48 protein-coding genes and 1 tRNA gene (1 of these 49 only partly in view) are annotated in these 57,528 nt (G+C 71.3%); 17 read left to right on the top strand and 32 right to left on the bottom strand.

The features are described 5' to 3' along the window. Nucleotides 1–835, bottom strand: partial view of a hypothetical protein gene (locus tag AB4030_RS15300; RefSeq protein ID WP_442280067.1) — the 5' portion only. 8 nt of this gene lie to the left of the window's left edge; the window shows 835 of its 843 coding nt (coding positions 1–835); it begins with the start codon at nucleotides 833–835; its stop codon lies beyond the left edge, outside the window. A 29-nt stretch (nucleotides 836–864) separates the two neighbouring features. Here AB4030_RS15300 and AB4030_RS15295 point away from each other — a divergent pair, with 29 nt between their 5' ends. Beyond that, nucleotides 865–1,413 carry a DUF1990 family protein gene (locus tag AB4030_RS15295; protein WP_442280066.1) on the top strand — a complete coding sequence of 183 codons (549 nt, stop codon included), beginning with the start codon at nucleotides 865–867 and terminating at the stop codon, nucleotides 1,411–1,413. A gap of 78 nt (nucleotides 1,414–1,491) precedes the next feature. On the opposite strand, the gene AB4030_RS15290 is transcribed toward AB4030_RS15295, so the two are convergent. The 4 genes from AB4030_RS15290 to AB4030_RS15275 all read right to left on the bottom strand — a co-directional run bounded on the left by AB4030_RS15290 (nucleotide 1,492) and on the right by AB4030_RS15275 (nucleotide 5,886). Continuing rightward, a complete protein-coding gene (locus AB4030_RS15290) occupies nucleotides 1,492–2,352 on the bottom strand; it encodes a carbohydrate ABC transporter permease (protein ID WP_442280065.1) in 861 nt (286 codons plus the stop codon). Further along, entirely contained in the window at nucleotides 2,349–3,533 is a 1,185-nt protein-coding gene (locus AB4030_RS15285; protein ID WP_442280064.1) for a carbohydrate ABC transporter permease, read from the bottom strand. Before AB4030_RS15285 ends, AB4030_RS15290 begins: the two co-directional genes overlap by 4 nt. A gap of 81 nt (nucleotides 3,534–3,614) precedes the next feature. Next, on the bottom strand, nucleotides 3,615–4,874 hold the full coding sequence (locus tag AB4030_RS15280; RefSeq protein ID WP_442280063.1) for a sugar ABC transporter substrate-binding protein: 1,260 nt from the start codon (nucleotides 4,872–4,874) through the stop codon (nucleotides 3,615–3,617). A gap of 1 nt (nucleotide 4,875) precedes the next feature. After that, entirely contained in the window at nucleotides 4,876–5,886 is a 1,011-nt protein-coding gene (locus AB4030_RS15275; RefSeq protein WP_442280062.1) for a substrate-binding domain-containing protein, read from the bottom strand. Nucleotides 5,887–6,086: 200 nt separating this feature from the next. Here AB4030_RS15275 and AB4030_RS15270 point away from each other — a divergent pair, with 200 nt between their 5' ends. After that, nucleotides 6,087–8,345: a glycogen debranching N-terminal domain-containing protein gene (locus tag AB4030_RS15270; protein ID WP_442280061.1), complete on the top strand. Its 2,259-nt coding sequence runs from the start codon at nucleotides 6,087–6,089 to the stop codon at nucleotides 8,343–8,345. 22 nt (nucleotides 8,346–8,367) lie between these two features. Here the strand turns inward: AB4030_RS15270 and AB4030_RS15265 are convergent, their stop codons facing one another. The 4 genes from AB4030_RS15265 to AB4030_RS15250 form a co-directional block, all read right to left on the bottom strand. Beyond that, nucleotides 8,368–8,871 (bottom strand): hypothetical protein, encoded by a 504-nt coding sequence (locus tag AB4030_RS15265; RefSeq protein ID WP_442280060.1) that lies wholly within the window; start codon nucleotides 8,869–8,871, stop codon nucleotides 8,368–8,370. Nucleotides 8,872–9,008: 137 nt separating this feature from the next. Beyond that, nucleotides 9,009–10,244, bottom strand: coding sequence for a hypothetical protein (locus tag AB4030_RS15260; RefSeq protein WP_442280059.1), 1,236 nt, complete (start codon nucleotides 10,242–10,244; stop codon nucleotides 9,009–9,011). A gap of 460 nt (nucleotides 10,245–10,704) precedes the next feature. Continuing rightward, nucleotides 10,705–10,778: transfer RNA gene (locus AB4030_RS15255), tRNA-Met, on the bottom strand. A gap of 145 nt (nucleotides 10,779–10,923) precedes the next feature. Then, on the bottom strand, nucleotides 10,924–13,938 hold the full coding sequence (locus AB4030_RS15250; RefSeq protein ID WP_442280058.1) for a UPF0182 family membrane protein: 3,015 nt from the start codon (nucleotides 13,936–13,938) through the stop codon (nucleotides 10,924–10,926). A gap of 185 nt (nucleotides 13,939–14,123) precedes the next feature. Between AB4030_RS15250 and AB4030_RS15245 the strand changes: the two genes are divergently transcribed. Then, nucleotides 14,124–14,654 (top strand): PPA1309 family protein, encoded by a 531-nt coding sequence (locus AB4030_RS15245; RefSeq protein ID WP_442280057.1) that lies wholly within the window; start codon nucleotides 14,124–14,126, stop codon nucleotides 14,652–14,654. Nucleotides 14,655–14,657: 3 nt separating this feature from the next. Here AB4030_RS15245 and AB4030_RS15240 read toward each other — a convergent pair whose 3' ends face one another. Both AB4030_RS15240 and AB4030_RS15235 read right to left on the bottom strand, forming a co-directional pair. Then, a complete protein-coding gene (locus tag AB4030_RS15240) occupies nucleotides 14,658–15,779 on the bottom strand; it encodes a YlbL family protein (protein WP_442280056.1) in 1,122 nt (373 codons plus the stop codon). Between the two features lie 14 nt (nucleotides 15,780–15,793). Continuing rightward, nucleotides 15,794–16,267, bottom strand: coding sequence for a molybdenum cofactor biosynthesis protein MoaE (locus AB4030_RS15235; RefSeq protein ID WP_442280055.1), 474 nt, complete (start codon nucleotides 16,265–16,267; stop codon nucleotides 15,794–15,796). Between the two features lie 153 nt (nucleotides 16,268–16,420). Here AB4030_RS15235 and AB4030_RS15230 point away from each other — a divergent pair, with 153 nt between their 5' ends. Both AB4030_RS15230 and AB4030_RS15225 read left to right on the top strand, forming a co-directional pair. Beyond that, nucleotides 16,421–18,232, top strand: a complete 1,812-nt coding sequence (locus tag AB4030_RS15230) for a zinc-dependent metalloprotease (RefSeq protein WP_442280054.1) — start codon at nucleotides 16,421–16,423, stop codon at nucleotides 18,230–18,232. After that, complete coding sequence (locus tag AB4030_RS15225; protein ID WP_442280053.1) at nucleotides 18,229–18,840, top strand: NUDIX hydrolase; 612 nt, start codon at nucleotides 18,229–18,231, stop codon at nucleotides 18,838–18,840. Before AB4030_RS15230 ends, AB4030_RS15225 begins: the two co-directional genes overlap by 4 nt. Nucleotides 18,841–18,913: 73 nt before the next feature. Here AB4030_RS15225 and AB4030_RS15220 read toward each other — a convergent pair whose 3' ends face one another. Continuing rightward, on the bottom strand, nucleotides 18,914–19,465 hold the full coding sequence (locus AB4030_RS15220) for a YgjP-like metallopeptidase domain-containing protein (RefSeq protein ID WP_442280052.1): 552 nt from the start codon (nucleotides 19,463–19,465) through the stop codon (nucleotides 18,914–18,916). A 189-nt stretch (nucleotides 19,466–19,654) separates the two neighbouring features. Here AB4030_RS15220 and AB4030_RS15215 point away from each other — a divergent pair, with 189 nt between their 5' ends. The 3 genes from AB4030_RS15215 (at nucleotide 19,655) to AB4030_RS15205 (ending at nucleotide 22,470) form a co-directional block, all read left to right on the top strand. Beyond that, complete coding sequence (locus AB4030_RS15215) at nucleotides 19,655–19,816, top strand: DUF5679 domain-containing protein (protein ID WP_020143053.1); 162 nt, start codon at nucleotides 19,655–19,657, stop codon at nucleotides 19,814–19,816. A 191-nt stretch (nucleotides 19,817–20,007) separates the two neighbouring features. Further along, a complete protein-coding gene (locus AB4030_RS15210) occupies nucleotides 20,008–20,970 on the top strand; it encodes a hypothetical protein (RefSeq protein WP_442280051.1) in 963 nt (320 codons plus the stop codon). A 168-nt stretch (nucleotides 20,971–21,138) separates the two neighbouring features. Further along, entirely contained in the window at nucleotides 21,139–22,470 is a 1,332-nt protein-coding gene (locus AB4030_RS15205; protein WP_442280050.1) for an ABC1 kinase family protein, read from the top strand. Between the two features lie 21 nt (nucleotides 22,471–22,491). On the opposite strand, the gene AB4030_RS15200 is transcribed toward AB4030_RS15205, so the two are convergent. The 6 genes from AB4030_RS15200 to ppk2 all read right to left on the bottom strand — a co-directional run bounded on the left by AB4030_RS15200 (nucleotide 22,492) and on the right by ppk2 (nucleotide 27,053). Next, on the bottom strand, nucleotides 22,492–22,698 hold the full coding sequence (locus AB4030_RS15200; RefSeq protein WP_442280049.1) for a hypothetical protein: 207 nt from the start codon (nucleotides 22,696–22,698) through the stop codon (nucleotides 22,492–22,494). 213 nt (nucleotides 22,699–22,911) lie between these two features. Further along, on the bottom strand, nucleotides 22,912–23,046 hold the full coding sequence (locus AB4030_RS15195) for a hypothetical protein (RefSeq protein ID WP_442280048.1): 135 nt from the start codon (nucleotides 23,044–23,046) through the stop codon (nucleotides 22,912–22,914). A 71-nt stretch (nucleotides 23,047–23,117) separates the two neighbouring features. Next, the gene (locus tag AB4030_RS15190; protein ID WP_442280047.1) at nucleotides 23,118–23,405 is read right to left on the bottom strand and encodes a WhiB family transcriptional regulator; all 288 of its coding nucleotides are present in this window, start codon (nucleotides 23,403–23,405) and stop codon (nucleotides 23,118–23,120) included. A 287-nt stretch (nucleotides 23,406–23,692) separates the two neighbouring features. After that, nucleotides 23,693–23,983 carry a hypothetical protein gene (locus tag AB4030_RS15185; protein ID WP_442280046.1) on the bottom strand — a complete coding sequence of 97 codons (291 nt, stop codon included), beginning with the start codon at nucleotides 23,981–23,983 and terminating at the stop codon, nucleotides 23,693–23,695. 116 nt (nucleotides 23,984–24,099) lie between these two features. Next, nucleotides 24,100–26,232: an ATP-dependent DNA helicase UvrD2 gene (locus tag AB4030_RS15180; RefSeq protein WP_442280045.1), complete on the bottom strand. Its 2,133-nt coding sequence runs from the start codon at nucleotides 26,230–26,232 to the stop codon at nucleotides 24,100–24,102. Nucleotides 26,233–26,246: 14 nt separating this feature from the next. Beyond that, complete coding sequence (gene ppk2, locus AB4030_RS15175; protein WP_442280044.1) at nucleotides 26,247–27,053, bottom strand: polyphosphate kinase 2; 807 nt, start codon at nucleotides 27,051–27,053, stop codon at nucleotides 26,247–26,249. Nucleotides 27,054–27,169: 116 nt separating this feature from the next. On the opposite strand from ppk2, the gene AB4030_RS15170 reads away from it, so the two are divergent. Beyond that, nucleotides 27,170–27,439: a mycoredoxin gene (locus tag AB4030_RS15170; RefSeq protein WP_442280043.1), complete on the top strand. Its 270-nt coding sequence runs from the start codon at nucleotides 27,170–27,172 to the stop codon at nucleotides 27,437–27,439. A gap of 16 nt (nucleotides 27,440–27,455) precedes the next feature. On the opposite strand, the gene nudC is transcribed toward AB4030_RS15170, so the two are convergent. Beyond that, complete coding sequence (nudC, locus tag AB4030_RS15165; RefSeq protein ID WP_442280042.1) at nucleotides 27,456–28,448, bottom strand: NAD(+) diphosphatase; 993 nt, start codon at nucleotides 28,446–28,448, stop codon at nucleotides 27,456–27,458. A 119-nt stretch (nucleotides 28,449–28,567) separates the two neighbouring features. Between nudC and AB4030_RS15160 the strand changes: the two genes are divergently transcribed. Further along, the gene (locus tag AB4030_RS15160; RefSeq protein WP_442280041.1) at nucleotides 28,568–30,031 is read left to right on the top strand and encodes a phosphotransferase; all 1,464 of its coding nucleotides are present in this window, start codon (nucleotides 28,568–28,570) and stop codon (nucleotides 30,029–30,031) included. 134 nt (nucleotides 30,032–30,165) lie between these two features. On the opposite strand, the gene AB4030_RS15155 is transcribed toward AB4030_RS15160, so the two are convergent. From AB4030_RS15155 to AB4030_RS15125, 7 genes are all read right to left on the bottom strand, one after another. Continuing rightward, nucleotides 30,166–30,999 (bottom strand): hypothetical protein, encoded by an 834-nt coding sequence (locus AB4030_RS15155; RefSeq protein WP_442280040.1) that lies wholly within the window; start codon nucleotides 30,997–30,999, stop codon nucleotides 30,166–30,168. Beyond that, the gene (locus AB4030_RS15150) at nucleotides 30,996–31,946 is read right to left on the bottom strand and encodes an ATP-binding cassette domain-containing protein (protein WP_442280039.1); all 951 of its coding nucleotides are present in this window, start codon (nucleotides 31,944–31,946) and stop codon (nucleotides 30,996–30,998) included. Before AB4030_RS15150 ends, AB4030_RS15155 begins: the two co-directional genes overlap by 4 nt. Nucleotides 31,947–32,129: 183 nt before the next feature. Continuing rightward, on the bottom strand, nucleotides 32,130–35,576 hold the full coding sequence (locus AB4030_RS15145) for an ATP-dependent helicase (RefSeq protein ID WP_442280038.1): 3,447 nt from the start codon (nucleotides 35,574–35,576) through the stop codon (nucleotides 32,130–32,132). Next, nucleotides 35,573–38,803, bottom strand: coding sequence for an ATP-dependent helicase (locus AB4030_RS15140; RefSeq protein WP_442280037.1), 3,231 nt, complete (start codon nucleotides 38,801–38,803; stop codon nucleotides 35,573–35,575). The genes AB4030_RS15145 and AB4030_RS15140 overlap by 4 nt, the downstream gene beginning before the upstream one ends. Nucleotides 38,804–38,926: 123 nt before the next feature. Next, nucleotides 38,927–39,445: an NUDIX domain-containing protein gene (locus AB4030_RS15135; RefSeq protein ID WP_442280036.1), complete on the bottom strand. Its 519-nt coding sequence runs from the start codon at nucleotides 39,443–39,445 to the stop codon at nucleotides 38,927–38,929. Nucleotides 39,446–39,631: 186 nt separating this feature from the next. Next, a complete protein-coding gene (gene katG / locus AB4030_RS15130; RefSeq protein WP_442280144.1) occupies nucleotides 39,632–41,815 on the bottom strand; it encodes a catalase/peroxidase HPI in 2,184 nt (727 codons plus the stop codon). Nucleotides 41,816–41,894: 79 nt separating this feature from the next. After that, a complete protein-coding gene (locus AB4030_RS15125) occupies nucleotides 41,895–42,323 on the bottom strand; it encodes a Fur family transcriptional regulator (protein ID WP_442280035.1) in 429 nt (142 codons plus the stop codon). 265 nt (nucleotides 42,324–42,588) lie between these two features. On the opposite strand from AB4030_RS15125, the gene AB4030_RS15120 reads away from it, so the two are divergent. Beyond that, a complete protein-coding gene (locus AB4030_RS15120; protein WP_442280034.1) occupies nucleotides 42,589–43,731 on the top strand; it encodes an FUSC family protein in 1,143 nt (380 codons plus the stop codon). On the opposite strand, the gene AB4030_RS15115 is transcribed toward AB4030_RS15120, so the two are convergent. The 3 genes from AB4030_RS15115 to AB4030_RS15105 are packed head-to-tail and all read right to left on the bottom strand — an operon-like array spanning nucleotide 43,704 to nucleotide 48,885. After that, nucleotides 43,704–46,496, bottom strand: coding sequence for an alkaline phosphatase family protein (locus tag AB4030_RS15115; RefSeq protein ID WP_442280033.1), 2,793 nt, complete (start codon nucleotides 46,494–46,496; stop codon nucleotides 43,704–43,706). The two genes, AB4030_RS15120 and AB4030_RS15115, sit on opposite strands and share 28 nt — an antisense overlap. Before the next feature lie 2 nt (nucleotides 46,497–46,498). Then, entirely contained in the window at nucleotides 46,499–47,920 is a 1,422-nt protein-coding gene (locus tag AB4030_RS15110) for an ABC transporter permease (protein ID WP_442280032.1), read from the bottom strand. Further along, entirely contained in the window at nucleotides 47,917–48,885 is a 969-nt protein-coding gene (locus AB4030_RS15105) for an ATP-binding cassette domain-containing protein (protein ID WP_442280031.1), read from the bottom strand. Before AB4030_RS15105 ends, AB4030_RS15110 begins: the two co-directional genes overlap by 4 nt. A 226-nt stretch (nucleotides 48,886–49,111) precedes the next feature. Here AB4030_RS15105 and AB4030_RS15100 point away from each other — a divergent pair, with 226 nt between their 5' ends. After that, on the top strand, nucleotides 49,112–50,830 hold the full coding sequence (locus tag AB4030_RS15100; RefSeq protein WP_442280030.1) for an alkaline phosphatase family protein: 1,719 nt from the start codon (nucleotides 49,112–49,114) through the stop codon (nucleotides 50,828–50,830). 51 nt (nucleotides 50,831–50,881) lie between these two features. On the opposite strand, the gene AB4030_RS15095 is transcribed toward AB4030_RS15100, so the two are convergent. Together AB4030_RS15095 and moeB are read right to left on the bottom strand one after the other, a co-directional pair. After that, a complete protein-coding gene (locus tag AB4030_RS15095; RefSeq protein WP_442280029.1) occupies nucleotides 50,882–51,628 on the bottom strand; it encodes an MGMT family protein in 747 nt (248 codons plus the stop codon). 9 nt (nucleotides 51,629–51,637) lie between these two features. After that, nucleotides 51,638–52,816 (bottom strand): molybdopterin-synthase adenylyltransferase MoeB, encoded by a 1,179-nt coding sequence (gene moeB, locus AB4030_RS15090; RefSeq protein ID WP_442280028.1) that lies wholly within the window; start codon nucleotides 52,814–52,816, stop codon nucleotides 51,638–51,640. A 101-nt stretch (nucleotides 52,817–52,917) separates the two neighbouring features. Between moeB and AB4030_RS15085 the strand changes: the two genes are divergently transcribed. The 4 genes from AB4030_RS15085 to AB4030_RS15070 all read left to right on the top strand — a co-directional run bounded on the left by AB4030_RS15085 (nucleotide 52,918) and on the right by AB4030_RS15070 (nucleotide 54,864). Next, the gene (locus AB4030_RS15085; protein WP_442280027.1) at nucleotides 52,918–53,607 is read left to right on the top strand and encodes a TetR/AcrR family transcriptional regulator; all 690 of its coding nucleotides are present in this window, start codon (nucleotides 52,918–52,920) and stop codon (nucleotides 53,605–53,607) included. 56 nt (nucleotides 53,608–53,663) lie between these two features. Continuing rightward, on the top strand, nucleotides 53,664–53,885 hold the full coding sequence (locus AB4030_RS15080) for a DUF3107 domain-containing protein (protein ID WP_442280026.1): 222 nt from the start codon (nucleotides 53,664–53,666) through the stop codon (nucleotides 53,883–53,885). Nucleotides 53,886–54,126: 241 nt separating this feature from the next. Continuing rightward, nucleotides 54,127–54,399 (top strand): GlsB/YeaQ/YmgE family stress response membrane protein, encoded by a 273-nt coding sequence (locus AB4030_RS15075; protein WP_442280025.1) that lies wholly within the window; start codon nucleotides 54,127–54,129, stop codon nucleotides 54,397–54,399. A gap of 192 nt (nucleotides 54,400–54,591) precedes the next feature. Further along, complete coding sequence (locus tag AB4030_RS15070; RefSeq protein WP_442280024.1) at nucleotides 54,592–54,864, top strand: GlsB/YeaQ/YmgE family stress response membrane protein; 273 nt, start codon at nucleotides 54,592–54,594, stop codon at nucleotides 54,862–54,864. Nucleotides 54,865–54,918: 54 nt separating this feature from the next. Here AB4030_RS15070 and AB4030_RS15065 read toward each other — a convergent pair whose 3' ends face one another. Continuing rightward, a complete protein-coding gene (locus AB4030_RS15065; protein WP_442280023.1) occupies nucleotides 54,919–55,635 on the bottom strand; it encodes a ferritin-like fold-containing protein in 717 nt (238 codons plus the stop codon). A 237-nt stretch (nucleotides 55,636–55,872) separates the two neighbouring features. Between AB4030_RS15065 and AB4030_RS15060 the strand changes: the two genes are divergently transcribed. Then, nucleotides 55,873–57,528 (top strand): DEAD/DEAH box helicase (locus tag AB4030_RS15060; protein WP_442280022.1); only part of this gene is annotated, 1,656 nt, incomplete at its 3' end.

Here is a 57,528-nt window from a genome sequence, read left to right as displayed (position 1 = left end):
TCATGGCGGCAAACCCTGTGTAGTCGTGGATGGCGACTCCCGCATACGTCTCGTATGCGCTGGCCCCCGAATCCACCTGTGCGAGCTGGTCGTTCATCCGCGTCAGGGTCTGGCCGTGGAAGGTCTGCTTGACCTCGGTCGGGTCGAGCCCGAGCCGCGTCGTCTCCTGGCCGATGCGGGCCGGCTTTCCCAGGTCGGCGGCTGCGGCGAGCCCGGCCGCGGCCACGTCGAGGGTGCCGTCCGTGCCGACCGCGGTGTCGCGGTAGGCCATGAGCGTCACCGCCGAGACCCGGCTCATCGCCTCCCGGTCGAGCGTCGACCGCTCACGTGCCGTGATCCGGTCGAACCAGAACGGGATGTCGATCTCGAGCGGGAGGGTGCCGCTCGCGGACCCGAGTCGGTCGAGCAGCGTGAGGTACGCGGAGATCGTCGTCGACCGTCGCGTGGTCCAGGCTGCCGTCGTCCACGGTTCGACGTCGACGTGCAGTCCGGTGAACAGCCCTGTTGCGACGGCCGGTCGGAGCCAGCGGTCGACCGCCCACGTCGGGTCGTCGACCCAGCCGGGGTCACCGCCGAGGGCGTCGACGTGCAGACCTGCCGACCGGGCCTGCATCACGAGGGCGTGCACCCTCGTCAGGCTCGGGCTCGTCGTCAGGTCGGCGGGCACCGCGACGAAGAGCGTGTCCACTCCACGGGTCCGGGCGAACCGGACGACCGACCCGGCATCGCTCCAGCCCCAGACCCACATGGCGCGACCCGGCGTCGTCGCGGCTCCTGACGACGGCGGAGACGGGGCGACCGATCGGACCATGAGCACGAGCATGGCAGCCGCCATCTGCCGGCACGATCGGGCATGCTGGGCGCATGGACGCGCAGCTGCTCGACGGCGAGCGGCTCGCCGGCCTCACGCGCGCGCCGCTCACCTACGCGGAGGTGGGTGCGACGCTGGGCGTTGAGGGCCTGCCCGCCGGCTACCACCACCTGCGGCGTCTGGCCGTCATCGGTCGGGGGGCCGACGACCTCGAGCGATCCGCCGTGGCGTTGCTCGGATGGGCCGTGCACCGCAGGGCCGGTCTGCGGGTGCTCCCGTCGAGCCCGCAGGTCCACGCTGCCGCGGTCGCAGACCTGCGGATGGGCCCCGGGCCGTTGTCCCTTCGGGCACCGGTACGCGTCGTCGCCGTCCTGGACGAGCCGCGCCGTCGCGGCTTCGCCTACGGGACGCTGCCCGGACACCCCGAGTCGGGCGAGGAGTCCTTCATCGTGTCGATCGGCGACGACGACGTCGTGACCTTCACGGTGCGGGCCTTCTCGCGCCCGGGCGGCATGCTGACGCGAGTCGCTGGGGCCGCCGGGCGGATCGTCCAGCAGCGCATCACCGACCGCTACGTGCGGTCGCTGCGATCGCTGGTGTGACCAGCGATCCCGGATCCGCCTGCGGCACTGGGCCGCTGGGCCGCTGGGCCGCTGGGCCGCTGGGCCGCGGGGCCATGCTCAACCCTTGACGCCTCCCTCGTTGGCGCCACGGATGAAGTAGCGCTGCAGGGCGAAGAAGAGGAGTGCGACGGGGATCGTCGTGAGCAGGGCGGTACCGAGCTTGAGCGGGTACTGCGTGCCGGCGCCCAGCTGGCCGCTCGTCATGCTCGCCAGACCGGTGACGAGCGTCTGGTGCTCCGGGGTGCCCCTGGTCACCACGAGGAAGTGGGAGAACTCGTTCCAGGACCCTTGGAAGGACAGGATGGTCAGGGTGATCAGGGCCGGCTTCGCCATGGGCAGCACCACGGACCAGAAGGTCCGGAAGATGCTCGCGCCGTCCATGCGGGCGGCCTCCTCGATCGACACCGGCACGGAGTCGAAGAACTGCTTCATGATGAAGACGCCCGCGGCGTCGACGACGAGGGGCAGGATCATGGCGGTGTACGTGTCGTAGATGCCGAGGTAGTTGACCATGAGGAACTTGGGGATGAGCAGGGCCACGCCCGGGACCGCCATCACCGCGAGCAGACCGGCGAAGACGGCCTTGCGACCGCGGAAGTGCAGCCGCGACAGCGCGTAGCCGGCCAGCGAGTCGAGGAAGACCCGGGCCGCCGTGACGACGATGGTGATGAGGACCGAGTTCCGCACCCACGTGGTGACCGGCACCGACGCGTCGCCGGTCTGGCCGAAGATCCGCTGCCACACCTGCGCGGTGAACGGGTTGGGTACCAGCGACAGCGGGTTGTTGGCCGCGTCGGGGTCGGTCTTGAACGACGTCGAGATCTGGATGAGGAAGGGATAGATGAACAGGACGGCGAAGGCCAGCAGCGCCGCGTACAGCACGATCGTCTTCACGGGGTTGGACGTGCGGGCGTTCACTTGCGGCCTCCGAGTCCGAAGAGGGGCTTGCGTTCGTCCTTGTCGGTGAGCACGTGTCGCTGGACTCGCGTGAGGACGATGATGATGAGGAAGACGACGAAGGCCATGGCCGCCCCCGAGCCGTAGCGGAAGTTGCCGAAGCTCTGCTGGTACGACAGGAACGCCGGGCTCAGCGTCGTCCCCGCCGGAGCGCCCTTGCCCATGACGTAGATCTGGTCGAAGACCTGCCACGTCCCGATCAGCCCGAGCGTGATGACGAGGAAGAGCGCCGGCTTGATCATCGGCAGCGTCACGTGCCGGAGCTTCTGCCACCCGGTGGTGCCGTCCAGGGCGGCCGCCTCGTCGATCTCGACGGGAAGGTCCTGCAGCGCCGCGATGAACATCAGCATGAAGGTGCCCGACGTCGTCCAGATGACGAGGAAGATGATGACGAACATCGCGACGGACGGGCCCGACAGCCAGTCCCAGATGCTGCGGCCGAGGACCTGGCCCTGCGCCCACCCGGGGTTGTCCACCCCGACGGCGTTGAAGGCCAGGTGCAGCAGTCCCCGGCTGTCGCTGAACCACTGCGGCCCGTCGATCCCGAAGAAGCTGAGGAACGCGTTGACGGCGCCGGTGTTGGAGAAGAGGAACAGGAAGACCGTCGCGATCGCGATCGAGCTGGTCACCGATGGAAAGTAGAACGCGGTGCGGAAGAAGCTGCGGCCCTTGAGCATCGAGTTGTTGACGAGCAAGGCGAGTCCGAGCGCGAGGACGGTCTGCAGTGGAACGACGAGCAGCACGTAGTAGAACGTGTTGCCGATGGACTGCATGAAGTTGTCGCGGGTCAGCCCGTCCCGGGCGAAGAGGTCGGTGTAGTTCTTCAGACCGACGACGTCGGTGCCCTGACCGACCGCGAAGGGGTTGGTGTTGCCCTGCCAGTTGGTGAAGCTCACCCACAGCGCCATGCCGATGGGGATGACGAGGAAGAGCCCGAGGATGATGATCATCGGGGCCACGAAGATCCATCCCGCAGTGCCCTCACGACCGCGTAGGCCGCCACGGGTGCGGCTGCGGCGAGCGCCCGGCACGCCGGCCTGACCGGTCGGAACGCCGGCCGAGGCCGAGGCCACCTGGCCGGCCCGCGCCCCCGCGGGAGTGACGAGGTCCTCGACCGGACGCTCGTCGTCGATGCGGGCCATGGTGCCCTCCTGTGGGATCAGTGACGCGATGGGGTGGCGTCCGCCCGTCGGGTGGGCGGCGGACGGACGCCACACGGGGGATCAGCCGGCGAGCGCCGCCGTGCCGTTCTTCTGCAGCTCCGCGAGCCACGCGTTCGGGTCGCCGCCCTTGCCCATGGTGGCCAGCTCGGAGTTGAACTTGGCCATCACCTCGTCGAAGCCGGGCAGGTTGACCGGGCCCTGGGCATACTGCCCACCGGCGACGAAGGCCTGCGACTCGGGGTACTTGGCCGCGAAGGCCTTGGCCCCTTCCTCGGTGGAGGGCATGACGCCGAAGGCGTCGGCGAAGGCCATCTGCTGGTCCGTCGTGATGAGCGACTTCACCAGGTCGACCGCCTGCCCCTGGTTCGGCGACTTGGCGGCGATGCCCCAGCAGTTGCTGAACAGCAGGGTGCCCTTGCCGGCCGGTCCTGCGGGGAGCTCCACGACCTTGTACTTGAGGTTCGGGTAGTCCTTCTTGGCGCCGCTGATCCAGTTGCCCTCGATGGTCATCGCGGCAACACCCTTGCCCAGCGCCTCGCCGCCCCAGCCGGTGGCCGGTGAGGTGTCGGAGCTGAACTTCAGGACGCCTTCCTTCATCATCTTCTGGACCTGCGCCAGACCCGCCTTCGCGGGCGCGCTGTCGGCCGTCATCGTCTTGCCGTCGGGCGAGACGATCCAGCCGCCGGCCTGCTTGATGAAGGCTCCGCTGCGGTTGATGTCGTTGCCGAGGACGAGGCCCGTCACCTTCCCGGACGTCAGCTTCTTGGCGACCGCCTCGAGGCCCGCCCAGTCCTTGGGAATGTCCGCGTCCGTGAGCCCGGCCTTGGTCCAGAGGTCGGTGTTGATCTCGAGGGCCAGGGTCGAGTAGTCCTTGGGCGCGCAGTAGAACTTGTTGTCGTAGGTGAAGGTCTGCACGAGGGCCGGCAGGAACCCGGCATCCTTCACCTGGTCGCCGTAGGCGTAGAGATTGCCCGCCTTGGCGAAGGTGCCGACCTTGGAGGCGTCGGTGTAGAAGACGTCGGGCGGGGTCGTCGACGCGAAGGCCTGACCGAGCTGCTGCCCGAGGTCTGCCGCGGCGATGACCTCGACCTGGTTCCCGGACTTCTTCGCCCAGGCGTCGGCCGCCTTCTTGACCGCCGTGGTCTCCGCATCGCCGGAGCTGCCGATCATGATCGTCAGCTTGACCGGGCCCTTGCCGGTGCTCTGCGGCGCGTTGTTGCTGCTGCCACTGAATCCGCCTCCGCCGCAGGCGCTCAGGACGAGCGCGCCGGTGGCTGCGAGCGCGAGTGCGGCTGCACCTCGCGTGCTGGGTGCTCTCATGTCACTTCTCTTTCCGTGTCATGCGGTCGCCCGCAGGTTTCGAGCTGGATCTGACGACGAGCTCGGGGGTGAGGAGGAGACCACCCGCGGGATCGCGGGAGTCGGAACCGGTTGCGAGCATGTGGAGCACGCGGTCGGCAACGCGGTCGAGGGGCTGGTGGAGGCTGCTGAGGTCGAGCGCGTGCGCGATGTCCGTGTCGTCGAAGCACACGATGCCGACGTCGACGCCCGGCGACAGCCGGCGTTCGACGAGGACGCGCCAGACACCCAGGGCCAGCGCGTCGGAGGCGCACACGATCGCGGCACCAGGTCCGAGGACATCGAGAAGCCCGGCCGCGGCGCGGGACGCGGACTCCAGCGCCTGCGGGCTCGTCGCCTGCCACCCCGGGTGCGCCAGGCCGAGCTCCGCGGTGGCCCGTGCCCAGCCGGAGCGACGGTCGTCACCGACGGGAGAGCCCTCCGGCCAACCGAGGTAGCCGATCTTCTTGTAGCCCTGCGCCGCGAGATGATGCACGGCCGCCTCGATACCCGACGCACCGTCCACGTCGACCCAGGAGGTGATGCTCGGGTCGTCCCACACGCGACCGAACGCGGCATACGGCACGTGGTGGGCGTCGAGCCAGCCGGGTCGCGGGTCGTTGCGGCGGGTGTCGGTGAGCACGAAGCCGTCCGCGACCCGACTGGCGACGAGCCGCTCGTAGGACGGGATCGGCTCGGTGGGGTCCGGCGCCGTGAAGGGCACGATGTGCGATCCCCGGACGGAGGCTCCCCCCGTCAGCTCGATGAGGAAGGTGTCGATGATCGAGCCGAGCCGTCCGAAGCCCGCGGAGTTCAGCTCCAGGCCCCAGGCGCCGGCCCGCTCCTGCTTGAGCGACTGAGCCGCTCGGTTGGGGCGGAAGCCGAGGATCTCGATCTGCGCCTGGACCCGGGCCAGCGTGTCGGCGGCGACGCGCTCCGGTGCGTTGACGACGTTGCTCACGGTCTGGCGGGAGACCGACGCGGCGCGTGCCACATCGTTGATCGTCGTCCGCCGCGTGGCAGAAGAACTCGAAGTCACCCTTGACGCCGTCTCTCCGAAGTGGAACGTTCAAACCGTGGCGATTTAAACGTATTTATGGCCATCCGGATACTGTGCTCCCCGTGCGGCCGTGTCAAGAGGGCGCGTCGCTTCCGCAGAACACGTCGCAGGCACGAGCACGAGCTGGAGGGCCCATGACCACGCACCGCACGGACGGCGCCGCGAGCGCAGAACCGACGACGGCGCCGGTGGGCCAACAGCCCTGGCTGCACGACCTGGCCATCTGCGTCGACGGCAACGGCACGGCCCTCAGCGAGACGGACGGGTCGATGCGGGGACGCGGAGCACACGGCTTCTTCGTCGACGACCAGCGGTCCGTCTCCCACTTCACCGTGAGCCTCGGAGCGGCGCAGCTCGTGAAGGTGGCGCACTCCAGCCGCGGCCCGCGCAGCGAGTTCTTCACCTCGGCCCGCGGTCTCGGTGACCCCGGCCCGGACCCCACCGTCGAGCTGCACCGCCGCCGCCGCGTGGCCGGCGGGACCCTTCGCGAACGAATCTCCGTGGCCTCCAGAGCCTCCCGGGTCGTCGATGCCCCGCTCGTGATCAGGCTCGGTGGCGACGGCGCGGACATCGGCCCGGTCAAGGCCGGCGTCGCGAGCGGCGAGCTGCTCGAGGCCCATCCGGGGCACGGGGACGGGGCGAGCCCGACCGTCGGCCAGGGTGCGGCCGCTCACTGGCAGAGCGAGGCGCAGTCGGTTCGCGTGATTTTCTCCCCCGCCCCGGACCACCTCGATGTCGGCCCGGACGGCGTGCTGGCCACCTTCGCCCTCTCGATCGCTCCCGGGACCGAGAGCGAGGTCGAGGTCGAGGTGCAGACCGAGCGCCGACGCGAGAGCCACTTCCCGGCCGACAGCGGCTCGGGCGCCGTCGACTGGCCGGAGAGCCTCCAGGTCGACGCGAGCGACCCGCGCCTCGGCAAGCTGCTGGAGGCGTCGATGGCCGACCTCCGCAGCCTGCTGCTGAGGGATCCCGCCGACCCCCGCGACGTGTTCGCTGCTGCCGGAACCCCTTGGTACCTCACGCTTTTCGGCCGCGACTCGCTCTGGACGGCGAGGATGATGCTGCCTCTGGGAACGACGCTCGCCTCTGGCACGCTCCGAGCCCTCGCCCGCCGTCAGGGCACGAAGCATGATGCCGACACGGCGGAAGCGCCGGGCAAGATCGCCCACGAGCTGCGCCGCACGGCATACGAGGACGTGTCCGTGGACTTCAGCCTGCCCCCGGTCTACTGGGGCACGGTGGACGCCACGGCTCTGTGGATCTGCCTGCTGCACGACGCGTGGCGCTGGGGCATGGACATCGACGAGGTGCGCTCCCTCCTCCCGCACCTGCGCGCGGCGACGTCCTGGCTGACCGACCTCGCCACGCCCGACGAGGACGGCTTCATCAAGTACGTCGACGAGAGCGGCCACGGCTTGGCCAACCAGGGGTGGAAGGACTCGGGCGACTCCATGCGGTTCCGGGACGGGTCGATCGCGGCCTCCCCCATCGCGCTCATCGAAGCTCAGGCGTATGCCGTCGAGGCGGCCGTCGGCGCAGCTGCGCTCCTGCGGGCGCTCGGTGACCACAGCACGGATGGGCCCGCGTCGAACGGGGACCGGTCGGAGCCCTCGGACCCGTCGGACCTGGCACGGGCGGTGGAGCTCGAGCAGTGGGCCGACGGGCTCCAACAGCGCATCCGGTCGCGGTTCTGGGTCGGACCGCCCGACGAGCGCTACCTCGCGATGGCCATCGACGGCACGGCCCGTCCGGTGGACGGCGTCGGGTCCAACATGGGCCATGCCCTGGGCACCGGAGCGCTCACGACGAGCGAGGCCAAACAGGTCACCGACACGCTCGTGGGCTCGAGGATGCTCGGTGACTTCGGCATCGCCACGCTGGCGACCGACAACGGCGGTTTCAACCCCATCGGTTACCACACGGGATCGGTGTGGGTCCACGACACCGCCATCTGTGCCTGGGGCATGGCGCGGGAGGGCCATACCGCCCAAGCCGCCGTGGTCGTGGGCAAGCTGCTGGACGTCGGGGAGGCGTTCGACTACCGGCTCCCCGAGCTCTTCGCCGACTCGGCGACGCTCGGACAGTGGGCCCCGTACCCAGCATCCTGTCGCCCCCAGGCGTGGGCGGCCGCGTCGGCCGTGGCGATGCTCACCGTGGCGCTCGGGATCACGGTCGACGTGCCGGGTCGCCGCGTGCAGGTGCGACCGCCGTCGCCTCAGCCCTTCGGTGCCCTGACGGTGAAGGGCCTGCGCGTCGGCGAGGCCACCATCTCCGTCACGGTGGACACGTCCGGCGACGTGACCGTCGAGGGGCTGCCGTCGGACTTCACCCTCGACGTGCCGGACGATCTTCCGGACGACGCCTCGCGCGGCGCACTGATCGGCGGCGGCTGACGCGCCGGCTCAGCGCGCCGCCTCAGTGCAGGAAGGTCTTGGCCGCCACCATGACGACCCCGAGCAGCCCTGCGGCGAGCGACTCCCCGAAGGCGATCCGTGGGCTCGACCCGACATAGCGGGCCGACAAGTAGCCCACCGTCCCGAGCTCGGCGACGGTGAGCCACAGTGCGAGGTTGACCGCGAGGGCGGTGTCGGCGCCGAACAGTGAGGCCACGACCACCAGCGCCAGGGCAGGCACGCCACCGACCAGCACGCGGGACTCGTGACGTGCCGCAGCGACCAGACGCTTCGGCAACGGTGACCGCCCGGCGTGAAACGGTTCGGAGAAGGCCCGCACGTAGATGTCGGCCAGCCAGTAGACGACGAGCACGAAGACCGCCGCGACGAGGACCCGAGCCGTCGACGGGACGTGGTTCGCCGTGGCGCTCATGACGGCGCCGGCGAGGATGGCGCCGTAGAGCAGACCCGCCGGGTTGCCCTGCGCGATGAGGCGCGCGGCCCGCTCCCTGACCGTCTCCGCCATGGTGTCGGCCCCTCGTCGCGCTCCACCGGTCGTGGAGCCTAGGGGCCAAGACTGCCGCGAGGGAACGGCATCGCGCCAGTGCTTCGGGCCAGACACGACGAAGGGCCCGGATCTCTCCGGGTCCCTGCAGCGGCTCCTCAGTCGCGGAACTGGCTGAAGGCACTGGCCGGATATGGCGGCAGCCCGGTCAACGCCATCGTCGCGACATCCTCAGCCTGCTTGAGTCGGGTCATCCCGCCGCGGCGCAGAGCGAGGACGGCGGGGTTCGTCGACGTGTAGATCGTGTCCACCCGGCCGGTGAGCTCGGCGGCCCGCACCTCGAAGGGCTCGAGCCGCTGACGAAGCGTGGCACGCAGCCGGGCCAGGTCCGCGGTGAGCCGGTAGTACGCGTACGACTCCGGCCGGGACTTGGCCAGTCGCGCCATCCACACGGCGAGCTGGACCTTGACCGCGTCGAGGTCAGCGCCCGGGGCGTCCGTGTAGAGCCGTCCCACGAAACGGCTGTCCATGAGCAGCTCACCGTTGAGCACCGCCTGCGCCTCCTCCGGGTTGCGCGCGCCGTAGGGCCGAGCGACTGCGACCGGTGCGCTCTGCGGGATCTCCCACGAGGTCCACCCGCGATAGACCCCGACCTGTAGAAGCGTCGCCTCCGCCTGCGCAGAGAAGGTGAACCCGGGCACCAGCGACGTGAAGAGCGGGTCGACCCAGTTCCCCTGGGCGTCGAGCATCCCGCCGCACACCCGCCAGCTCATCAGGTGGGCGAACTCGTGCGCGACCACCTCCCCATCGGGGCCGTGCCCGACGTATGCGTACACCGGGTCCGTGTCGGCGGCCCCCTTGACGACGTCCACCAGAACGAGGGCGTTCGGTCCGGTCGTGCTCCCGGCCTGGTCGGGCGCGTTGATCCCGACGAACGCGATGATGGAGCGCGTCAGCTCGTCCGGTGGGGTCACCGAGAGCTGGCGGAGCGAGTTGAGCATCGTCGCGCGGACCACTTTGTTGTCGCCGACCTTCTTCTCCTGCACGGGCCGTGTCTCGTTCCACACGATGTCCTGGGCGAGTCCGAGCTGCGGGTCGGGCGTCGCGGTCGGGCGTGGCACCGAGTACAGCGCGCGTGCCCCGCTGCCCGCCAGGAGCGTGGCGGCGAACGACTCGTACCGGCCCAGCGGCAGTGCCCGCGGGCCGAGGGCGTCCCTCTCGAGGGTTTCGTAGTCCGCGAGGGGTAGCCGCATGAAGTTGTGCTCGGACCGGAACCGGGTCACGGCCGCCGCGGCCGCCTCGACGCGGCCGGCCAGCTCCTCCACCGTCAGGTCGGTGCGCTCCCGATGCCCGAAGAGCGCCTGCCATGCTGCCTCGACGTCCGGCGTCCGCACTCTCGTCGAGCACCGGTCCCGGGTCAGCGGCAGGTGCCCCAACAGGGYTTGGACGCGTGCCGACGGGATGACGGGGACCGGTGAGATGTCGCGTGCGGCGACGGGGGCGGCAGCAGACGCCGACGGTCGAGCAGTAGACGTTGAAGGCGTCGCTGCCGACGTCGACGGGCGTGCCCCCGACGCCTTGACCGACGTGGACACGGTGCGGGCGAACGGGCCGACAGGCGCTGCAGTCCCTGCCCCGTCGCAAGCGGCCACGACTGGCCCCGCTGCCAGAAGGCACACCAGGACCACGGTGCGCGACGACGGGAGCACGCGTTTCGGTCGCGTGATGTTGCGAGGCATGGATCGATCTTCGTGGCGCCACCCGACCGCTGTCCGCGAATCCACCAGATGACGAAAGCCCCCCAGGCGAACCTGGAGGGCTTTCGTTGAACACTACAGTCGCAATGTTGCGTAGTAGCGGGGGCAGGATTTGAACCTGCGACCTCCGGGTTATGAGCCCGGCGAGCTACCGAGCTGCTCCACCCCGCGTCGGCAAGAGCAACGTTACGCGAAACCTCCTGCAAGACCAAATCGAGGTGACACCGCGCTACGAATCAAGCCACAAGAAGCCGAAAGGCACTGTGGCAGCGGGTGATTCGCATGCTGCCACAGTGCCTTCGGATGTTGGCCCCGGTCAGGGCTTGGCGGTCGCCTTGCCCTGCGGCGAGGCGTCGACGGCCCGCTGGAGAGCGTCCTTGAGCTCGGCCTGCGCCTGACCGTATGCCGCGAAGTCGCCCTTGCGCAGCGCCGCCTCCCCCTGGACGTAGGCAGCCTGAGCGTCCTTGAGCGCCTTGGACAGCGCCGCGGAGTCCGCGCTGCCCGCCGGAGGCGGCGTCGCAGTGCCCGACGGTGTCGGCGTCGGTGTGCCACCCGGCACCGGGGCCGGCGTCGGCGTCGTCCCGGTGTCGCCGGCCTGCGCGCCCGACGAGCCGCCGAAGAGGTCGTTGAGCGCCGCGTCGAGCGAGCCAGCCCAGGCGATCTTGTCGCCGAAGGCGACCGCGACGGCCGACAGTCGCGGGTAGGTGCCCGAGCCCGTCGATCGCGCCTGGACGTAGATCGGTTGGACGTAGAGCAGCCCCCCGCCGACAGGCAGCGTCAGCTGGTTGCCGAAGATGACGCTGGCACCCGTCGACGAGGTCGTCGAGATGAACTGCGCCAGCGTCAGCTGGCGGCCGAGCGACGCGTCGTTGGAGGTGACCGTCGAGGTGCGCATGTCGTTGTAGACCTGCCCCGGCCCGTTGACCGTCCCGCCCGTCGTCTCGAGCAGACGCAGCTTGCCGTAGTCCGGCGACTTCTTGCCGGTCTGGCTCCCGGCGTCGCCGTCCACGGCGAGGAAGCCCGACAGCACGTTGCGGTCACCCGTCGGCATGAACGTCGACGTGAGCGAGAACGCCGGCTTCGACTGGTCGGGCATGGCGAGCGAGAGGTAGTAGGGCGGCTGCATGAGGGCGTCGGCCGGCTGCGTCGGGTCGTCGGGCACGCGCCAGAAGTTCTGGCCGCCGTAGAACGAGCTCGCTTGCGTGTCGTGGTATTTCTCCAGCAGCTTGCGCTGCACCTTGAAGAGGTCCTCGGGGTAGCGCAGGTGCGCCATGAGCGAGCCCTTGATGTCGCTGAGCGGCTTCACGGTTCCGGGGAAGATCGACATCCAGGCCTTGAGCACGGGGTCCTGCTCGTCCCACTGGTAGAGCGTCACGGTGCCGTCGTAGGCGTCGACGGTGGCCTTGACGGAGTTGCGCACGTAGTTGACCTGGCCGGCCTGCACGGCACGTACGGCCGTGCGAGTGCTCGTGACGGCGTCCTCGGTGGCGGTGTCGAGCGTCGTGTTCTCCGAGTAGGGGTAGCTCGCCGACGTCGTGTAGCCGTCGAGGATCCACTGCACCCGGCCGTCGACGACGGCGGGGTAGGCGTTGCCGTCGAGGGTCAGCCACGGCGCGACCCGCTGCACGCGCTCGCGCGGCGTCCGGTGGTCGAGGACCCGCGAGTCGTTGGTCACCGCGTCAGAGAGGAGGAAGTTGACCTCCCGGTACTTGACGGCATACGCGAGGCGCTTGATGGCGTCGAGCTGCACGCCGCCCGTGCCGGCGTAGGTGTAGCTGATCTGCCCGGTGCCGTTCGGGTCCGGGTAGTCGAACTCCTGCTTGTTGCCGCCGACGACGGAGTACTCCGGCGAGCTCTCACCGAAGTAGATGCGCGGTTGGTACTTCCCGAGCGCGCCCGTCGTGCCGATCTGCGACTCGATGAACGTCGGGCGGCCGTCGGGCTCACGGGTGTTGCCCTTGGCGGCGACGACGCCGTAGCCGTGGGTGTAGACGGTGTGGTCGTTGAGCCAGTTGCGCTGCGCGTCGGGCACACCGTTCAGGTCGAGCTCGCGGGCGGCGATGACGGTGTCCTGCGACTTGCCGTCGATCTGGTAGCGGTCGACGTCGAGCACGTCGGCGAACTGGTAATAGCCCTTGCTCGCCTCGAGCTGCTTGAACGTCGGGCTCACGATGTTGGGGTCGATGAGTCGGATGCCCGGCACGGTCGCCGCGTCGCCGCGCAGCTGGCCGGGTGCGGCAACGGTCTTCGTGTCGTAGGGGTCGGGCGTGATGCCGGAGAGCCCGTAGGCCGCGCGCGTCGCGTCGATGTTGCGCTGGATGTAGGTGACTTCGAGGGATTTCTCCGACGGCCGCACCTTGAGCGACTGCACGAGCGCCGGGTAGATGCCGCCGACCGCGACGACGAGGACGGCGAGGACGGCGACACCGACGAGCGGGAGGCGCCAGGAGCGGGTCCAGATCGTCGTCAGGAACATGATGGCGCACATCACGGCGGCGACCGCCAGGATGCCCTTCGTCGGGATGATCGCGTGCGACTCGGTGTACTGGATGCCGGTGATCTTCGTCGACTCTGCGGTCGCGAGGTTGTAGCGGTCGATCCAGAAGGCCACGGCCCGCACGAGGACCAGGACCGCCGCGATGACCGACAGGTGCACGCGAGCGGCCTGGGTCGAGCGCATCTTGGACCCGGCGACGATGCCGCCGTAGAGGTAGTGGGTGAACGCGGCCGTGATGAAACCGATGACGAGGATCATCGTCAGGAACGCGACGACGAAGTTGATCCACGGCAGGTCGAAGACGAAGAAGCCGATGTCGAGCTTGAACTCGGGGTCCGTCGTGCCGAAGGGGCTGCCGTTGCGCCACAGCAGGAAGGTGTCCCACTGGGTCGCCGCCGAGAGGCCCGCGAAGAGACCGACGGCGAGCGGCGCCGCGACCGTGGCGGTGCGGCGCATCGGCTCGACGAGCTCGCGGTAGTGGTCCATGGCCTGCGTCTCGGGCGACGGGGCGTAGATCGGACGGTTCCGGTAGGCGAAGTGGATGCTCGACCAGACCATCGCCGCCGTCAGCAGACCCCCGACCAGACCGAGCAGGATCTTCGTGACGAGCTGGGTCGTGAAGACCCCCGCAAAGCCGACCGACTGGTACCACAGCACCTCGGTCCAGAACTGCGCCGCGAGGGCGATGACCACGAGCAGGACGGCCGTCACGACGAGCGCCGTGACGAGCGGACGTCGGGTCGGCGGCAGCGTGGCCGCGCCGGGACGCTTGGGCGCGCCGGAGTCGTCGTTGTGGGAGTTGCCCGGCGGGGGGCCGAAGTTGCTGTCGCTCACGTGGAGTGCCTTGGGTGCTGGGGCGGGCGGGTGGTCGAGCGGACCCGTGGGCGACCTCCTCCGGCCGCCTGCGGCAACCATAACCCGCGGTCCAGCGGCACCCACCGCGTGATACCGCAACGTGACCGGACGGGAACGCGCGGGTCCGCACGGACCCTGCTCGCGGCATACGGCAGCATGGGCACGTGAACTCGCAGCCCGTCATCGACCCCCTCGCCATCGCCGCCCTCGATACCGAGCGCCACGTCGCCGCCGCGGGCTGGGACCAGCCGGCCCGCCTCTTCGCGCTGGTGCGCACGGCCGACCTGCTCCAGCGTGAGCCGCAGCTGCGCGAGCAGATGGGGCCCTCCGACCTCGCCGAAGGAGCCCTGACCGCCATCGAGCAGGAGGGCCTGCCGACGACGAGCTCCCTCGAGACCCTGCTCGGGCGGCTCGCGTGGCCGGACGAGGTGGACGGCTGCGCCTTTGCGATCGAGCGCATGGTCGTGCCGCCGGAGGCCGAGCGCGAGCTGCCGGCTCGCGGCGAGGACGCCGTCGACCACCTCGCGGCCCATCCGGACCGCAAGGACGTCCGCCTCGTGGTGGCCGTCCTGCGCGACGGCGCGTCGATCTGCCTGCTGCGCCAGCGCGACCATGACTCAGATGACGCCGTCGCGACCGGCAAGGACATCGCCCCCGGGCTCGTCGAGGCCCTCAAGGCGAGCTTCGAGGACTGAGCCTCAGCAGCGCGGCAGCGAGGCCGTCTGGCCCCGGGCGATCTCCTCGACGGCGGTGCGGGCCTCTGCGAAGGTGCCGACCTTGAAGACGTCGAGGCCGTCGGGCACGTGCCCGACCACCTCGTCGCAGTTGTCGGCCGGGGCGAGGAAGTACTGCGCGCCGTCGGCGCGGGCGCCGGCGAGCTTCTGCCGGATGCCGCCGATGGGCCCCACCTGGCCCTGGTCGTCGATGGTGCCGGTGCCGGCGATCTGGCGCCCCCCGGCCAGGGGGCCGGGAGTCAGCTTGTCGTAGATGCCGAGCGAGAACATCAGCCCCGCGGAGGGCCCCCCGATCGATCCGGCGTCGATGGTGATCTTGCCCGGGAAGTCGTGGCTGAGGCCGAGCAGGACGCCGAGGGCCGTCTTGCCCCCCTGGCCCGCCACGGTCGGCACGACGACGGTCTGCTCCTTGCCCTTGCGGGTGACGGTGATGGACACCGTCTCGCCGGGCTTCTTCTTCTGGAGCACGTCGCGGACGGCCTGGGTCGTGGGGAGCGGCTGGCCGTCGATGCGCTCGAGCCGGTCGTTGGCCTCGAGCAGCCCCTTGGCCTTGGAGGCCGCCGTCAGTCCGATGACGGCGATGTGGGTCGGGACGGGCTTGCCGAGCGCGCGCAGCGCGACCGCGGTGGCCTCCTCCTGGGAGCCCTGCATCTGGAAGGTGTTCTCCTCGGAGACCTGCTGCTGCGTGACCTGCGGGTCGAAGACCTGGTCGACCGGGAGGACCTCCTGCGCCGGGTCGACCCACGCCCGCAGGACGTCCCACGCGTTGACGGGGTAGCCCGGCCCGCCCTCGACCCGCACCGTCGTGAAGCGCAGGGCCCCGTCGGTGGGGTAGGTCGGCAGGCCCGAGATGGTGATGATCGGTGTGCCCTTGCCGTTGGCCGAGGTGCCCAGGGTGTTCTGCGTCGGCCCGGGGCTCATGACGGCATACGGCAGGTGGATGACGGAGCCGAGCACCACGACGACGAGGAAGAGGAAGAAGGCGGCGAGCAGGGCCTTGTTGCCGCGCGTCAGCTTGCCGAGGTCCTCCCCCTCCGCCACCTGGGCGCGCGTCGGCAGGTCGGTGCCGGCGGGCTGCTCCGGCACGCGCTTGATCGTCCTCACGGCAGCCCGACCCACTCGTCGGCGCCGTCGGCGAAGCGCTGGTGCTTCCAGATCGGGATCGTGGCCTTGAACTCGTCGATGAGCTCGCGGCAGACGTCGAACGCCTCCCCGCGGTGCTCCGCGCTGACTCCGACGACGACGGCGATGTCGCCCACCTCGAGGTGGCCGACCCGGTGGACGACCGCGAGCCGGACGGCGCGCCCGTCGTGCGCCAGGCGGTCCGCGAGCGCGCGGGCCACCTCGGCGGCCTGCGGGTGTGCGGAGTAGTCGAGGGCGGCCACTGTCTTGTCGCCCGGCTGGTCGACCGGCTGGTCGACCGGCTCGTCGACGTCGGCGGGCGCAGGCCCGTCGTGGTCGCGGACGGTCCCGACGAACAGGCACACGCCACCGGCCCGGGGTGAGGAGACGCTCGCGAGCACCTCGTCGACAGACAGGGGTGTCTCACGGATCTCGACAAGGGTGACCGTCACGCCCGCAATCGTATGCTGCACCGCCGACGCCCACGTGTCACGGCCGCCCCGTCGGGCCCTGATCCAGGGGAACCAACCGGGTCCATCCGTGGTTGTCTTGATGTGCGGCCACACGGCCGGCAGGAGATCCGTTCGAGTTGGGGATGAGCAGGCATGGCCGACGACCGTGGACGCGGTGACGACAACCGCAGCGACGACAAGGACGACGAGGGCGGAGAGGTTCCCCGTGACCTGTCTGGTGACGCGCCCGGCGAGGAGCAGGCCGGCCCCGACCAGCAGGGCGCAGCCAACGACCACCCGGGCTCCGGCGACGAGGGCCGGGCGCGCGGCGAGTCCCCGTTCGGGCTGCCCCTGAACCGTCCCGGCGCCGGCTCGCCCGGCAGCGGCTCGAGCCCTGCCGGCTTCGGCGCCGGTTTCGGCGGCGGGCCGGGCGGGGGTTTCCCGGGGCTGCCCGACCTCGGCGGGATGGACCCCTCCGACCTCGGCGCGATGCTGGAGAGGGTGTTGGGCGAGGCCGCCGACAACCCCGAGCTCGCCGAGGTCATGAAGAGCATGGGAGTCGACCCGACCGACCCTGCGACACAGGCCGCGATGCGGGCTCAGCTCGGAACCTTCATGGCGGCTCAGGAGTCGCCGACCGGATCACGTGACATGGCCACCGAGGTCGCCCGCCGTCATGTGATGACCGTCGAGGGCAACGACGTCCACGACGAGGCGGCCGCCCGCGCGGTCGCCGACGCCGTCTCCGTCGCGACCTTGTGGCTCGACGAGCAGACCACGCTGGCCTCTCCCGTCTGGCGCGCGACGGGTCTCAGCCGCGCCGAGTGGGTCGAGGCGACGATGCCGCGGTGGTTCGAGCTCATCGAGCCGGTCTCCGACGGCGTCACGGCCGCGACGTCCGACGCCATGCGCAAGCAGGTCGGAGAGCTGGGCCCCGAGGCGTTCGGCGAAGCGCTGCCCGGGGGTCTGCCCGAGGGCTTCGACCCCCGGGAGATGGTCGAGCAGTGGGCGCCGATGCTCGGCAACCTCAGCCGACAGATGTTCTCGGCCCAGCTCGGGCAGGCCGTCGGCACGCTGGCGACGGAGGTCGTGAGCGGGACCGAGGTGGGCCTGCCGCTCACCGAGCCCGGTGTCGTCGCCCTGCTTCCCGGCAACGTCGCACAGCTCGCCGAGTCCCTCGAGATCGACGTCGCGCAGGTGCGCCTCTACCTGGCCGTGCGCGAGGCTGCGCGGGTCCGGCTCTTCTCCGAGGTGCCGTGGCTCGGGCCCCAGCTGCTGTCGGCGGTGTCGGACTACGCCCGCAACATCACCATCGACACCGAGGCCATCGAGTCCGCGCTGTCGACGATCGACCCGTCCGACCCCGAAGCCCTGCGCTCGGCGCTGCAGGGCAACCTCTTCCGGCCCCAGCCCACGGCGGCCCAGCGTGCCGCGCTCGAGCGCCTCGAGACCCTCCTCGCCCTGGCCGAGGGCTGGGTCGACCACGTGACCGACCGCACGACGGCCCAGCACCTGCCGCAGTCGGCGGCCCTGGCCGAGACGATCCGCCGCCGGCGCGTCGGCGGCGCGGCGCAGAAGACCTTCGCCGGGCTCGTCGGTCTCGAGCTGCGTCCGCGCCGGCTCCGCGACGCCGCGAACCTCTGGGCCGCGCTCGAGAGCGCCGGCGGAGCCACCCTGCGCGACGGTCGCTGGGCCCACCCTGACCTCGCTCCCACCTCGGCCGACCTCGACGACCTCATCGGCTACGTCGAGCGCGCCACCGGTGAGGGTGCTGCCGGGGTGGTGGGCGCCCCCGAGGCCGTCGGTGCCGGGCTGGGCGACGACCTCGACTCCGTGCTGCAGGGCATCCTCGAGGAGGCTGACCGCGAGCGAGGCACGGCGCCCGGCTCAGCGGTCCACGACGACCGCTCCGACGACGACGAGCAGCAGTCCGGCGACGACGGCGACGCAGGCCCCACCCGGTGACGGGCTCGAGCTCGATCCCGTTCGGTGGGTCGGGGTCCTCGGACGCCGACGCAGCCGGGTGGCGGCGCCTGCACGCCGACGCCGTCGCCCGGCTGCAGTCGTGGGAGGCGCCCGACGACCAGCAGGAACGTCTGCGCCTCGACTTCCTCGAGCACCTGCTCGCGCACCCCGACGCCCTGAGCAAGGCCGGCCCTCCGGCTCATCTCACCGGCAGCGTCATCGTGCTCGACGAGGAGGGCGACTCGGCCCTGCTCACGCTGCACCGTCGGGCGCGCGAGTGGTTCCAGTTCGGCGGCCACTTCGAGCCGGGCGACGCCTCGGTGTGGCACGCCGCGCGACGGGAGGCCCGAGAGGAGTCGGGCATATCCGACATCTCGGTGCTTCCGACGATCGTCCAGCTCGATCGCCATGTCCTCTCCGGCGACTTCGGCCGCTGCCGCGAGCACCTCGACATCAGGTTCGCGGCCGTGTCAGCACGGTCTGCCGCGTCCGCCGTCAGCGCCGAGTCGATCGACGTGCGGTGGTGGCCGGTCGACGCCCTTCCCGAAGGCACCGGTGACGACCTGCGACCGCTCGTCGACGCCGCCCGGCGCCGGCTCCCCCGCTGACCGCGCGGACGGATGGGCGCGACGTGACGGCATACGTGGTCGTATGCCGTCAGGTGGCGCGCGCGGTCGGCGCTCACTCGTCGCTGAGGTCGAGACCCGCGGCCGCGGAGACACCCTGGAGGTAGCCGCGAGCCCGCTCGAGACGGGGATAGCCGCGCAGCAGCTCCCAGAACTCCGGTCCGTGCCCCGGCTGCAACAGATGCGCGAGCTCGTGGAGCAGGACGTAGTCCACGACCCACCCCGGCATGCCACGGAGCTTGTCGGACAAGCGAATCGAGCCCTCCGCGGGGGTGCACGAGCCCCATCTGGAGTTCTGGTTGGACACCCAGCGCACGCTCGCGGGCACGGCCCGACCACCGAGGTGCTCGCGGGACAGGGCGAGCGCACGCTGCTCGAGGTCGCCGTCGCTGCGCTGGCGGCGCTGCTCGGAGGCGGCGACACGGGCCACCATGGTGCGCACCCACTCCCCCTCCTCGGCGCGGCTCATCCGGGCCGGGACGAGGACCACGAGCCGCCCCTCCTGACGGTAGGCGGAGACGGTGCGGCGACGCTTGGCGCTGCGTCGGACCTCGACGGTCACGCCGTCGACGACCGTGTGCACCACCTCGCGTCGCACCGTCGTCATGAGGGCAGGGTAGGTCAGGGTGGGGACAACGGTCCGCAGCGCGCGCCCGACACGGCCGCGCCCGCGCGTCATACCGCACCCCGCACGGGCGCGCCAAGCGGGGATGAGCATGAATTCGTGCTCAGCGTGCCTTAGGGTTGAACGAGTCGAGGCACCCGTCGGATGGGTGCCATCTACAAGGAGACACCAATGGCTGACGAGACCTACAAGGGCGAGTTCTACTGCGTGAAGTGCAAGGAGAAGCGCGAGGCCGAGGGCAAGGTTGTCGTTTCCGACAACGGTCGCCGCATGGCCAAGGGACAGTGCCCCGTCTGCGGTACCAACCTGAACCGCATTCTGGGCAAGGCCTGACCAGGTCACGGCGGCGTCACTGACGCCGCACATCGAGGGGGCGGGACCACACGGTCCCGCCCTTTCGCACGTGCCCGGACAGGTCTCGTGCACTCCGGCTGTGGACGACGCCCACGCGCGGACCGGGGCGGCTGCGAGCCTGACGACCGAGGGTGGCGGCCGTTGGTGGCGCCACCGGGTCTGGAGGTCCGATGTCCGCAGCTGCCGTCCCGCCCCACCCGCGCCTGCCCGCCTGGCTCCGGCCCTTGGTACGACGACCCGGCGAGGTCCAGTTCGGTGTGCTGCCCGGCGGCCCTGTCGTCACCGGGATCACCGGCGCCGAGGTCGAGCTGCTCGCCCGCCTCGACGGTGCGCTCCCCCTCGAATCGACCGACTTGGTGGCGGCAGAGGCCGGGATCGCACCGGCGCGGTGGCGGGCCCTCCTCGAGCTGACGACCGACCTGGGCCTGCTCACCGACCGCACGCCGCCCGTCCCCGGCTCGGGGCCCGACGGGACGGGACGCGTCGTCGTCGATGGCTGCGGTGAGGTGGCCTCCGGCATCGCGGACGCGCTGGCGCAGGCGGGCACGACCGTCGTGCACGGTCGCGCTGCCGTCGACAGGGCCGTGGCGTCACCGCTGCGACCACGACCCGACCTCGTGGTCCTCGTCGGATCTCCGGTGGTCGACCCACGCCGTGGACAGCTCTGGCTGCGACACGGCGTGCCCCATCTGCCGGTGGCCCCGGCTGGCCCGCGAACCCTCGTCGGGCCCCTCGTCGACGCCTCCCCCGGCGCGCCGTGCCTGTGGTGCCTGGAACGCCACCGCGCCGACCGCGACGAAGCCTGGCCGGCCGTGATGAGCCAGGCCGCACCCGGTCGCACCCTCGCACTGACGGGCCCACCCGAGGGCCTGCACGACGCGCTGAGCCCGGGACTGGCGCACCTCGTCGTCGGCACCGTGACGCTGCTGGCCATGGGCGTCCTCGAGGGCCACCCCTCCCCGCCGGGCGTCTCGGTCGAGGTCAGCCTCCCCTGGCCCCGGATGGACCACCGGCGCTGGCCGCCCCATCCGCTCTGCACCGAGCATCCCTCTCACACGGCGACGACCGGAGTCGCCGGGGGCCCGGCGACCGACTGCCGCTCCCTGGACGGATCGCTGCAGCGCGGGGCGTGACCGGCACACCGAAGGCTGTACAGAAGGTCAGGTGAACGTGCGCCGGCGGGTACACATAGAGTCGAGCGTGGGCGCCGACCCGCCGCCTGGCGATGGAGTCGTGTCACCGCCGTGGCAGCGGGCTCGGGCCCACCTGAGACCTGCCGAACCGCCCGAGGAGGTGCCGCCGTGACCGATCTGCCCCGCAAGGCCGTCGTGCGCTCCGCCAAGCTCGCCTCGGTGCCGCTCGGCTTCGCCGGCCGCACTGCCCTCGGCCTCGGCAAGCGCCTCGGGGGTCGGCCGGCCGAGATCGTGGCGGCGGAGCTGCAGGCACGCACGGCCCAGCAGCTCTTCCAGGTGCTCGGGGAGCTCAAGGGCGGCGCGATGAAGTTCGGGCAGGCCCTCTCGATCTTCGAGGCGGCCCTGCCCGAGGACCTCGCCGTGCACTATCGCGCGATGCTGACCAAGCTCCAGGACAGCGCGCCCCCGATGCCGACCACGTCGGTGCACGGAGTGCTCCGTGCCGACCTCGGCACCCGCTGGCGCAGCAAGTTCACCTCGTTCGACGACCACCCGGTGGCCTCTGCCTCGATCGGACAGGTCCATCGCGCCGTCTGGAAGGACGGCCGGGACGTCGCAGTGAAGATCCAGTACCCCGGCGCCGGCGCCGCCCTGATGAGCGACATCCGACAGATCAGCCGGGTGGCCAAGGTCGCCGCCAGCTGGGTCCCTGGCATCGAGCTGGGTCCGATCCTCGACGAGCTGCGTGACCGGATGGCCGAGGAGCTCGACTACCGCCTCGAAGCCGAGTCGCAGGCGACCTTCGCCGCGGCCTTCGACGGCGACCCCGACTTCGCCGTGCCCCACGTCGTCGAGGGCCGCGAGCACGTCATCGTGTCGGAGTGGCTCGAGGGCCTGCCGCTCTCGCGGATCATCGCCGAGGGCACCCAGGAGCAGCGTGACACCGCCTCGCAGCTCTACCTGCGCTTCCTGCTGGCCGGACCGGCGCGCGCCGGCCTGCTGCACGCCGACCCCCACCCGGGCAACTTCCGCATCACTCCCGATGGTCGCTTGGGCGTCATCGACTTCGGCGCCGTCAACCGGCTCCCCGACGGTATGCCACCGGAGATCGGGCCGCTGCTGACCACCGGCCTCGAGGGCAGCGCCGAGGACGTGCTCGCGGGCCTGCGGGAGATCGGTTTCGTCAAGGAGCGCATCGACCTCGACCCGCAGCGGCTGCTCGACTACCTCGAGCCCTTCATGGCGCCCTTCCGCACCGACACCTTCACCTTCAGCCGGGACTGGCTCCGGGGGGTCTTCGCCCACATCAACGACCCGCGACAGCCCAACTACGCCGTCGCGTACAAGCTCAACCTGCCGCCCGAGTACCTCCTTATCCACCGCGTCTGGGGTGGGGGCATCGGCGTGCTCAGCCAGCTCGGCGGCACCGTCCACGGACGGGCCATCGTCGACGAGCTGCTTCCCGGCGCCGATCTGCCGCCGGTCGCCGACGCCGGCTGACCCACCGGCGGTCGCGGCCCGTCACCACCAGACGGAGTCGAGCTTGCCCTCGATCGAGCGCAGGTTCTCGCGGCTGCAGCGCTGGCACGTCCAGGTCGTGCGCCCACCGTCAGAGCCTCGACTCCACGAGAGCCGGGCCGCGGCCTGCTCATCGGTCCGCGGCGTCGCGCCGCAGCTGGAGCAGACGAGCTGCTGGCCCTGAGCCGACGTGCTGGTAGAAGCGTCCATGGGCTTCTCCCTTCTCCTCTCTCGAGTATCCGCCGATCCGGGGGCCAGACGTGGTGCCACGCGGATCGCGCGTGATTCAGAGGGGGCGCGGAGAGGCCGTTCAGCTGAGGGGCGTTCGCCCCTCGACATGCGAAACCGCGGGTGACGTGCGCGTCACCCGCGGCTCGCTCACTCGATTCAGTTGTCCTGCAACGCGCTTCGTGGCGCGGTCGTTCACTTCGTGCTGTGGCGTCGACTGGCGCGGATCTCCTCGGCGATCAGCCGGGCGCTGCGACGGATGCCGCTGCGTTCCTGGCGCTGACTGCGCTGGTTGATCCGGTCGCGAGCCAGCATCTCGAGCTGGTTCATGACGTTCTCCTGGTCTGTGAAAAGGGTGGTCTGCTGGGATCGGCGTCTGGGACATGCGTGCTCACGCAGGCTCAGGCGGCCACTGGGTGCTTGCGCGGACGGCCGCGGGGTCGCTTGCGAGCCACGACGGCGCCCTGGACGAGCAGCTGCCCGCCCCAGACGCCCCACGGCTCCTGGCGCTCGAGCGCGCCGGCAAGGCACTGGACGCGTGCAGGGCAGAGCCCGCAGAGCGTCTTGGCGAACTCGACGTCCTCGGGTCGCTCGGCGAACCAGAGCTCCGCGTCGTAGTCGCGACACGGAATGGTCTCGCCGACCTGCTCGGCCTCGGCCCGCATGTCGATCAGTTCGGTCAGCTGCATCGTTCTCACCTCCGTCTCCTGGGCACCCGTGGTGGAGCGCCCCTGCTCACTCGTGTCTGGTCTGGTCCGAAGGCCCGCACCGGTGGTGCACGTCTCGGTCCTGTTGCTCGGCATCCGGGGAGTCATCTGTGTCCCTGATCTGTCAGGCACCCGGTCGGGTGCTCATCTGGCGGTGTCGGTTCGTGCATGTGGAACGGCGATCGGCCGGGAACCTGCCCGGAGAAACACGAAGGCCGCGGACCCGGTGATGTCGGGTTCGCGGCCTGGAGGTGAGGCTTCGGGTCTGGTCAGACCGGGGGCCTCCCAGAGCGGGAGCGAACGACATCGGGGATCTTGTAGGCGGGGGCGGACGTGCGGCCCGTGACCGAGACGTCTCCCTGGACCGGGGCGCGGAAGTCGGCGACACGGCCACCCAAGAAGGCGGCGACGGACACAGTGGTCCCCTGCTCCGGAGCGAGAGTGGCCGCAAGGCGGACCTGGCCGGTGGTCGGCCGCAGACGCACGGAAAGGACGCAGGAGACTGCGTTCATCGTCATCGTGGTGTTGTCCATCAGGCCGACCTCCTCACTTCTGCTCACGGGCCCCAGCTGGCCACCGAGACCACTGGGCTTGACTTCGTCAAGGGTACGCGTGCGCCTCGCTGGCGAACAACTGATTTAACGAAGTTTTGGGAACTTATTTTTGCGGAGCGCCGCTATTCGGCGGATTCCTTTGCCGCAGAACGGCTTTCGATCAGTTCTTGCGGGTCCGCACCGGCGAGGATCGCCAGGACGTCGCTGCCGTACTGCTCGATCTTGCGCGCGCCGACCCCGCTGATGAGCGAGAGCCCACCCTCGTCGGACGGCGCGCTCTCGGCGATCGCGGTGAGCGTCGCGTCGGTGAAGACGACGTATGCCGGCACGCTCGCCTCGCGCGCGACGGCCAGCCGCCACTCGCGCAGCCGCTCGAACGTCGCCTCGTCGTAGGTGGGCGGGCAGTCGTCGCAGCGGCCGGTCTTGCGTTGCGCGGCAGAGACCAGCTCGGCGCCGCATCCGCGGCAGTGGGCGAGGCGCGCCACCTTGGGAGCGGACCGCTTGGACCCACCGGAGCGGGCCTCGCTGCGAGCGCCCTGACCGAGGATGTCGGAGGCCGGAGCGAGGAAGCGCGAGACGCGCCGCGTGGCGCGGGCGCCCGGTGTGCGAGCGCCGGACCACGACAGGAACAGCTGCTTGCGCGCCCGGGTGAGCCCGACGTAGAGCAACCGGCGCTCCTCCTCGATGGCATCGGGACCCTCGGCCATCGAGATCGGCATGAGACCGTCAGAGGCGCCGACGAGGAAGACGGTGTCCCACTCAAGTCCCTTCGCTGCGTGCAGGCTGGCCAACGTCACCCCCTGGACGGCCGGGGCGTGCTGCTCGGCTGCGCGACGGTCGAGCTCGGCGACGAGCTCGGGCAGCCGCGCCTCGGGTGCTGCCACGGCGATGTCGTCGGCCAGCGTGGCGAGGGCGGTCAACGACTCCCAGCGCTCACGGGTCGCCCCACCGCCCGACGGCGGCTCGTGCGACCAGCCGGCCCCGGTGATGACGTCGCGCGCGATCTCGCCGAGCGGCTTGTCGCCGTCGTCGCTGCGAGCAGCACCGCGCAGCAGCAGGATCGCGTCACGCACCTCCTTGCGCGCGAAGAAGCGGTCACCGCCACGCACGAGGTAGGGCACACCCGCGTCGGTCAGGGCCGACTCGAAGGCCTCGGACTGGGCGTTGGTGCGGAAGAGGATCGCGATCTCGGCGGCGGGATGCCCACCGGCCACGAGTGCCCGGATGCGCTCCGCGACCGCGGCGGCCTCGGCCGGGTCGTCGGGATGGCTCGTCAGCTCGGGAGCGGGACCGGGCTCGGACTGCGCGAGCAGGCGCACCGCGCCCTCGCGGGCTGCCTGCGTGCCCGAGGCGACGATCGTGTTGGCGAGACCGACGATCTGCGGCGTCGACCGGTAGTTGCGGACGAGCCGCACGACCTGGGCCCCCGGGAAGCGCTGGGGGAAGCCGACGAGGTGTCGGGGGCTGGCTCCGGTGAACGAGTAGATGGTCTGGGCAGGGTCACCGACGACGCAGAGCTCCTTGCGCTCCCCCAGCCACTGGTCGAGCAGCCGCTGCTGCAGGTCGTTGACGTCCTGGTACTCGTCGACGACGAACTGGCGGTACTGCCCCCGCACGGTGCGGGCGATGTCCTCGCGCTCGTCGAGGATGCCGACGGTGAGGAGCAGGACGTCCTCGAAGTCGATGACCCCACGCCGCTGCTTGACGTCCTCGTAGGCCTCGAAGAGCCTCGCCATGGCCGTGAGGTCGAGGCCGGGTGGTTCACGGCGCTGCTCACGGGCGCGGGCGGCATACGACTGCGGGGTCAGCAGGTTGACCTTGGCCCACTCGATCTCCGCGGCGAGGTCGCGCACGGTGGTGCGGTCGAACTGCATGCGCAGGCGGCTCGCCGCCTCGGCGACAGCCGCAGCCTTGTGGCTCATCACCTCGGGGGCCGCGCCGCCGATCGCCTGCGGCCAGAAGAAGTGGAGCTGGCGCAGTGCGGCTGCGTGGAAGGTGCGCGCCTGGACGCCCTGCACCCCGAGGCCGCGCAGGCGCGTGCGCATCTCACCGGCGGCGCGCGCCGTGAAGGTGAGCGCGAGCACACGCTGCGGCTGCTGGGCGCCCGAGTGGACGGCATACGCGATGCGGTGGGTGATGGCGCGGGTCTTGCCCGTGCCGGCGCCCGCCAGGATGCACAAGGGTCCCGGCGGGGCCATCGCGACCTCGCGCTGCTCGGGGTCGAGCCCGTCGAGGATCTGGTCGGCAGTGGGCACTGCGGGTACTGCGCTCAGGAGTGATCACCCTTCGAGGTGGCCAGCACGCGCGCGGCGTGGTCCGGCACATAGTTCTGCTCGTGCTGCGGCGGGCGCTCGTAACCGCGCGGGGCCGGGCGCTTCGGGACGCGGGGTACGTCGGGGGCCACGTCGGCATGCGGGATGGAGCTGAGCAGGTGGTGCATGACGTTGACCCGCGAGCGGCGCTTGTCCTCGGACTCGACGACGTGCCACGGCGCATGGTCGGTGCTCGTCTCGGCCATCATGATGTCCTTCGCCTCGGAGTAGTCCTCCCACCGGGTGATCGACTCGAGGTCCATCGGCGAGAGCTTCCACTGGCGCATGGGGTCCTTGGCGCGGGAGCGGAAGCGGCGCTCCTGCTCGACGTCGGAGACGCTGAACCAGTACTTGCGCAGGATGATGCCGTCGTCGACGAGCATCTGCTCGAAGACGGGCGCCTGCTCGAGGAAGCGGGAGTACTGCGCGTCGGTGCAGAAGCCCATGACGCGCTCGACGCCGGCACGGTTGTACCAGGACCGGTCGAACAGCACGATCTCGCCCGCGGCGGGCAGGTGGGCGATGTAGCGCTGGAAGTACCACTGCGACTTCTCGCGGTCGGTCGGCGCCGGGAGCGCCGCGATGCGGGCGACGCGCGGGCTGAGGTACTCGGTGATCCGCTTGATCGCCGATCCCTTGCCGGCGGCGTCGCGACCCTCGAAGACGACGACGACACGCTGACCGGTGGCGCGCACCCACTCCTGGAACGCGACGAGCTCCGCCTGCAGGCGACGGACCTCGGTCTCGTATACGTCGAGGTCCATCCTCCGGGGTCGTTTTGCACGGCGTTTGGCCATGGGGTCATCCTTGCACCGAGGGACGACGCCCGTGGCCCCCGTCCCCAAGGCGACACCCCGCGCACAGGACGACAGAGGAACCGATGCCAGACACCAGCCAGGTCAGGCCCGACGAGGGCTCGATCACGATGTTCACGACGACGTGGTGCGGCTACTGCACGCGCCTCAAGGGCCAGCTGACCCGCGAGGGCGTGCCGTTCACCGAGATCGACCTCGAGGCCAACCCCGAGCACGTCGACTTCGTCGAGCGCGTCAACGGCGGCAACCGCACCGTCCCGACGGTCGTCTTCCCCGACGGATCGGCCGCGACCAACCCGTCGCTCGCGGAGGTGCGTTCCCGCCTCGCCGGCTGACGAGCCCCTCGCGGCTTCAGAACCCTCCCGCGCGTCCGGGCGGCAGCACGGACTCGACCGTCTGGCCCAGCCAGTGCTCGATGATGCGCTTGGCGATCGAGATGCCACTCGGGGTGCGGATCGTGTCGCTCAGCAGCAGGTCACGGTACTCATCGCGCGTCACCCAGCGTGCCTCGGCCATCTCGACGGGGTCGATGGTCAGCTCCGTCTCCCGGGTCGTGGCGGCGAAGCCGATCATCACCGACGACGGGAACGGCCAGGGCTGGTTGCCCAGGTAGCGAGCCCCGTCCACGGTGACGCCGACCTCCTCGGCGACCTCGCGGGCGACCGCGGCCTCGAACGACTCCCCCGGCTCGACGAAGCCGGCGAGCACCGAGAACCGCCCCTCTGGCCAGTGCGCTCCACGGCCGAGCAGCAGTCGGTCGTCGGGGTCGACGACCGACATGATGACGGCGGGGTCGGTGCGTGGGTAGTGCTCGCTGCCCTCCCGCTCGCACCGCCGCACCCAGCCCCCCTGGGTGGGCTGGGTGGGCGCGCCGCAGCGCGGGCAGAAGCGGTGGGTGGCGTGCCAGTTCGCCAGGGCCAGGGCGGTCGTGAACACCCCGGCGTCGCGCGGCGCGAGGGCCTCCCCGGCCTGCCGCAGGGTGAGCCAACCATCGGCCGCCGGGTCGCTCGCGCCGTCTGCCGGACCGCTGCCGACCTCACGGGTCACGACGCCGACGTATGCCGTGCCGTCCGCGTCGCGCCCCAGGTGCAGTCCCAGCCCGGCGTGGTCCGCGGCCTCGGGGGCGCGGAGCGCGAGCTGGAGAAGGCCGTCGCCGGTGGCGCCGTCGCGACCGTCGCGCGACGGTGCCACGCGCATCCGGTCGCCCCGGATCTCGGCGACCCTGGTGCGAGGGTCGTCGAGCAGCTCGGTGAGGATCTCGGGACGACGGCGCTCGAGCGCCACCCGGCCCAGCGCGCTGCGCGAGAGCGCCAGATCGGCCAGGGTCTCGTCGGTCAGTGCCACACGGCCACCCTAGAGGGCGCGCTCGCGTCATCCTGTAGGGGCCGAGCGCCGCGGGCCGAACGGACGACGGCGCGCCTCGCCTCCCACGCTGGGCGGGTCGTACGACCTACGGTGGTGTCGTGACACGCAGCCCTCTCTTCCTCGCCGCCCTGGCGAGCTCGGCCGTGCCGGGCCTCGATCCGGTGACGGTGGAGGGTGTGCCGGGCGAGCCGGGCGACCTCTTCGAGATCGCCTACGTGCAGGACAGCCAGGACCGCCGGTGGGTCGTCAAGGCGCCGTGCACCGCCGCCGCGGGGGCGATGCTCGATGACATCTCCGCGCTCTCCGGGCTGCTGGGGCGTCGGCTCGACGTGGCCATGCCGATGGTGCGGGGCTTCGCTCCGGTGCCCGAGGGGCGGGCCACCGTGTACCTGCGCGTCCCTGGCCGCCCGCTGGACTTCGCCGCTCTCACGCCGGGGCCCCTGACGGTCGAGGTCGGCCGCACGCTCGCGCACATCCACAACGTGGAGCACCTGGTGTTCGAGGAGGCCGGTCGCCCGTCGTACGACGCCGAGGCGCACCGCCGACGCCAGCTCTCCGAGCTCGACCGTGCCGCCGCCACGGGGCACGTGCCGACCGGCCTGCTCACCCGCTGGGAGCACGCGCTCGAGGACGTCTCGCTGTGGCGCTTCGCCCCGAGCGCGGTCCACGGCACGTTCACCGGCCAGAACGTCCTCGCGTCGTTCGACGACGACAGCGACTCGTCGACCGGCCACGTCCGCGGAGTCCTGGCCTGGGAGGAGAGCCGCGTCGGCGACCCGGCCGACGACTTCGCCGAGCTCGCCAGTGTCGCCCCGCCGGCGACGCTCGACGCCGTCCTCGAGGCCTACGCCGCCTCCCGCATCGAACGGCCGGACGTCCACCTCGTGCGGCGCGCCCGCCTCGCAGCCGAGATGACGCCCCTCCGGGCCCTGCTGCACGCCCTCTCCTCGGGACAGCTGGACGTCGTCGAGCGCACCGCCGAGCAGCTGCGGACTCTCGACGCCCGTGTCGAGGCGGCCGACCGCCGTCACGCCCGGGAGGACGCCGAGCGCAGCGAGCGCACCAGACAGGCCCGTGAGCAGGCCACCCCCGTGCTCGATCGCGAGGACCCCGCCCGCCAGCGGGCTGAGCCACCCGAACCCGAGTGGGACGCCACCCAGCCGCACGCGCCCTTCCCGATGCTCGGCGAGACCCAGGCCATCTCGATGACGGACCTCGTGGACGACCGGCGTGCGGGCGGTGACGAGGGCAATACCGGGGAGGCATCTGCCGCCGCGCCGCCAGATGCCCACACCGACCCGTCGGGGACGACGACGCCCGACCCCGCACCGACACGCGCCGGCGCCGAGTCGGCGTTGCCCGTGACCGACACCGACGACCCGGACCTCGAGGACTCGCAACCCGTCCCTGTCGTCGCGGCGGACCCTGACGCGTCACCATTCGAGATCGACGAGGTCGAGGCGCTGCCCGAGGACGCGGACGGAGTGCTCGACCTCCACGAGGGCGCCTCCGACTTCGTGCCGGTCCCCAAGCCCGATCACGCCCATCAACCCCCTGGCTGAACACGCACGCCCGTGCGACACCGGTTCCCGGTTGACGCGGTCGCCGATCAGCCCGAGGGTCGCGCCGAAGGCTTGCCGGGCCAGCGACTGCGCGGGAGGATCGCGCTCGTCGCCGTCACCGTGGGCATAGGTGGTCAGGCGTCGCGCCGCCGCAGGCGGATCGCGGCCAGGCCCAGGATGACGGCGGCATACCCGCAGAAGAGAGCGAAGCCGGCCCACGGAGCCAACGCGGCCGGGTCGGCGTGCACGTGGGTGATGCCCTCCCCGACCGTGCTGGGCAGGTACTTGTCGATCGGGTCGGCCCACGACGCGGGCAGGAAGCGCACGATGATCGGGAGGACGAACAGCACGCCGAACAGGGCGGAGATGCCGCCGGCGGTGTTGCGCAGCAGGGCGCCGAGGCCCAGGCCGAGCAGGCCGACCACGGTCAGGTACAACGCGGCCCCGAGCACGGCACGCAGCACGCCCGGGTCACCCAACCCGGCCTGCAGGTGCTTGGCCCCCAGGATCGACTGCCCGATCAGGAACGCGCCGAGCACCGAAGGGACGGTCAGCACCAGCGTCACGGCGGCGAAGACCGCGGCCTTGGCCCACAGCACGGGCAGACGGGACGGGACGGCCGCAAGGGTCGCCCGGATCATCCCGGTTGCGTACTCACCGGTGACGAGCAGGACACCCAGGACGCCGATGGCCAGCTGTGCGAGGAAGATGCCGGCCAAGCTGCGCGAGGTGGGGTCGAAGCCGGCCGCCTCACGAGGATTGTGTGGCGGCCAGTGCGCGACGGTCACGGACGGCACGAGGATGGAGAGCCCGACGATGAAGACGACCGCGGCGAGCATGGAGAGGATGGTCGAGCGAAGGGAACGCAGCTTGGTCCACTCCGACAGGACAACCCGCGCCTGGGTGACCTTCTTCTGAGGCGACGTGCGTGGACGCAGCGCGGTGCTGCTCGTGGTTGCAGTGCTCATCGGTTCGCTCCGGCGGTCTCGAGAGCGCTGCCGCCCTCGGTGGTCGTGGCGCCGTGGTACTCGACGGCGTCCTTGGTCAGGTCCATGAAGGCCTCCTCCAGCGAGGTCTGCTGGGCGGACAGCTCGAGCAGGGTGATACCGGCGCCGCCGGCCGCGAGACCGATCTGGTCGGTGCTCAGCCCGCTCACCTCCAGCGCGTCGCCGCCGGTGCTCTCGACGGTCACGTTCGGCCCGGCGAGTACCGTCGCAAGCGCGTGAGGGTCGGTCGTGCGGACCCGCACCCGGTTGCCCGAGGAGCTCGCGATGAATTCCTGGACACTGGTGTTCGCGATCAGCTTCCCTCGTCCGACGACGATGAGGTGCTCGGCGGTCTGGGCCATCTCGCTCATCAGGTGCGAGGAGACGAACACGGTGCGCCCTTCGGCGGCCAGCGACTTGAGCAGGTTGCGGATCCAGCGGATGCCGTCGGGGTCGAGACCGTTGACCGGCTCGTCGAGGATGACGGTCTGCGGGTCACCCAGCAGGGCCGAGGCGATGCCGAGCCGCTGCCCCATCCCGAGCGAGAAGCCCCCGGCCCGCTTCTTGGCGACCTCGCGCAGGCCGACCAGGTCGACCACCTCGTCGACCCGCCCCCGAGAGATGCCGGCGGTCTGGGCCAGGGCCAGCAGGTGGTTGAACGCGCTGCGGCCCGTGTGGACCGACCGCGCCTCCAGCAGGGCGCCCACTTCGTGCAGCGGGGCGGTGTGCTCGCGGTACGCCTTCCCGTTCACGCGGACAGTGCCCGCGGTGGGAGCGTCCAGTCCCAGAATCATGCGCATCGTCGTGGACTTGCCGGCGCCGTTGGGGCCCAGGAACCCGGTGACCACCCCTGGCTTCACAGTGAAGGTGAGGTCGTCGACGGCGGTTTTCTGGCCGTAGCGCTTCGTGAGACCCAGGGCCTCGATCATGGGTAGCTCTTTCGTCGTCAGGTTGGTGGACCGAAGGACAAGGCATCCGAGGAGCTTCCTGATGCTCACGCTGACTGGTCCCGCACGGCAGAGTGCCCACCGAACCGGCAGGCCCCCGCAGGGTGCCCGATCCACCTGTGCGCAGACTGTGGCCGCGCGGACCGAAGGCGCCCGCGTAGGTCCCTAGTCGGGGAGGGTGCGCAGGAGGTCGACGAGCGCCGCCTCGCCCGGGAGGTCGGGACGGACGGTGACGCCCTCCCCCGCGTAGTAGAACGCCGCGTCGACGAGCGACGGGTCGACATCGCGCAGCCGGGCGAAGGCGACGGCATACGCCCCGAGCTGGAGGGCACGGACGGCGGCATCTCGCCCGGTGGGCCGGGCACCGGTCTTCCAGTCGACGACCGTCCACCCCCCGTCGTCGCGGGGGAACACGGCATCCACACGACCTCGAACCGCGATGCCGTCGATGATCGTCTCGATCGACATCTCGATCTCCTCGGGGATGCGATCGGCCCACTCACTGGCGAGAAAACGCTCCTTCATGGAGTCGAGATCGCCGTCGTCGGCAGCGCCCTCGTCGGCGCTGCCGGGCAGGTCGAGCAGGTCGACGAACGCGGCGCGGGAGTAGTGCTCCTCGATCCAGGCGTGGAAGGCGGTGCCCTGGCGGGCGGCGACCGCCGGCGGGCTCGGCATCGGACGGCGGAGGGACATCGCGAAGGCCTCGGCGTCACGGGCCAACGACACGACCGCTGAGGCCGAGAGGTGACGTGGGACGTCGACGACCGGCTCACCCCTCGATCGCCGTGCCGCCTGCTCCGCGAGGAGGATGCGCAGGTCGTCCACCCGCGGATCTCCTTGCGGCACAGTGGGCCCGGCCTCGGCCAGCGAGATGATGCGACGGTGGACGTCGATGAGGGCGGCGCGTCGGGCGCCCATCGGGTCGTGCGGCCACAGCTGCGAGACCGGGACGGCGAGGTGCGGGTTGGTCGGTGCCGCCGCCTTGCCCTTGTCGTCCACGACGGGCTCGGGTGCGGGAACCCAGACCGTGCGCACGACGGCATCCGGGAGGGAGTCCTCGACCTCGGTCAGGAAGCGGGACGGCACCGACAGCGTCTTCTTCGCAGCTCCCCACAGGTGTGTGGTCAGCAGCATCGAGGATCGCGCCCGCGTCAGCGCGACGTAGGCGAGGCGACGCTCCTCGGCGACGGCGTGGCGGCCGCCCTCGAGGACGAACGCATCGATGGCGGCGCTCAGCGTCCTGCGGTCCGGGACTCCGCGCCAGTCCAGGTGCGGCAGGCCCGCCCGGTCACCGCGCAGGTCGTAGGGCAGCGAGTCGAGCCCCACGAGCCAGCCCTTGTCCTTGACGTCGCCGGAGCAGGCGTATGCCGTGGGGTCGCTGTCCGCGACGGGCGACACCGCGGTCGCGCCGTGGGCGGGGAAGACGCCCTCGACGAGGGTGGGGATGGCGACCACGTCCCACTCGAGTCCCTTGGCGGCGTGGACGGTGAGCACCTGCACGGCGTCCGCGTCGGACTCGGTGTGCCCGGCATCGAGTCCGCGCTCCTGGTCGCGCGCGGCGTCGAGCCAGCTGAGGAAGCCGGAGAGCGTGGGGCGATCGGCAGTGGTGGCGTAGCGGGCGGCGACGTCGGCGAAGGCGTCGAGGTGCACTCGCGCCGTCGACGCGGTGTGCTCGGGACGCGAGAGCACCTCGATGTCGAGCCCGATCGCGACCTCGGCCTCGGCGACGAGGTCGACGAGCGGCAGCGCGGTGAGGCGGCGCAGGCGCCGCACGACGTCACCGAGGTCGTGCAGGCGGCCGAGGGCCTCGTCGCTGATCCGGGCGCCGTCGCGGGCGGTCCACCCGGCCCGGGGCAGCTCGTCGAGGGCCTCGACGAGCGTGGCCGTGTCGGCGCTGTCGGCCGCGAGGTCGGACCCGCGGCGGTCGGCGGCCGGATCGGCGGCGCCTGATGCCGTCGGCGCGTCGACCGCCTGCTCCGTCGTGGTCGACGGCGTCGGATCCGGCACCGCGGACGCGTCGGGAGCGGTCGGCACCGCTCCCGGGCGAGGGGTCCTGGAGTGCAGCTCGCGCGCCCAGGCCCACAGCCCGGCGAGGTCGGCCGCCCCGAGGCGCACGACAGGACCGGTGAGCAGGCGCATCAGCTGGTCACCCCGGGTCGGGTCCTGCACGACCCAGAGCGCTGAGACGAGGTCGCTGACCTCGGGGGTCACGAGCAGGCCGCCCAGGCCGACGACCTCGACGGGGAGCTGGCGGCGCCGCAGCGCCTCGAGGACCAGCGGGAAGGTCGAGCGCCGACGGCACAGCACCGCGGCGCTGCGGCCGGTGCGGCGCCCACTGGGGCTGAACCAGTGCGAGGCGATCCAGCCGGCCAGGTGGTCGGCCTCCTCCTCCGCGGTCTCCAGCCGGGCCACCGCGATCGAGCCGACACCGGCGCCGGGGCGAGGCCGGAGCGGTTGCACGTGCTCGGTCGCGAGCGGCGCCGCGACGGTGTTGGCCGCGTCGAGGATGAGGGAGTCGTTGCGCCAGCTCGTCGAGAGCGGGAGCACGTCGGCAGGGCCTCCATCGCCCGCGAACTCGGAGGGGAAGCGCAGCAGCGTCGTCGCGCTCGCTCCGCGCCACCCGTAGATCGACTGGTTCGGGTCGCCGACCGCCGTCAGTGCGACTCCGGGGTGGTGGAAGAGCGAGCGCAGCAGCTCGAGCTGGGCCTCGGAGGTGTCCTGGAACTCGTCGAGCAGCACGGCCCGGAACCGCTGCCGCTCGGTCTCTCCGACGGCCGGGATCGAGCGGGTCAGACGCGCCGCGATGGCCATCTGGTCGGCGAAGTCGAGGGACTCGCGCTCGCGCTTGAGGGCGAGGAACGCCTCGACGATGGGCAGAACCGTGCGCCGCTCGCGCAGCACGGCCACGGCGTCGCGGGCGGCCGTGAGCGAACCGCGGCCCTCGCCGTCGGGCAGCGCGTCCAGTCGGGCGAGTACGGCATCGAGGTGCTCCATGACCTCGCCCGGGGTGCGTACGTGCTCGGCCATCTCACCGGCGAGCGCCATGACGGCCTGGATGACGGTGGCCTCGCTCTTGACGACGTCGTCCATCGGGCCGTCCCACCGGGACACCGCCTCGGCGGCGAGCTGCCAGGCGCCGGCCTCGGTGAGGATGCGGAACTCCGGCTCGATGCCCACGCGGAGCGCGTGCTCGCGGACGAGACGGCCGGCATACGCATGGTAGGTCGAGACGGTCGGGGTGCCGCCGAGCACCTCTGCGCCCGTGCCGTCGTCAGCGGGCGGCGTCCAGATGCCCGCACGCTCGAGACCGCGCAGTCGCTTGGCGATGCGCTGGGAGAGCTCGGCCGCGGCCTTGCGGGTGAAGGTGAGGCCGAGCACCTGGTCGGGGTCGACGAGGCCGTTGGCGACGAGCCACACGACGCGCGCGGCCATCGTCTCGGTCTTGCCCGAGCCGGCGCCCGCGACGACGAGCAGGGGGCGGGCGCCGGCCTCGATGACGGCGGCCTGCTCGGCAGTGGGCGGCGGCATCTCGAGCGCCGTGGCGATGTCGAGCGCGCTGTGCTGCACCGCCGTCGCGCGGCCGGTCGCGTTCGAGGCCTCGATGGTCGTCACAGCGCGTCCCCCTCGGGCTGGACCGGGCACGAGGATCGCACCGGGCAGGTCTCGCACGCCTTGCCCTGGGAGGCACGGAACTCCCCCGCGCCCATCCCCTCTGCGGTCTCCTCGACCAGGGTCCGCGCCCACGTCGGGTCGGTGCTGCCGGCGAGCGGCGGTTGCGGCAGCACGCTCGGCTTGAGTCCCGACAGGCCGCCCTTGCCGATGAAGACGAGCGCGGCCCCGGCGCTGCGCTCACCGAGGTCGGGGAAGCCGCCCTCCTCGACGGCCACCTGGTAGGCGCCGAGCTGTCCGTGCTCGGCGAGCTCGGCCTTGGTCGGCTTGGACTTGCCGGTCTTGAGGTCGACGATGCGCAACCGCCCCTCGGCGTCACGTTCGATGCGGTCGACACGGCCGGCCACGACGGCCCGACCGACCTCGACCCGGAAGCCGGTCTCGATGCCGACACGCTCCCACTCCCGCTCGGCCCCGTCGCGGTAGGCCGCGAACCGGGCCACCATGTCGTGCGCCTCCTGGTGGGTGCGGTCGGTGACCCAGCCCGGCTTGAGCCCGAGCCTGCCCCAGCGCTCGTCGACCTCGCGCTTCAGCTCGACGAGAGGCGCATCGGGCAGCTCGGCGATGATGTCGTGGACGAACGTGCCGACCGACGCGGCGCCGAGGGACACCCCTTCACCCCCGACCGACGTGAGGAACCAGCGCAACCCGCACTCGGAGAAGTAGGTGACCTTCGACGGAGACACGGGAACGGGCTCGTCGGGCCGGCGCACCGGGCGCTCGCTCGTGACCGACCGCAGCGCCCACCACGACCTCGGGTCGGCGCCGCGCACCCCTTCACGGGCCGCCACGGCGAGCAGGTTGAGGGCCGGCTCGGCGACGGCCGGATCCGGGTCCACCGCCTCGCGGCGGAGCTCTCCGACGAGTCCCGGCAGGGTCATCGTGCGGGCGACCTCGGAGTGCGGGCGCACCTCGTCGGCGAGGCGGGTCGTCGCCGGTGGATCGACGAGGTCGAGGTAGACGGAGGGCTGCTCGTCCTCGTTGCCGACGGCGGTGACGAGAAGTCGCTCGGTGGCCCGGGTGACGGCGACGAGGAAGAGGCGCGTCTCGTCATAGCGCACGGCGGCCTGCGCGGCCCGGAAGCCGAGGGGTCGCTGCGCCACGACGTCGACGAGGTCCTCGGAGCCGAGGACGGAACCGCGCAGGCGCAGGTCGGGCCAGACGCCCTCCTGGACGCCGGCGACGACGACGATGCGCCACTGTCGGCCGGCAGCGGTCTGCGGCGTCAGCAGCGCGACGCGACCGCCCGACTGTGCGCCGACGAGCAACGTGTCGCCGGGGACGTCCTGCCCCTGGATGTGCTCGAGGAAGGTGTCGGGCCCGGCGGTGGGCAGCCGGTCCACGAAGGCCCCCGCAGCGTCGAAGAGCGCGAGCACCGCGTCCAGGTCGCGGTCCGCGCGCTCGCCCGACGCCCCGCCGGAGAGCGCCTGCCGGCGCCAGCCCTCGGCGACCCCGGCACCCTGCCAGAGGGCCCAGAGCACGGACTCGGCCGTGACCCCGCGGGCCCAGCGGCCGTCGTCGTCCACCCGCGCAGCAGCGGCACCCGCGGCCAGCGCCGTCGCGATGCGCTCGGCAGGTCGCGCGGTCGACCCGAGCGTCCGGGCCCGCGGCGGCGACTGGAGCAGCTCGGCCAGCAGCTCGTCGCTGGACCGTCCACCACCAGCGGCGAGCTCGTCCTGTCGCAGGAGTCGCCGAAGCCGCCGCAGTCCGACGGTGTCGGACCCGCCGACCGGCGAGAGGACCAGGTCGGCCGCCCTGACCGGGTCGATGGTGTGGGACTCGCCGCGATGCTCGGCACGCGCGATCTCGATGCTCTCCTCGAGCAGGTGCAGGAGTGGTCTGACCGCGCTCTCGTCGCGCACCGGGGCCTCCGCGCTGCCGGCCTCGACCGGCACCCCGGCCTGACCGAGGAGCCGGCGCATCGTGTCGGCACGCCCAGAACCGCGGACGACGACGGCCATGTCGGTCCACGGCACGCCCTCGACGAGGTGGGCGCGTCGCAGCAGGGCCGCGACGTGCGCCGTCTCCTGCGCGGCCGACCGCAGCAGCGCCACCTCGACGGTGCCGCGTGCCGGATCGTCCGTCGCCGGCGTCATCCGTCGCTGCTCCCCGCCGCCGAGAGCCCCGATGCGGCGGGACACCCGGTCGGCCACTCCGGCCATGGCTGCCCCGAACCGGTGCGTGCGGTCCAGGACGACGGTCTCGCCCTCGTCGCGGTCGTCGAGCAGGTCGAAGAGGCCGCCGACGAAGCGCGGGTCGCGCCCGGAGCCGGCGAGGTCGGTCCACCCGTCGGCGAGGAACCGCGGGTCGGCGCCGCGGAAGGTCTGGACGGCGACGTCGGGGTCGCCGATGAGGACGACCCGCGGCCCACCGGGACGGGCCACGACGCGAAGCAACCGGGCCGCGGCGGAGGTCAGCTCCTGGGCCTCGTCGACCACGACGAGACGGATGCGCTCGTGGAGGCGGTCGAGGGCCGACGGGTCCTCGTCGAGCAGCTCGGCGGCGGCCGTCAGCACCCAGGCGGGGTCGTAGGACCCGTGCCGGGTGAACGAGGTGACCTGGTCGTACTCCCGCAGCACGTGCGCCGCCGCTGCCCACTCGGGCCGGTCGTGCTCGACGGCGAGCCGCGTCAGGTCGTCGGGCCCCTGCCCGAGCTCGACCGACCGCATGAGCAGGTCGCGCAGCTCGTTGCGGAAGCCGCGGGTCGTCAGGGCCTCCCGGAGCTCGTGGGGCCACTCCGGCCCCGTCACCTCTCCGGAGGCGTGCCCGGCGAGCAGGTCACGCAGGATGACGTCCTGCTCCGGGCCGTTGAGCAGGCGAGGCGGTGGGTCGCCGCGCAGGGCCGCCTCGGCGCGCAGCACGCCGAAGCCGAACGCCTGCCAGGTGCGCGCGAGCGACTCCGTCGACGTGCCGCCCAGGCGCGCGGTGACCTGCTGGCGCAGCGCGGCTGCAGCGCTGCGGCTCGAGGTCAGGACGAGGCACGAGTCGGCGCGCAGCCCCTGCTGTCGGACGGCGTCGACGACGAGCTCGACCGCGAGGGTCGACTTGCCGGACCCGGGCCCGCCGAGGACGCGGAGCACGCGTGCGGACGAGTCGAGAGCGGCCTGCTGGCGGTCGTCGAGCCGCACCCGCACGGGGGCGAGGGCAGGAGCGCGACGGAGGATGACCACCGGAGGATTCCATCACGCCCGACCGACACCGCGCTCGAGGCGATCGCGTATGCCGTGTGCCCCCTCACGCGCCCGCGTCCCGTGCTGCCGGACCGCGACAGCGGACCTGTCAGGACCGGGAGATCACAGGCCGAGCATCACCGGCGTGCCCGGGAGGTCACCGGCGATCAGCGCCGCCAGCGGTGTCGCGAGGTCCCGGGGCGAGAACAGATCGGTTCCGTCGTAACCGGCGATGTCTGCGTGCCGCCACCATCGCATCCCGGTGATGTGCTCGGCGGCGAGGTCGGCGTCGGACAGCGCGCCGCGCGGGTCGAAGCGCGCGGTGCGGACGAGGAAGTAGTCGTTGACCAGCCCGTCGTAGCCGTCCGCCTGGCCCGGAGCGGCGACCTCCTGGTGCCAGACATGGGTCGGGTCGGCGTCGAGGACGAGCCCCGTCTCCTCGTGCAGCTCCCGGCGCAGTGCCGCCAGCGGCAGCTCACCGGGCTCGATGCCGCCGCCGGGGGCGGCCCACACGACCGTGGCGTCCGCCGGTACGGCTGGATGCGGGAAGCTGAAGCGGCACAGCAGGACACGGTCATCGTCGTCCAGGATGACCGCCCGGACGGCATGTCTGCGCCTCGCTGCGCCAGGCGTCTCGTTCATGCCCAGATGATCGGGCCGTCAGCGGCCGGCCGCAAGCCGGTCACGGCCCGCGGCGCGAGCGACGCGGGTTCAGCGGTCACTCATCGGATCGGGTGTCTCCGTCGACGGTGCGGACCGATCCGCACCCGCACGCGAAGGGCCCGGGACGGCATACGCCATCCCGGGCCCACTGCGTGCGTCAGCCGATCACTTCACGTCGAAGCGGTCGGCCTGCATGACGTGCGACCAGGCCGCGACGAAGTCGTGGACGAACTTCTCGGCCGCGTCGTCGCTGGCGTAGACCTCGGCGAGGGCGCGCAGCTCGGAGTTGGACCCGAAGAGCAGGTCGACGCGGCTGCCGGTCCACGTCTGCTCGCCGGCGGCGTTGGTCGCGGTGAACGTGTCGGCGCCCTCGTTCGCAGCGGTCCACGTGGTGCCGAGCTCGAGCAGGTTGACGAAGAAGTCGTTGCTCAGCGTGCCGACACGCTCGGTGAACACGCCCGTCGTCGAGCCGCCGGTGTTGGCGCCGAGGACGCGCAGACCGCCCACGAGGACCGTCATCTGCGGTGCCGACAGCCCGAGCAGGTTGGCGCGGTCGACGAGGAGGTACTCGGCCGGGACGCGCCCGGACTTGCCGAGGTAGTTGCGGAAGCCGTCGTGCTTCGGCTCGAGGTAGCCGAACGACTCGACATCGGTCTGCTCCTGTGAGGCGTCGACGCGGCCGGCGCGGAAGGGCACCTCGACCGTGAATCCGGCTGCGGCAGCAGCCTGCTCGACCGCGACGTTGCCGCCGAGGACGATGAGGTCGGCGAGCGAGACGGTCGAGCCACCGCGGCCGTTGAAGTCGGCCTGGATGCCCTCGAGCGCCCGCAGGGTCGTGGCGAGCTCGGCGGGGTCGTTGACGTCCCAGCCGCTCTGCGGCTCGAGGCGCACGCGGGCACCGTTGGCGCCGCCGCGCTTGTCGCTGCTGCGGAACGTCGAGGCGGACGCCCAGGCCGCCTTGACGAGCTGCGTGACGGTCAGGTCGGCGTCGGCGATGGCCCGCTTCAGTGTGGCGACGTCCTCGGCGCTGACCGGCTCGCCCGAGGCGGCGGGCAGCGGGTCCTGCCAGAGGAGCTCCTCCTGGGGCACCTCGGGACCGAGGTAGCGCTCGAGGGGGCCCATGTCGCGGTGGGTCAGCTTGAACCACGCGCGCGCGAACGCGTCGGCGAACTCCGCCGGGTTCTCGTGGAAGCGTCGCGAGATCTTCTCGTATGCCGGGTCGACCCGCAGTGCCAGGTCGGTCGTCAGCATCGTGGGCAGTCGCTTCTCGCCGTCGGCGTTCGGGGCCGGGATGGTCGCCTCGGCGTCCTTGGCCACCCACTGGTTCGCGCCGGCCGGGCTGTGGGAGAGCTCCCACTCGTGGCCGAAGAGGACGTCGAAGAAGGTGTTGTCCCACTGCGTCGGCGTCGGGGTCCACGTGACCTCGAGGCCCGAGGTGATGACGTCCTGGAGCTTCCCCGTGCCGAAGGACTGCTTCCAGCCGAGACCCTGCTCCTCGAGCGGGGCTCCCTCGGGCTCCTTGCCGACGTACTTCAGCGGGTCGGCGGCACCGTGGGTCTTGCCGAAGGTGTGGCCGCCGGCGATGAGGGCCACGGTCTCCTCGTCGTTCATCGCCATCCGGCCGAACGTCTCGCGGATGTCACGGGCCGAGGAGAGCGGGTCGGGGGTGCCGTTGGGGCCCTCGGGGTTGACGTAGATGAGGCCCATCTGGACGGCTGCGAGCGGGCTCTCGAGGTCCCGGTCCCCGGTGTAGCGCTCGTCGCCGAGCCACTCGGCCTCCGAGCCCCAGTACACGTCGTCGTCCGGCTCCCAGACGTCCGCGCGTCCGCCGCCGAAGCCGAACGTCTTGAAGCCCATCGACTCGAGGGCGACGTTGCCGGTGAGGACGATGAGGTCGGCCCACGAGAGCTTCTGGCCGTACTTCTTCTTGACCGGCCACAACAGGCGCCGGGCCTTGTCGAGGTTGCCGTTGTCAGGCCAGGAGTTGAGCGGCGCGAAACGCTGCTGTCCGGCGCCCGCACCTCCGCGGCCGTCGTGCACGCGGTAGGTGCCGGCGCTGTGCCAGGCCATGCGGATCATGAACGGGCCGTAGTGCCCGAAGTCTGCCGGCCACCAGTCCTGCGAGTCGGTGAGCACGGCCGCGATGTCGGCCTTGACGGCGGCCAGGTCGAGGCTGTTGAAGGCCGCGGCGTAGTCGAAGTCGTCACCGAGTGGGTTTGCGACGGCAGGGTTCTTTGCCAGCACCTTGAGGTTGAGGCGGTTCGGCCACCACTCCTCGTTGCTCGTCCCGCCGGGTCGCGTGGCGCGGTCGTGGGGCACGGGGCACTTGGCGGCCTCCGGCTCGTTCATCTCGCCGACTTCGGCGTCAGGCTTGGCGGTGTGCTGCTGCTCAGACACGGGAGGTCCTTCTCTTCTTCGGGATGGGCATTCAGGAAGCGGCCGCCGCGGCGCATGCGGGACACAGTCCCCAGTACGTCACCTCGGCCTGGTCGATGAGGAATCCGTGGTCGGCGGATGCCGTGAGGCAGGGGGCCGCTCCGACGGCGCAGTCGACGTCGGCGATCGCGGCACACGAGCGGCAGACGACGTGGTGGTGGTTGTCGCCGACGCGGACTTCGTAGCGGGCCACGGAGCCGGTCGGCTGGATCCGACGCACGAGGCCGACCTCGGTGAGGGCTCGCAGGACGTCGTACACGGCCTGGTGCGACACGTCCCCCGCGACCTCCCGGACCCGCCGGATCACCGTGTCGGTGTCGGTGTGCGGGTGGTCGTGCAGCACCGTGAGCACGGCGAGACGTTGACGCGTGACACGCAGCCCCGACTCGCGCAGCTGCTCCTCGAGGTCGGCACCGGACATGGTCCGAGTCTGTCCCGCTTTCTGGAAACAATCAAGTCTTCTCGGTGGACTCCCCGCGACGCTGGCTCCCGCAGGTGCTGGCCTACGTCTCGTACGATGCGGGTGGCGCGCAGGGTTCGCCCGACCCGGCGAGACCGTGACCACATCGCACACCCGAGGGCGGCGCATGTCACCAGAGAACAGCTCCGGGGCGACCCCGTGGAACCGTCTGATCACGTGGGTCTGGCCGAGTCACCCCGCGCGGTGGCGAGACGTGCCGCGTCGCGTGCGACCCACACTGGTGACGATCTTCCGGCTCACGGCGGCCGCGGTGGCGGCCTACGTGCTCTCCCAGGTGGTCACTCCCGGCACCCCTGACCTGACCGGCCCCCTGACGGCCCTGCTGGTCGTGCAGGCCACGGCCTTCTCGACGATCAAGATGGGGGCCGTCCGGGTCGGCGCGGTGCTCTCGGGAATCCTCGTGGCCACGCTCCTGTCGACCTGGAGCGGGCTCACCTGGTGGAGCCTCGCCGCGGCCATCGCCGCGTCCCTGCTGCTAGCCAAGGTGCTGCGCCTCGGCGACCAGGCCCTCGAGACCCCCATCAGCGCGATGCTCATCCTCGGCGTCAGCAACCACGACATCGCCGCGGAGACCCGGATCGTCAACACCCTGATCGGTGCCGCGGTCGGGATCGCCTTCAGCATCGTCTACCCACCGGCCATGCCGACGGGGGCGGCGAGGCAGGCGCTGCTCCGCGTGGTCGAGGCCGCGGCCTCTGCCCTCGATGCCGCGGGTGAGGCCCTCGAGGCGGGCCCGGTGACCCGCGAGCAGGTCGGGGAGTGGATCGACAGGGTCCGCTCGGCGAACCGCGAGGTCGCCCGGGCCACCGAGACGATCGGCCATCTCAAGGACAGCCGACGGTTCAACCCACGGGCCCTCGGCACCGTCGATGTCGAGCCCGTGCTGGCCTCGGCCCTCGACACCTTCGAGCACTGCCTGCTGGCCATCCGTGCCCTCTTCACCTTGCTGCTCGCCGAGCTGCCCGCCGAATCAGCGCCTGAGGACCCCTACGGTGACGAGCTGCGCTCGGCGTTCGCGGTCGTCCTGCACGACACGGCCGACTGCCTGCGCGCGTTCGGCGGCCTCGTCATCGCCGAGTCCGAGGGCCGCGAGGAGGACACCGAGGATGCGTTGGCGCAGAGCCTCGACATCCTTCGGGAGACCCAGGCCATCCTCACCGAGCTCATTCTCGTGCGTGCCCGTGAGGACACCTCGTCGTGGCTGCTGCGCGGCTCCATCCTGGCCGCCGTGGAGCAGGTGCTGTCACGACTCAACCTCGAGGACCGCGCCCGAGTGCCTCCGTCGACCGGCCCGCACGCTCGGCTACCCCTGGCTGGGGGTCACTGCGCGTCAGCGCTGGGGATGTAGCCGCCCGGAACCTGCGACGGCGTGTAGATCGTCGAGTCGCCCGGATAGGGGGCGGCCCAGTTGTGCGCCTGGTACCACGTGAACCGGTTCATCAGCTCGGGGCTCGCGGTGTCAGGGGCCGGGTTGCTGCCGTTGAAGCCCTGCTTGACACGCCAGGCCTCCCACTGCGCCGCGACGGCCTTCTCGGACGTCGGCACGGTGGCCGGGCTCGACTGCGCCGCAGCGCCGCTCGCTGCCGGCGTGGTGTCCTGACCGCACGCCGGCGCAGGGGTGACCTGCTCGGTGAGCGGGATCTGGTTCGGCAGCGTGGTGAAGGGCGTCAGGTCGGGCTTGGACTGGAACGCGTCGAACATCGGCGTCGCCGCGGCGAGCTTCTGGTTCAGCGGCCGAGCGCCGAGGATCTGCTCGATGGTGCGCACCATGTTGATCTGCGAGTAGTAGGTGCTGTTGACCTTGCCGTGCTGGGCCCAGGGGCTGATGACCTGCACCGGCGCACGGTGTCCGTCGACGTGGTCCGCGCCGTCCTGGCTGTCGTCCTCCACCACGAAGATGGCCGAGTCCTTCCAGTACTTGCTGTGCGAGATCTCGTCGACGACCTTGCCGACAGCGAGGTCACCGTCGGCGACCTGAGCCCTGGCGTCCGGCGCCCCTCCGGTGTGGTCGCTGGAGAGCCAGAGCATGTTGAAGTTCGCCGGCCCGTCCTTCTCGAAGTGCTGCTTCCAGAGCTGGAAGCGGTAGATGTCGGGGATGTTGACGTCGAACTTCGGGTAGTCGTGCTCGGTGATCGCGTTGAGCGACGGGATCGGCGACTGGGTGTCCGTCTTGACGGACGGGTCCGTCAGGAGGCTGGGGTCGCCGCCGGCTTCGACCTGCTTGGCGGTGCAGTAGTACTTCTGCCACGTCGCGCCGTCCGGCTTGGTCAGGAACTGGGTGAACTCGCCGTAGTTGCGCGCCGTCTTGCCCGCGGACTGGACTGCGGTCCAAAGGAATCCGGAGCGCTGGTGCCCAAGGGCGTCGTCCTCGGTGTCATAGCTGCGCACGTACTCACCGGCACTGGACTCCGTGTACTCCGGGTTGTCACCCTGCATGATCCAGTTGTGGCCCTCGGCGGAGTTGGTGCCGATGTCGTAGAGGTTGTCGTAGAGGCCGAACTGCTTGGCCAGGGCGTGCTGGTTGGGGGTGACCTTCTGCCCGAACTGCACGAGCGAGGGGTCGCCGTTGCCACGGCTGTCGTCGCCGTAGACCTGGTCGTAGGTCCGGTTCTCCTTGACGATCATGAAGACGTGCTTGATCGTCGACGGGTCCCCGAGCCGCACGGGCACGGGCACCGCCTTGGCCCGGTGGCCCTCGGCCTGCTTGACGTCGTTGTGGCCCCAGTCGTTCTGGGCGAAGACGGTCGCGGTGTAGCGGCTGATCTCCTCGTCGCTGGGCATCGTGAAGCTCGTCAGGGACGCGGTCGTGCTGTGCGTGTCGTGCCCGCTGACGACGGGGACGCCGTAGCCCTTGTTCGTCGTGATGGCCGGACCGCGGGCGTCGATGCCGCGAGTGTTGGTGACGACAACCCGGTTGCCGACCGTGGCCACGTCGGAGGGGTAGTAGTCCGTCGGCAGCAGGCCGACGTGGCTGACCGGCGCCTGCGGCGTCCCGGCGTAGCGGTAGACGGCGACCGCGTTCGCCCGGCCGAGGGTGACCAGAAGATGCCCGTCCTTGGTCAGCGCGATGCCGGTGGGCTCGTAGCCCACCTTGGCCTTGGGCCACGGCTGCGTCGCGATGGTCTGGACGACGGCGTCCTTGCGGGTGTCGACGACCGACACCGTGTCGCTGTTGGTGTTGGCCACGAAGAGGGCGTTGCCCGCGGCATACAGCGCGGTCGGGTGCAGCCCGACGTTGATCGACCTGACGGCCGAGGACGGGGCGGCGGTGTCGATGACGCTGAGGGTGCCGGTGGTCGAGGCGCCGAGGTAGGGGTCGGCCGGGACGTCGGTGCCGTAGGAGTTGATCGTGGGCTCGCCCGGCTTGGCGTGGCGGCCACCCTCGTTGCTGACGTAGAGCTTGCCGCCGACGAATGCCAGGTGCCTCGGTGCGATGCCGACCTTCCAGGTCTGCTTGACCGTGCCGGTCGCCGGGTCGATGGCCACGACGGTGTTCTGGCCGTTGACCGCGACGTAGAGCGTCGACCCGTCTGGCGAGTAGACCGACTTGCCGGGAAGGGCTGAGTGGCCGTCGACCTGCGGGAGCGGGAAGCGCGTGGCACTGCCCAGGGTGCCGTCGGCGTTGACCGGGAACCGGGTCAGGGCGTCCTGCTGGGACAACCAGAGGAACTTGCCGTCGGGCGAGTAGGTCGGGCCCTCCTGGCCGACGCTGCCGTCCGAGAGGGTCTGGTCGACGCCGGCGGCCTTGCCGACGCGGTAGATCAGCTTGTTGGCGGCGAGGTCGAAGACCTGGAGGACGACCTTCTTGTCGGCGCTGCTCGCGGCGAGGAAGCGGCCGTCGGCGCTGACCGTCGAGCCCATGAACTTGCCGTACTGGGTCATGATCCGGTCGCCGATGGGCTTGATCACCTGGTTGTCGGAGATCTGGAGCCCGTTGGCGTACTCCGTGCCGACGGTGTGGTTGCCGAAGGCCCCGGTGGCGGCGGTGGCGATGCCACCACCGACGATGGTGAGGGCCGCGGTACCGGCCGCGGCGACACGGATCCTGCGGGTGGTGCGACGGCGCTCAGGAGCCGGTTCGGAGCCGGAGAGCCGTTGACGAGTGACCTGCATGATCATCCTTTCGAGGTACTGCTCGATGTACTGCCAGAGGACAGGTCGACGAGGCTGTCGATCTGCCACAGGGGGTTGGGTGCGTCCCCACTGGGGGTCCGCACCTGGAAGTAGCCGTTCACTTCCTTGGGCCCGTCCCCGTCGGCGACGTAGCGCCCTTCGGGGGCGACGTCGAGCTGGTAGAGGGCCGTTCCGACGGCCGTGGCTCCGGGGATGTGCCACGACACGGCACACCGCCAGTCGTTGCCCGCCCCCTCGTCGTCGCCCGGCGAGCCGCCCCGGTAGCAGGACGCGCTGGTGCGCAGCTGCTCCTCGGTCACGTCGGGGCGGTGCAGCTCGCGGGACTGGAGCCGGTAGAGGTGGGCGAAGGAGGCGGCGAGCGAGCTCTCGATCTTGGCCCGGTCGATCCCGGAGCCGCTCGCGGGCGTCGCCACCGCGACGACAGCCACGCTCACGGCCGCCAGGGTGGCCACGGGAAGGACCCCCAGGACCACGGACCGTCTCCCCGACCCGTCGTACGCGACGTCGGTGAAGTCACGCCGCACGAAGAGGAGGTATGCCGCAGCCGTCGCGACGAGGGCCCAGGCACTGCTGACGACCAGGCCGACGACCAGGGGCCCGGTCTGGGACGGATCGCTGAACAGGCCCCGCCAGGCGAGGAATCCCTGGCTCGGCAGGGCGAGGCGGACGACGGCCGGGAGGGGAAGCAGCTGGACTGCCTGGAGCACAAAGGCCAGGACCGCCGGCACGAGCAGGCCCATCGGCGAGCGCCCCAGCGCGACCGACCCGAGCAGGCCGACGGCCGCGAACGCGAGCGAGGCGACCACCGTGCACGCCCAGGCGAGCAGCACGAGCCGCGCGCTCTGGCTCGTGTCGATGAGCTGCCCGTCGAGCCCGACGAGATCCCGGTTGCCCATCACGGCAAGGCCGCCGCCAATGCTGGAGACGGCGAGACCGACCTCCATGGCGACGATCACGGCGGTACTGGCGAGCGCCTTGGCGACGAAGATGCGACGGGGCGATCGAACCGCCATGAGCAGGTGGCGCCACGTCCCCAAGCGGTCCTCGGCAGCGAAGACGTCACCGGCCACGAGGGAGGTCAGCAGCGGGAGCGCCCACGTGCAGGCGAAGCTGAGCACCACGAGGGAGGCTGCCCACCCGGTGGCGAACATCCACCGTCCGAACACGGTGTCGCTCGGCAGCGAGCTCTGTCCGCTGGCGGCGGCGATGAAACCGGCCGGTGCGATCCAGCAGGCGGCGAGGACGATCCGCACGCGCCACTGGGCGAGCAGCTTGAACAGCTCGAAGCGCACGCTGGATCCGAGGCCGGCGGGACGGGTCACGCGGGCCGTCCCGGCCCGCTCGGGATCGGGAGCCGTCACCGGCTGGCTCTCGGTCGTCGCGCTCGCGGTCGTCGCGCTCATCGGACAGCCCCCTGCGAGGCGAGGACGTCGTCATCGGCGCCGGTCAGTGCCAGGAAGGCCGCCTCGAGCGGTGGGACCACCGGACCGAGCTCGCGGACCGCGACGCCCGCGCCGACGAGGCGTACGACGAGGTCGTCGACCGCGCTGACCGGACCACGCGCGACGACGACATCCTCCCCGAGCCGGAGGCGTGTGCGGTCTTGGACCAGCTCCAGACCGGGGTGCCCGGCAATGAGCCGACGGGTGGTGTCCGCATCGGAGGTCAGCACGCGGTAGTCGAGCCGCCCGCTCTGGGCAGCGAGCTCCGTCACCGGTCCGGAGAACACCATTCGCCCATCGGCCAGGAGCGTGACCGCGGAGCAGAGCGCTGCGAGGTCGTCCATCTGGTGGCTCGAGATCACGACCGCTGCGCCCTGGGCGGCCAGGTCGGCGAGAACTCGGTGGACGTGCCGCTTGGCTGCCGGGTCGAGGCCGTTGGACGGCTCGTCGAGCACCAGCAGGCGCGGCTTGGTCAGCAGAGCAGCCGCGAGGCCGAGTCGCTGCCGCATGCCCAGCGAGAAGCCGCGCACCCGATCGTCGGCCACGTCGAGGAGACCGACCTGCTCCAGGGCATCGTCGACCTCGGCGCCACGCTCGGACCCGTAACCACGCAGCCTTGCGAGCGCGGCCAGGTTCTGCCGGGCGGTCAGCGTGGGGTAGAGACCGGGTCCGTCGACGAAACCGCCCACACCCTCGGGCACCCCGAGGACGCGGTCGACCGGCGCACCCAGGATCTCGAGGCTGCCCTTGTCGGCGACGGAGAGGCCGAGCAGCAGCCCGAGGAAGGTCGTCTTCCCGGCCCCGTTCGGCCCGACGAGACCGTGGACCTGGCCCCTCGGGATGTCGAGGTCCACGCCGTCGAGGGCGACGACGTCGCCGAAGTACTTGGTCGTGCCCCGAGACCGGACCGCGAGCGAGCTGCCCATGCTTTCCCTCCAGATCGTCGAACCGGCTCGACGCTAGGGAAGGCGGAAGGTTCGGAGGCGGCGGCAGTGTGAACCTCGGGCAAACCTCATATTTCATCCGTTCATCGAGGGCGCCGCGGGGGCCCAACATGGGAGCCGCCCGTTGTTCACGGTGCGTTCCCCGGGAAGGCATCCAGCGTTGATAGACCCGGTCGTGCGTCCACCGTGGACGCACCAAGGAGGAAACATGAACCGTCGTTCCATAGCCCTGGCCGCCACTCTCGGGATCGGTGTGCTCGGGCTGGGCACCGTGTTCTCCACCGCGAGCGCAACAGCATCCACGGACAAGGAGCACGGCAAACACGTGCTCCTGCTCTCCGTGGACGGCCTGCACCAGAGTGACCTGGCCAGGTACATCGCCAAGCACCCGTCATCCGCGTTGGCCTCGCTCACGGCCGGCGGCACCCAGTACACACACGCACGGACCACGTTCCCGTCGGACTCCTTCCCCGGGATGGTCGCGCAGCTGACCGGCGGAAACCCCGGCATGACGAACGTCTACTACGACGACACCTACTCCCACTCCCTGCTCGCACCGGGGACCCTCGACTGCGCCACAGCCACACCCGGCACCGAGGTGCCGTGGACCGAGGCCATCGACAAGTCCCAGAACCCGATCACTCTCGACGCCGGCCAGAAGATCGGCGATCCGGCGCTCACGAGCATCCCGACGAACACGCTCGCGCAGACGCTCGCGAACTCGGCTGCGATCACCAAGGCCATCCTCAAGATGACCCCGACGCCGCAGGCCCTCATCGACCCCGCGGCCCTCCCGGTGAACCCCGCCACGTGCACCCCGCTCTACCCGCACGACGACCTCAAGGTGAACACCGTCTTCGAGGTCGCGCGCGCCCACGGGCTGCGCACGGCGTGGTCGGACAAGCACCCGGCATACGAGATCCTCGGGGGTCCGTCGGGAACCGGGGTCCAGGACCTCTTCACCCCCGAGATCAACGGCGTCGCCGACGCCGCCGGTGACGACTGGTCGACGGACAACGCACTGACGCAGGAGTACGACAGCACCAAGGTCGCAGCCGTCCTCAACGAGATCGCCGGCAAGGACCACTCCGGCACCCACCCGGTGGGCACCCCGGCGGTCTTCGGCATGAACTTCCAGACGGTGTCGACGGCCGAGAAGCTGCCGACCTCGGACGGCCTCGCCGGCGGCTACAACGCGGACGGGACCCCGGGCCCGCTGCTCACCCGAGCTCTGGACTACGTCGATGCCCAGGTCGGCGCCATGCGCAACGAGATCCACAAGCGCGGTCTCGACTCGAGCACGTCGATCATCCTGTCCGCCAAGCACGGCCAGTCACCGACCGACCTCAGCGCCTTGCGTCGCGTCGACGACGGCAAGATCGTCGACAGCATCAACGCGGCGTGGAAGGCCGCCCACCCGGGCGCAGCGCCCCTCGTGACCTTCACGGTCGACGACGACGGCATGCTCATGTGGCTCTCGGACCGCAGCCCGGCCGCGCTCGCCTTCGCCAAGGCATACCTGCTCTCGCACACCGCCCCGGCGAACAAGGCCGGCGACCCCAAGGGCGTCCACTCCACCACCGTGGATTCCTCGGGCCTGACCAAGGTCTACACCGGCTCGGCTGCCGACACCTTGATGGGCGCCCCCCGGGGTGACAGCCACGCCCCCGACCTCGTCGGGATCGCGCAGTACGGCGTCGTCTACACCGGCAACGTCAAGAAGATCGCAGAGCACGGAGGCGACGCACCCGCCGACCGCGACGTCGCCCTCGTCGTCTCCGGGGCCGGCGTTCCCCGCCAGGTGGTCGACACCACCCCAGTCCAGACGACCCAGATCGCACCCGCCATCCTGGACCTGCTGGGCCTCGATCCCCGTGCGCTGCAGGCCGTGCGGATCGAGCACACGAGGACGCTGCCGAGGCTCTGACCCGGGAGCCCCGTCGAGGGCCCGGCTGACGATCTCACGCCAGCCGGGCCTTCATCCGGACGCGACCGCGGCGACGAGCTCGACCTCGAAGCCCTCGCCACTCTCGAGGTACGCGGCGTAGTGACTCGGGCCCCCGGCATACGGGTGCGCGTCGGCGAACATCAGCGTCCACCCGCCCTCGGCACACGCATCGACGAGCGCGTCGACCTCTGCTCGCGAACCGCCATGGAAGGCAAGGTGGTTGAGCCCCGGGCGTCTCCGCTCGTGCCGACCCGGCACGACGTCGGGTCCGGACTCGACGACGACGTAGAGCGAGCCCAGCTCCCACGCCTGGCCGTGCCCCCAGTCATCGCCCAGGTGGTAGCCGAGGCGACCGAGCAGCCAGCCCCACTCACGCCCCGCCGCGGCGATGTCCTCGACCCAGATCTCGACGTGGTGCAGACCTCCCCGCGGGCCGGCCCCGTCGACCACACCGGAACCGGCAACCGCTCCCCCGAAGTCCCATCTCGCCCGCGCCATGTCTGCTCGGCCGCCGTCGACCAGACCACCCACCATGGGCGTCCCCTCGGCACGCCAGTGCCCGAGCGCCTCGTCCTCGAGGCCCTGCGGGGGCCGACCGTCGGATCGGATGACGCGCCACCACGGCACGTCTGAGCCGTAACGGCTCATCACGGTCCCGACCGTGCGCGGCCCCATCCCGCCGAGACGTCGGGCGATGTCGCCGTAGGCCAGCACCCTCCCCTCGGGGATCGTCGCGACGAGATCGAGCACGCGCTCGGCGTGGTCCTCCAGCGGCACGGGGGCCTCTCAGTACTCGGGTTGGCTCGGGTCGATCTCCCGAAGATAGGCGAGTATGCCGCCCTCGACGTTCGCCACGTCGGTGAGCCCCGCGCGCAGCGCGAGCCGCGTCGCCTCGGCCGATCGTCCGCCGACCTTGCAGAGGATGAGAACCCTTCTGTCCGTGGGCAGCTCGTCGAACGCCTCACCAGAGCGGAAGAGGTCGAGGTGGATGGCGACTGCCCCCGGGATGCTGGCGATGGCTCGCTCCTCGGTGCCGCGAACGTCGACGAGCAGCGGCGGCTCGTCGGACGCGAGCTCGCCGGCCATCTCGTGCACCGTCACCGCCGGCAGCTCGTCCTCGTCGGGCGCTGCGGCACCGGGCACCCCGCAGAACTCGACGTAGTCGATGAGCTCGGTGACGCTCGGGTCGGTCCCGCAGACGGGGCAGTCCGGGTCGGCGCGGACGGTCAGGGTGTCCCAGGTCTGCCGCAGCGCGTCATGGACCAGCAGCCGACCGGTCAGCGGCTCTCCGATGCCGAGGAGCAGCTTGATCGCCTCGGTCGACTGGACCGAGCCGATGGCCGCGCACAGCACGCCCAGCACCCCACCCTCGGCGCAGCTCGGCACCGACCCCGGCGGGGGCGGCTCGGGGAAGACGCAGCGGTAGCAGGGGCCGTGGCCTGCCCACCACACCGAGACCTGCCCGTCGAAGCGCAGGATCGAGCCCCAGACGTGCGGTCTGCCGAGCATGACGCACGCGTCATTGACGAGGTAGCGGGTCGGGAAGTTGTCGGTGCCGTCGACGACGAGGTCGTAGCGGCCGATGATCTCGAGGGCGTTGGACGAGTCGAGCGCGACGTCGTGGCGCTCGACCGTGACGTGAGGGTTGGCCCGGTGCACGGCCGCCTCGGCGGACTCCGTCTTGGGGCGGCCGATGTCGGCGTCGGAGTGGATGACCTGACGGTGCAGGTTCGTGAGGTCGACGACATCGGCGTCGACGACACCGATCGTGCCGACGCCCGCAGCAGCGAGGTAGAGCAGGGCCGGCGAGCCGAGCCCGCCGGCACCGACGACGAGCACGCGAGCGGCCTTGAGCCGTTCCTGCCCGTCGCGGCCGACCTCGGGCAGCAGCACATGTCGGGCGTATCTCGTCGTCTCGGCCGTGCTGAGTGCCCGACCCGTCTTGACCAGCGGATCCGTCGACATGCCCTCACCGTACTGCTCGGTATGGTGAGACGGACACGGTCGTCCGCGGGGGTGGACGGCGAGGACGACGAGCAACGCGCCCACACGCACAGAGGATCCGCATGGTTGACGAGACGACCCCGCCGGGACGCGGGCAGCGGCTGCCCAGGTCGGAGCGGCGCGCCCAACTCCTCGACGCCGCCCTGGGGGTGTTCGTCGAGAACGGCTACCACGCCGCCGCGATGGACGACATCGCCGGCCGCGCCGGGGTGTCCAAGCCGGTGCTCTACCAGCACTTCCCCGGCAAGCTCGAGCTCTACCTCGCGCTCATCGACCAGCACACGGGAGAGCTGGAGCAGCTCGTCCGCGACGCGCTCGCCCTCTCGGACAACAAGGCGCGCATCAACACGATGACGCGGGCCTACTTCGACTTCGTCGGCCAGGAGGGCGCGGCCTTCCGCCTCATCTTCGAGTCCGACCTCGCCAACGAGCCCGAGGTGCGCAGGCGCCTCGACCAGATCGACCTCACGTGCGCCGAGGCGATGGCCGAGATCATCCGGAGTGAGACCTCGATGGACCAGCAGGAGGCCGTGCTCGTCGGCGTGGCCTTCGTCGGCCTGGCCCAGACCTCGGCCCGGCACTGGCTGACGCACGAGGCGGAGGTCTCCAAGGAGACCGCCGTCCGGATCACGGCGGCCCTGATCCGCCGCGGGTTCGGCGCCTTCCCCCTCGTCGGGCGCGCCGACGACAAGAGCGAGGGCGACAGGCCCGGCGGCGCGGCAAGGGAATCCGTCGGCACGCCCGCTGGTTAAGGTGACGACAGGACGCGGTCGACCGTGTCCACCAGAACGGAGAAAGCAGGTTTGACGTGGAGGTCCGCATCGGCGTGCAGAACGTGGCGCGCGAGATCACCTTCGAGACGACCCAGTCGTCCGACGAGATCCACGCCGCCGTCAAGGCAGCGCTCGGGTCAGACGTCCTCGAGCTGACCGACGACAAGGGCGGACGGGTCATCGTCCCGTCCGCGTCGATCGGTTATGTGACGACGGGTGCCGAGCGCAAGGCGGGCGTCGGGTTCGGCGCGCACTGAACGCATACGAGAACAGTTGTGCTGCAAGAGGTCACGTCCGTCACGTGTGGTGACGACTGAGATCCAGGCAGTGAAGAAGGCCGCCGACCGGAACGGGTCGGCGGCCTTCGTCTTGTCCCGGCGGTGTCCCGGGGCGGTCCGGTGTGGCTCGTGGCCGCCGGACGGGTACAGGGTGGAGGAAGGGCCGGGAACCGCCGGCTCGTCACCGCCGCCGAGCGGGTTCGAAGGAGGAGGCGCAACCGTGATCGGAACCATCCTTGCCGCCCTCGTCGCGGGCGCGATCGTGGGACCGCTCGCCCGACTGGTGCTGCCCGGCAGGCAGGACCTGGGCGTTCTGCCCACCGTCGTCCTCGGCGCCATCGGGTCGCTCATCGGCGCGTTCATCTACTACAAGGCCACCGGTGTCAGCGACACCCTGGGGATCGACTGGATCTCCGGCCTCATCGGTGTCCTCGTCGCAGCCGCGCTCATCGTGGGCTACGGCATGCTCTCCGGCAGCCGCCAGACGCGTTGAGACCCCAGGTGAGGGGCCGATTCGGGCCATCTCGCCACCTTCGCCGTCGACCCACCGCAATCCCGCGGAAATGGCAGGCGCCACATCCACCACACCCGCCCCTTGCGGTGAGACATTGATCTCGTCGCATGTGTTGTCCGCTCCCCTCGCGGACCAACCGGTCGCCCTAGAGGTGGCCAGAAGGAGAGTCACATGATCGGAACCATCATCGCGGCCATCATCGTGGGTGCCATTATCGGCGCCCTGGGCCGTCTCATCCTCCCCGGCAAGCAGAACATCTCCCTGGTGATGACGATCGTCATCGGCATCGTCGCCAACGTCATCGTGACCCTCATCGTGCGCCAGCTGGGCTACTCCAACCAGTCCGGCGGCATCGCGTGGATCCCGCTGATCCTCGGCGCGATCGTCGCGGCGATCCTCATCGTCGTCTACGGCCGCATCAGCCACAAGCAGGTCAACGCCTGACCTGATCGTCGCGGAAGGGCCCGACCAACCGGTCGGGCCCTTTTGCATGCCCGCTCAGGCCGACAGGCCGAGGCGCTCCATGCGGCGGGAGTGCTCGTCCGTGAGCCGTGCGAACATGCGCCCGAGCTCGGCGAGGTCGGCGCCGGGGCGACCCGGCGCCCCGACGAGAATGCTTGCGAGAGCGTCGCGCTCGACGCCGACGCGCTGTGCCTGGGTGAGGGCCTCACCCACCAGGCGACGGCCCCAGAGCGCCAGCCGGCCCGCGAGGCGCGGATCGGCGGCGATGGCCTCCCGCACGACCGTGACGGCGAACTCGGCCTGGCCCGTGTCCTCGAGGACGCTGACGACGAGCGAGCGGGTGTCCTCGTCGACGTAGCGCGAGATCTCGCGGTAGAAGTCCTGCGCGATTCCCTCACCGACGTAGGCCTTGACGAGCCCCTCGAGCCAGTCCGAGGCGCTCGTGCGCTCGTGGAAGGCGTCGACGGCGGGAACGAAGGGCTCCATCGCCGTCTCCGGCTCCACGCCGAGCGACCGGAGGCGCTCGGTGAGGACCGAGTAGTTCTTCAGCTCATGGGCGGCCAGCATGGCCAGCGCCGACTTGTGACGCAGCGTGGGCGCGAGCTCGGCGTCCTTGGCCAGCTGGCTGAAGGCGCGCAGCTCGCCGTAGGCCAGCGCGCCGAGCAGGTCGGTGACGGCGGCGAGGTAGCCGGCCTCGTCGCCCGGTTCGCCCAGGCTGTCCTCGGTGGTCTGGGGCTTCGCGTCCTCACTCATGGGCCCAATCTAGTGATGGAGTTCGGGCGTTCTGCCCGCATGCCGGTAGACTGGGCCGGACAACTCGGTGCCCGGTCGGCCCGATGGTTTGCCCAGGTGGTGCGCGCGGACGTCGCGCACCGGTGGAGCCCGCACCACGCCAGAGCCACCCACCGTCCCTGACAGTCTCCGATCGGCCCGTCACGCGCCACTGAGCTCCCGCACAGGCGGGGTGCTCGTGCCGATCGAGAGATGCCCATGACCCAGCCCCACGAGATCCCCGCCGACGCGGGGGTCGCCACGGACGCGCCCGAGACCACCGTCACCGAGACGGTCACCGAGGCGGTCGCCGAGGCGGCTGCCGCGCCGGTCGCCCCCGAACTCACCTTCGCGGACTTCGACGTCCACCCCGACATCGTCGCCTCGCTCGCCGAGCACGGGATCGTCACGCCCTTCCCCATCCAGGCCATGACGCTGCCGGTCGCCCTCGGCGGCCACGACATCATCGGCCAGGCCAAGACCGGCACGGGCAAGACCCTCGGCTTCGGCGTGCCGATCCTCAACCGCGTCGTGCCGCCCGGCGAGGAGGCCTTCGAGTCGCTCGCCCGTCCCGGCAAGCCGCAGGCCCTCGCCGTCGCGCCGACGCGTGAGCTCGCCGTGCAGGTCGCGAGCGACCTCGAGCGCGCGGGCCGCAAGCGCGGCGTCCGTGTGCTCACCGTCTACGGCGGCCGTGCCTACGAGCCCCAGGTCGAGGCCCTCAAGACCGGCGTGGAGGTCGTCGTCGGCACCCCCGGTCGTCTCATCGACCTCGCCAAGCAGGGCCACCTCGACCTGTCGCAGGCGCGCACCGTCGTGCTCGACGAGGCCGACGAGATGCTCGACCTCGGCTTCCTGCCGGACGTCGAGACGCTCATGTCGCTGACGCCGGCCTCGCGCCAGACGATGCTCTTCTCGGCCACCATGCCGGGCGCCATCGTGGCTCTCGCCCGCCGATACATGTCCCAGCCGACGCACATCCGTGCGATGGGTGACGAGAACGAGAACGCCCACACCGTCAAGGCGGTCGAGCAGTTCGTCTACCGCGCGCACGCCATGGACAAGGTCGAGATGCTCTCGCGCATGCTGCAGGCCAACGGCCGCGGCCTGACGATCATCTTCAGCCGCACGAAGCGCACCGCGGCCAAGGTCGCCGACGAGCTCGTCGAGCGCGGTTTCGCGGCCGCCGCGATCCACGGCGACCTCGGCCAGGGCGCCCGCGAGCAGGCCCTCCGCGCGTTCCGCAACGGCAAGGTCGACATCCTCGTCGCCACCGACGTCGCCGCGCGCGGCATCGACGTCGAGAACGTCACGCACGTCATCAACTACCAGTGCCCCGAGGACGAGAAGACCTACCTGCACCGCATCGGGCGCACGGCTCGTGCCGGCAACACCGGTGTCGCGGTGACGTTCGTCGACTGGGACGACCTGCACCGCTGGGCGCTCATCAACAAGACGCTCGACCTCGGCATCCCCGAGCCCCAGGAGACCTACTCCAGCTCCGACCACCTCTACTCCGACCTCGACATCCCCACCGACGCCAAGGGCCGGCTGCGGCGTTCGCAGCAGAAGCTGGCCGGCCTCGAGGCCGAGGAGATCGAGGACCTCGGTGAGACCGGCAAGCGGCACGGCAAGTCCGGCGCCGGTGCCGGTCGCGGCGGGCGAGGTGAGCGTGGTGGCGACCGCGGTCACGCGCGCTCGCCCCAGCGCGGCCGTGAGGACGCGGAGCCGGCCGATTCGTCGGTGTCGGAGGAGGGCGGCGAGGGCCGTCCCCGCCGCAGCCGCAACCGCCGCCGCACGCGCGGCGCCGGGGCTGCAGCAGCCGGTGCCGTCGCCGCGACCGGTGGCGACGAGGGCAACCGGTCGACGCCTCCGGCC

The sequence above is a fragment of the Terrabacter sp. 2YAF2 genome (assembly GCF_052114705.1).
GTDB lineage: Bacteria > Actinomycetota > Actinomycetes > Actinomycetales > Dermatophilaceae > Terrabacter.
Note: the sequence above shows the minus strand (reverse complement) of the source record. Positions and strands in the feature narration are given on the sequence as shown.

Excerpts from the sequence above, each read along its gene's own strand:
- AB4030_RS15295 (WP_442280066.1), top strand. The coding sequence starts at position 865 with ATGGACGCGCAGCTGCTCGACGGCGAGCGGCTCGCCGGCCTCACGCGC.
- AB4030_RS15285 (WP_442280064.1), bottom strand. The coding sequence starts at position 3,533 with ATGGCCCGCATCGACGACGAGCGTCCGGTCGAGGACCTCGTCACTCCC.
- AB4030_RS15280 (WP_442280063.1), bottom strand. The coding sequence starts at position 4,874 with ATGAGAGCACCCAGCACGCGAGGTGCAGCCGCACTCGCGCTCGCAGCC.
- AB4030_RS15270 (WP_442280061.1), top strand. The coding sequence starts at position 6,087 with ATGACCACGCACCGCACGGACGGCGCCGCGAGCGCAGAACCGACGACG.
- AB4030_RS15265 (WP_442280060.1), bottom strand. The coding sequence starts at position 8,871 with ATGGCGGAGACGGTCAGGGAGCGGGCCGCGCGCCTCATCGCGCAGGGC.
- AB4030_RS15230 (WP_442280054.1), top strand. The coding sequence starts at position 16,421 with ATGGCCGACGACCGTGGACGCGGTGACGACAACCGCAGCGACGACAAG.
- AB4030_RS15220 (WP_442280052.1), bottom strand. The coding sequence starts at position 19,465 with ATGACGACGGTGCGACGCGAGGTGGTGCACACGGTCGTCGACGGCGTG.
- AB4030_RS15215 (WP_020143053.1), top strand. The coding sequence starts at position 19,655 with ATGGCTGACGAGACCTACAAGGGCGAGTTCTACTGCGTGAAGTGCAAG.
- AB4030_RS15210 (WP_442280051.1), top strand. The coding sequence starts at position 20,008 with ATGTCCGCAGCTGCCGTCCCGCCCCACCCGCGCCTGCCCGCCTGGCTC.
- AB4030_RS15200 (WP_442280049.1), bottom strand. The coding sequence starts at position 22,698 with ATGGACGCTTCTACCAGCACGTCGGCTCAGGGCCAGCAGCTCGTCTGC.
- AB4030_RS15195 (WP_442280048.1), bottom strand. The coding sequence starts at position 23,046 with ATGAACCAGCTCGAGATGCTGGCTCGCGACCGGATCAACCAGCGCAGT.
- AB4030_RS15190 (WP_442280047.1), bottom strand. The coding sequence starts at position 23,405 with ATGCAGCTGACCGAACTGATCGACATGCGGGCCGAGGCCGAGCAGGTC.
- ppk2 (WP_442280044.1), bottom strand. The coding sequence starts at position 27,053 with ATGGACCTCGACGTATACGAGACCGAGGTCCGTCGCCTGCAGGCGGAG.
- AB4030_RS15170 (WP_442280043.1), top strand. The coding sequence starts at position 27,170 with ATGCCAGACACCAGCCAGGTCAGGCCCGACGAGGGCTCGATCACGATG.
- AB4030_RS15155 (WP_442280040.1), bottom strand. The coding sequence starts at position 30,999 with ATGAGCACTGCAACCACGAGCAGCACCGCGCTGCGTCCACGCACGTCG.
- AB4030_RS15150 (WP_442280039.1), bottom strand. The coding sequence starts at position 31,946 with ATGATCGAGGCCCTGGGTCTCACGAAGCGCTACGGCCAGAAAACCGCC.
- AB4030_RS15135 (WP_442280036.1), bottom strand. The coding sequence starts at position 39,445 with ATGAACGAGACGCCTGGCGCAGCGAGGCGCAGACATGCCGTCCGGGCG.
- katG (WP_442280144.1), bottom strand. The coding sequence starts at position 41,815 with ATGAACGAGCCGGAGGCCGCCAAGTGCCCCGTGCCCCACGACCGCGCC.
- AB4030_RS15125 (WP_442280035.1), bottom strand. The coding sequence starts at position 42,323 with ATGTCCGGTGCCGACCTCGAGGAGCAGCTGCGCGAGTCGGGGCTGCGT.
- AB4030_RS15115 (WP_442280033.1), bottom strand. The coding sequence starts at position 46,496 with ATGCAGGTCACTCGTCAACGGCTCTCCGGCTCCGAACCGGCTCCTGAG.
- AB4030_RS15110 (WP_442280032.1), bottom strand. The coding sequence starts at position 47,920 with ATGAGCGCGACGACCGCGAGCGCGACGACCGAGAGCCAGCCGGTGACG.
- AB4030_RS15105 (WP_442280031.1), bottom strand. The coding sequence starts at position 48,885 with ATGGGCAGCTCGCTCGCGGTCCGGTCTCGGGGCACGACCAAGTACTTC.
- AB4030_RS15100 (WP_442280030.1), top strand. The coding sequence starts at position 49,112 with ATGAACCGTCGTTCCATAGCCCTGGCCGCCACTCTCGGGATCGGTGTG.
- moeB (WP_442280028.1), bottom strand. The coding sequence starts at position 52,816 with ATGTCGACGGATCCGCTGGTCAAGACGGGTCGGGCACTCAGCACGGCC.
- AB4030_RS15085 (WP_442280027.1), top strand. The coding sequence starts at position 52,918 with ATGGTTGACGAGACGACCCCGCCGGGACGCGGGCAGCGGCTGCCCAGG.
- AB4030_RS15070 (WP_442280024.1), top strand. The coding sequence starts at position 54,592 with ATGATCGGAACCATCATCGCGGCCATCATCGTGGGTGCCATTATCGGC.
- AB4030_RS15065 (WP_442280023.1), bottom strand. The coding sequence starts at position 55,635 with ATGAGTGAGGACGCGAAGCCCCAGACCACCGAGGACAGCCTGGGCGAA.